We start from the raw sequence: 53,167 nt of genomic DNA, 5'->3' as shown, positions 1-53,167 counted from the left end.
CCGGTTGATAATCACCCCAGCGCTTAACCATGGCAGCATGGCTGATAGCAGGATGCACGTCAGACGCTTTGACGCTGACGCCTTCCGGATTGAGCAGATCATAAATCGCGAGCCCGCCGTTTTGTTCGCGAAGCCCAAGCCCACGCGTATAAAGCACGTTGTGGACCAGCGGCCAGTCCAGACAATCCTGCTTAGAAAAATCGTTTAGCATCTGACGGGTTTCACGCACCACATAACCGTGAAGACTTTCTTTATCAGAAAAAATCTCGCGTTTAGCAGCACCACGAGGAGCAGAAGGTATGTCGCGGCGGGTACGGTGGAGATCACCATACTGATCCATATGCCAGCTGCCGTTATCCACGTTAAAACCAAACTCACGCTCCAGCACCCGGCAGCACTTCTGGAGTGTGTCTGCGTCGTTCCACATGTTTTGTGCAGCATAGGTCTGCGGATGAACGCGGTTAGCCGATACGTGGCAGTGTACGTTGTCAGTGTCGCGGTGAATGGCGGCCACGTACTGATGCTCTTCCATTCCGAGCTGTTTAAGGCTGTAGCGAACGGAGCGGAAAATCGCGTCCGGTGACGGGTCTTCTTCGCCCTGCCAGGAAAGAATAAAGTGATACACCGCATCCTTACAGTGGCGGTTTTGTGAAGCGATCAGGTTCATTTCTGACGCAGCGGTATCGAGTGAGAAACAGTTGGTCTCACACAGCACTTCACCCGAGAGCACGCGCTGAATGCCCTCGGGTGAAATGCTGATGATTTCGCTTGCGGGTGCTGCACGCTTACGTCCGACGTAGTCAACCAGCTGACCAAATCCGGGAGTAGAAATGTACTCTGCACCCGGAGCCTGCTCTGCTGCATCAGGGGATACAACCTCAGCGCTTTTCTTTTCCTCGCGCGTGCTCACGTAGTTAACCAGCTTCTTAAAGCTGGTCTTCTTATCGCGGCGCTTTGGCGGGATGATCACGTTCATCAGTCTTTCATGTCCTCAACCGGTACCGGCGTCATGTCCAGTGCGTTAATGGCGTGCTTGATGCTCGTCAGAACTTCCGAGAACTGGTGGCTCAGCTCGGTTGTCATGTTCGTCTGCATCTGGGTATACAGGTGTTTCTGCAGACCACCCAGACGCAGCAGCTCGTTCATCATGCGAATGTCGGTGCGCACGGTAATGCGTCGGTTGAGTGCCGTACGGCGAAGGTACTCAGATGTTGTGAGTCCGGCTGCAATCGCCTTCTTTTTGATGGCGTCAGCCTCAGCTTCCGTACAGCGCAGCTGGATTAGTGTGTTCTTCTGACGCTTTTCACTTTTCGACATAACTCAACCTTTGCACATTACCCGGGTGTCGGGGCGGAGCCCTGACCAGGACGTTTTGGCATTATCGTCTGCGTGCAGGCGGTAATGACAAAACATTTCCTGTCCCGTCTTTTAATCAACTGTTCGTATTTTGCCACTTAGCTGGTCAGAAGTAAACCGGCGTCATGTGGGGTGATGGGGGTGGAAATGGTGGTAAAAATCCAGCAAAATCGGGTCTTTACCATTTAGAAGGAAAAATGACATGGCGGTACGTAATGTTTTCACTCAGAAGCAGCTGGATGAGGCGCGTGAGAAGCTGGAAAATCTTCCAGATTTGACGCCGCAGCGTATCACCCGCGAAGCAGCACTGGAAAATTTGAAAGACACCATTCTGATGCTGGCGAAAGAGAAAGGCTATACCGTGGCGGATATCAAATCGGCGCTGGATTCAATGGAATTCCGCTTCAGTGAGAAAGCAATTTCCACAGTGATAAACGAGGGGAATGGAAAGAAAAAGCGCCAGCCTCGTAAGACTGACGCGGCAAAGGAAAAAAACACTCAGCAGGAAATCCAGCCTGCATCATGAATCGATTCCGGCAGAAAACACGATCCTCTGCCGGAATATTTTTACCAGTTGTGTACAGAAAACCCTTCCAGTATTTCCGCATCTGCATCGAAGTGAATCATCGCAACCTGACATTGTTCAGTCAGATAAGTGACAACGTGACTGAAGTCATCGGAGATTCCTTTACTCATGAGTTGTGCTATCGCATCGGACCTTGCAGACATACGAATCAGAAATCCGTATGTTGTCGGATGTATCCAGTTATATCCTCCATCTTCACCGCTGATGTGACGCGAAAGTGAATCCAGAATGTCAGAATCTTCCCGCGTCATATGTGCATTGCTGATAACGGCACAGCGACATATTTCAGGGACCTGTTGCTTAAATAAGGTGTTTTCTGGTGAAGTCATTGTGTATTCCGCCTGAATAGCGGTCTCCGATGTAGTGGAAAATTTCGTATCGAACTCACGCACTAAGCGGGATTGGTATTGCCTGCTCAGGATGAAGTAAGTTTGAGGACTCAGGTACGCAGAACGGTGTAACCAGTGTCAAAGTCATACACCGCAATTGGATAGCCATCCCGGATAAAAATTTTACGGCCTTCCGGTTCTTCGGTGGGTTCGTCAATGACGATCAGAGACTGGAAATCCTGCCCCTGAATACCACCCGGCCCGCAGAACTGGCCGCAGCGGTAGAGGTAGTCAGCCAGATCGCTGAACTGCTCCAGTGTGAGCAATTGATCCGCCTCAGGTTCGCTGGTTTGCAGCGTCTTAACCGCTTCGGAAATTGCGCACTCAATGATGTTATATATCTGATCATGTTCCTCATTAGTCAGCGGGCGGCTAAGGCTGAAGGAAACAGAATCCGCAACCAGTTCGGCGTAGCCGTCATGTGAGCTGGTCATGGCTTCTGTAATGTCTTTGATGGTCATTTTCATTTTTTGCAGTCCCACTGGCCATGTTCAAGGGATTCGGCTGCGAAGTGCATCCGGGCGGTTTCCAGCGAGCTTTCGAAAGAGATTGCGCCATCATCCCGCCAGCAGTGCGCACACAAGTGCATGATATCGGTCAGAAGGTCGGTGACTGCGGTTTCTGCCGGTTCAGTGCTGTCGCCGATCCCAGTCTGCTCCGCAAAACGTAACAGTGCGGATGCCGCAAGGCTGACGCGACGTGCGTTGTCGTTAACTTCTTCAGTAGCCTGTGCACGCTGTGACAGAGCCTGCAAATCAAGGATGGTGAATGCTTCTTCAGAAAGTGAAGCGGTCAGGGTGGTGATGTTTTCGGAATTCATGTTAAACACCTCTGTGACGGTATAGCCGACGGGTTGGGAATGGGGAAAACAACGTCATGAGGCCGGTCATTCTCCGGCCTCTCTGCGAATCAGGCGCAGATTTTTCGGTTATAAATCACCTTAAAATCGGTGTATTCCGGGCAGTCCCGCAGCGGCTCCAGCCTCACCACGTTTTCAGCCACGCCGTTCATGGTCAGCACGCGCTCGACGCCAGCGTGCCAGTCCTCCGCAGAGTTCAGCGGAAACCAGAGGTTGTTATTGATCCCGCTCAGCAGCGGATCGCAGCAGACATGGATGCCGCGCCCGTGACGGGTATTGTTGCTTGCCGTCACGACCAGTTCGCCGCGAACCTGACGCGTAAATGATGCTCGCACCAGCTGCGTCACAACGTCGTCCCAGCTCCACTCCGCATCATCAGGCAACGGCAGCTCGATGCAGCGAAGTGACTTGCAGCCTGCGCGCGCCATACTCTGCGCCAGCCCCAGAACGGAAGGTTCACGACTCGCGGCGTCAGCACCTGCGATCCAGTTGCCGTGATGGAAAAAGGCTTCGTCGCCGTTGTCCAGGCGGATAAAGGTGTACTCACCCAGCACGCGGAGGATGTCGTTCTGCGTCATGGGTGCCAGCGCGTAAGGTAAATTCAGGGGCGTTGCGATGCTCATGGCTGCGCCTCCATCAGGTTGTTTACGGTCGTCATAAACTGCTGCCACAGGGCAAAGGGCATCGCGGGGACGTGCGCCAGTTGGCCACTGCGTAGGGCATTTACAAAACTCAGCGCGTGTGCGACGATTTGGGGGTCAAAAATCATAATACTCTCCTAAGGGTTTGGTCTTTGATGAGGCAGCCAGCTCGAACTGGCCGCCGTAATGAAGCAGGGGCTACCCTGCTTTTTTTACGCCTGTACGTTGCTGCCCTGCTCCAGCTCAGCGGTCAGCCACTGGCTGGCAGCGAAAAACGCTTTTTCACCCTGAAGCCCGAAATGCGCCAGCGCGATGCGCCCTGCTTCACCCCAGACTTCCGAAACATCTGCCGGAAGCACAACCGAATCCGCTGGCACGCGCTGCACCACGGCACTGGCCAGATTTTCCAGAATGTGAGCCATAGAGCTCCGGCGCTGCCCCAGCGTCATCGCGACGTCATTCAGATCGGTCAGTGCAGTCAGTTGCTCATTCAGGGACTGAGGCACGCCGCGGCTGTTGATGTACTTGCGCAGCCAGTAGCCCGCATCATGTTCAAAGCTGAAAGCCCTCCAGATAAGAGCGCCCGACGGCTCACGCACGACCAGACGGAAATGACTGCCCTGATCGTCTTCAATGAAAACGTTGCTGAAGGCGGCAGCGACGTTTGCAGCCTGTTCGCGCGTAAATGCGCCGTCGCCCAGCGCCGCTACGCAGCGCATTTCAGTGGTGGTGCTGTTCTGGGTTGAAGTCATGATGTGCTCCTGTCTGAAATTAATGATCCGGCTGACCGCCGCGCGGTGCCCGAAAAGCCCTTCTCTGACGCGGGTTTCTTCTTTCCGGTCTGGCCTTTCGCGGCAAAGGGCAAAGGAGCAACGACGAAGAGAAGGCATAAAGGGGCGACGACAAAAAGTTTTTGCGGCCCCTGGCGAAAAGTTTTTGGCGGCGTGCATTTCACCCCTTTCTGCCTGAACCGGCGGTGCTACGACCAGCCCTCCGCGCAAGGGCTGGCCGGAAAGCAGAGGAGCGTCAGAAGGGACGTTTCAGCCCGCTACGCGGGCTGGCCTTAAAGGCCCGGCGGGGGTTCGCCGGGACGGTGAAAGCGACGGCGTAGCCGGCAGCAGCCGTTGAACCTGGACATCAGACCGAAACCGCTTGCGGACGAAACCCGCAGGGGTTCGGCGGCGCTTGGCGGCTTGCCGCTTAGCGACGTAGGGCTCGACGACCCGGCTTGCCGGGGAGCCGAAGGGGGCCCACGCTGTTGCTGTTGCTGTTGCTGTTGCTGTTGCTGTTAAAAAGATTTTAACGATGGCGTGAACAGACCACTGTTCGGATAGTTACCCGGCCTGATACAGATATTCGCATAATGGACAAACGCAGCAGGACGGCAACGGCCGGTGCGACAGCACCGGCTTTTCCCGGCCCGCAGGGCGTACTGGAGATTTTTCTGCGGCTTGCACAGTAGCCAAAACGTTCGGGAGCATGCAGCGCGCCACTCATCAGCAGCGCGGCAACGATGCATCCGGACCCCGGGAAGCCCGACCGCGTGTACTTTGCGATTTTTTCAGGCTGCATAATCGCAGCCGGTGAAACCTCGAGGGGGTGTGTGCGTAAAATGTCTTTTCACGGTTAATGAAGTCTGGCCTTGTGTCGGGATCACAAAACCGGCCCAGGAATCGGGCCGGTGCTGTATCTGGCAGGGTTTCCCTGCCAGCCTGGCGGGAAAGTTACTCCGGCTTGTAGGCCATCAGGCGCACGACGCTAACCCCGGTTCCCGCAAACATGCCTTCCATCGGTGCGGACCAGCTGCAGTCCCAGCCCGGCAGCAGATCTTTGCGGTTGCTGCCCGCAGGCAGAATCGCTGCCAGTCGGCCGCCCTCCTTCACCAGCGCCGCCGCCGCGTTCAGGTGCGCCACCGCGCGCCCCTCGCTGTAGGGGGGATTCATCACCACCACGTCAAAGCGCTGCGGCGTCTCCTGCGACCACGCCAGAAAATCGGTTTCGATCACGTGGTGGCCTTTGGCCTCCAGTACGCGGCAGTGCAGCGGGGAAATCTCTACGCAGGTGGTCTGCGCCTGCGGCATCAGGTCAGCAAGGCCGCCCATGCCCGCGCTCGGCTCCAGGCAGGTTTCACCCTCGCGGATGTCGGCCTCATCAAGCAGCTGCGCGGCGAGCTCGGACGTGGTCGGGTAAAACTGGTGTGTTTTCTGATCCGGCAGCGCACCGCTTAACTGAATATCCTGAATCGCCGTTGTCGGGTCGTAGTCAAACTCGAACCAGGTGAGCGCATTGATATTCATTTTTACGCCTCCGAGACTCATCAGCACTTTTTCCGCTTCGGCGCGCGCGGCCTTGTCTCCTTCCCGGTAGCCCTTAAAGCGACGGTTAAACGGGTTTGTCGTAATGGGTTGGCGCGGTTCGTCCCAGCGGTTAGCCTGAAACGGCGTTGTGCGTTCGATCTCCAGCTCGCTCAGTTCGGCCAGCACGGAGAACGGCAGGAGGTTTGATTGCAGTGCAAAACTTTTCACCTTCGTGCGCGGCTTCTGGCGATGCTCCGCCGGAATGGCCGCCGGGTGCAGGAAGGCCAGAATGTCATTAAGTCGCCAGGCCATGTCCGGGTGAATTTCAAGATGCGCGGTTCCTTTCAGGAAGGCTTTGACGCGCAGCGCACCGCCATCGAGCGTGAGCCATTCACCGGCACGGCTGCGGGCAATCTGCAAAATTTTGTCGGTGGTGCGGTAGCTGGTTGGATCACGCCCCATGAATTTGGCGATCACCTGGCGTAGGTCATCGATGTAACCGGTGCGCTGATAGTTATTGCCGCCCCACTCGTCATAGACGCGTGCCATGATCATGCGTTTGCCGAACCCTTCCGGGCGGTTGGTGACGTGCTCACCAGACAGATTGCGAAAGATGCCGTCCACGCGCTCGGAGAAAAATTTCTCACGGGAAAATAACAGCTCGGAGAGCGTTGATCGCACGGTTGCTTCCTCAAAATCAGGCGCTTTCATTTCGCGGATCTGCTCGTTCCACTCATTGCGGCGATCGTTGGGCATGTACTCATACACGTCCGTCAGGTTTAACGCATCCTGCCAGTACGCCGCATTCAGTGATGCAACAGCCCCCGTGACGTTAAACACATCCCCTACGGAGAAACCATAACCACCCCGGCGGCCGCTCAGGTTGCCGCTGATAAAATGCGCCACCGCTGGCGTGTTTTCGTGGCTGGTCACTGCGCGGGCAATTTCCCCGATAATCGCGCGCGTATGCTGATAACGTCCCAGCAAACCATCAATCAGATCGGTCTCAACGGGCGCAAAAAAAGTATCTGAAACTACTTCCCCGGTGGCAGTAAGCGGCGCACGGTCGGCGGTTGAATCAGGGGTAACGCTGGCGAGTGTGTTTTGCATGGCATGGCTCCTTAAATCCGGCTGAGTAAGTGCAGCTCGCGCTGCGGACCCGAAAAAGACCTTCTCTGACGCGGGTTTCTTCTTCCCGGTCTGGCCTTTCGCGGCAAAGGGCAAAGGAGCAACGACGAAGAGAGGGCATAAAGGGGCGACGACAGAAAGTTTTTGCGGCCCCTGGCGGAAAGTTTCTGTCGGCGTGCATTTCACCCCTTTCTGCCTGAACCGGCGGTGCTACGACCAGCCCTCCGCGCAAGGGCTGGCCGGAAAGCAGAGGAGCGTCAGAGGGGACGTTTCAGACCGCTACGCGGGCTGGCCTTAAAGGCCCGGCGGGGGGTCGCCGGGACGGTGAAAGCGACGGCGAAGCCGGCAGCAGCCGTTGAACCTGGACATCAGACCGAAACCGCTTGCGGACGAAACCCGCAGGGGGTCGTCGGCGCTTGGCGGCTTGCCGCTTAGCGACGTAGGGCTCGACGACCCGGCTTGCCGGGGAGCCGAAGGGGGCCCACGCTGTTGCTGTTGCTGTTGCTGTTGCTGTTGCTGTTGCTGTTACTGTTGCTGAGAGCACAATTTTATCGGCGGCGGGAAGAAACAACGGAGCTGAGAACGACCTGAGCAGATTCAGTTTTAAGCATGCAGGGCAAATTTAGCCTGACGGGGATGCCCGGTGCGCCAGCACCGGCATGTCCCGGCCCGCAGGGCGGCGGTGTTGATTTTCCGGGGTGCACAGAGAGCGCAACGAAAAACCGCGCCAGAGGGCGCGGTGTGTGGGTAGCTATAGCGGCATTTACTTACCAGGCCTGTCCTGAGCGGAGGCCGCCAGCACGCCCGCGTGCAGGTGCACGCCAGAGACGTCCGTGGTTTCACGCGCCTTGTGCAGGTCGCAGGCGGCCTGCATGGATAACCAGAGACGCGCCGCAATGCCCAGCCCCGCCTCCAGCCGCACCGCCATTTCAGGGCTGACGGACGCCTTTCCGCTGGCAACCTTGCTCAGCGCCGAAGCGGACACGCCCAGCTCTTTAGCCAGCACGCGCAGGCCGATATTGTTATCTTCAATGTATTCGGTGATCAGACCGCCCGGATGCGGGGGATTGAACATAGCCATCAGTGGTAGTCCTCCAGGTTGAGAATATAGGCGTCGCCGTCCGTGAATTCGAAGGTGATGCGCCAGTTAGCCCTGACCGTAATCGAAAAAAGGTTTTTCCTGTCACCTTTCAGGGGGTGGAAACGAAAGCCAGGATAGTTTTTGAACTCATCCGTGGAAAGCGCTTCATCGATGACCAGCAGGCGAAGCCGGATGCGCTCGGCGTCCTGCGCCTGTACGCCGCTGATATCGCCTTTTTCAAACAGCTTCTGTAATCCTTTGTGCTTCCAGCTCTTAATCACTTTTCGGCTCCGCGTTTCCTGTCAAGAAACAGTATATCATACGTTTCGCATCACGAAACAGTGTGCGTATTAATTTTATCAGCCCTGCTCTGACGATTTCCGGGTCGTCAGTTTGTTGGGCACCAGCCAGCGGTTCATGTCTTTCTGCGCGCTGTCCATGTGCAGGGACCGCAGGTGAATTTCGCACGCCACCTCACAGGCAACGTCTCCGGCGTACGGCTGCAGGGTTTCCAGGCCGTTCAGCGACGGAAACCGGCGCGCCCATGCGGCGATCATGTTCTTCAGGTCGTTTTCCGGTACGTCGTCACACCAGGCGGAAAACCAGCCGCGCAGCGTTTCCGGTGTGCGGAATGCCAGTTCTGTTTCAGCCTGCCGGATGCGGTTCTCCAGCTGGCGCTCCCGGTAGTCCTCTGCCTGCCTCTCGCGCCGCCCTGCATGGCTTACGGTCTTCATGGCGGCGTGTTTTGCGCGCTCCGCGCGGCGAAAAACGGCCTCCGGAAACAGGACGGTTGCCAGCTCGCCCGGCAGCGGCAGCGGGCAAACCTCGCCCGCCGTGCTGAGGAAGATATCCAGCGCGCCTTCCCACTCGGGCAGCGGCGCGCGTTTTTCGCGCGGACGGAGGTAAATGCCCCGTATGCGGTTCAGCGTCTGGACGCTGACGCGGCTCCTGCCGCTCAGTTGCTTCATAAACGCGGCGGCCCAGGGATGGCGGGCCAGCCGCGTCCCCCGCTGCTGTGCGTGCTCAACCGCCGCGATTGCCTGCAGCGCGGCCTGACGTTCCGGCAGCAGGGTGACCAGTGAGTGTGATTTCGGGATCATGCGGCGAGCCCTCCCATCCGAAGCGCGGCGACCAGCTCACCGGCACCGGTGAAGCCCGCCCGCGTGTACTCTGTGATTTTTTTGAGCGTGGCGGACATCATCGCAGGTTCAAACCGGTAGCTGACGCACAGCCGTACACTGGAAGGGGCGCGGAGGTCGTTAAGCACCACACTCCACAGCGGCGAATTCGCAGACGGACTCACAAGCTCGACGGCGAGTCCAGCCGCATCGGCGAGGGTCAGCCGCAGGTGAACAGGGTACGCCCCGCCCCACTCGCCGCGCATCTCGCAGTCAGTGCGCCAGCAGTCCGGCAGCTGTAGCGCGTTAAGTACGGCCCCGGTCAGGCGCTGGCGGAATGTTTCGCCCCGATCGCGGTAGGCTTCAAAATCGCAGGCGGTGAAAGCCTGCAGGGTGTTAAGCGTAAATTTTTCTTCTTGAGTCATGGGATTCAGCTCTGTCTCAGGGGCATGGATCCGGCCCGGGTATCGGGCCGGAAGAGGGGCTGGCAGGGACAACCCTGCCAGCCTGGTTGCAACGGTTTACCCGTTGAGTTGTCCCCGCTCAGCCAGTGAAACAGTCTCGTTTCCTGCCACAATGATATGGTCAATGAATCGCACAGCGACCAGCTCAAGGACCTTTTGCAAGCGTCCGGTTATCGCAATGTCAGCCCTGGACGGCTCTTTGTTAAACGAGGGGTGATTGTGGCTCACCACAACCGCCGCCGCGTTCAGCTGCAGCGCCCTGTACACCACCTCCCGGGGATGAACCTCTACGCTTGAAACAGACCCCTTAAACATCTCTTCATAGGCAAGCAGCTGATGCTGGTTATTCAGAAAAGCGACTGCAAAAATTTCACGCTCGCGACCGGCAAGTTTTGCTCTGAAAAACGCCTCAGAGACCTCTGGTGAGGCAAAAAAGGTCCCGGTAGGGTAGCGATGATCGATAGCGCGCGCGGCTTCATCCAGGATCTGGCTCTCCGTGGCCATCACGTAATTTCCCTGGGCATCACGAATCTGAAGGCGGGTGAAAAACCGGACGTTATCACTGACGCTTTCCAGGCGAGGCCCGGGTGCTTCAGGTGCGGTGTTTTCAGGGTTTTGCGCGTTATGACAGGGCATCATTTCAACCGGCGCACGGTCGGCGGTTGAATCAGGGGTAACGCTGGCGAGTGTGTTTTGCATGGCATGGCTCCTTAAATCCGGCTGAGTAGGTGCAGCTCGCGCTGCGGATCCGAAAAAGACCTTCTCTGACGCGGGTTTCTTCTTCCCGGTCTGGCCTTTCGCGGCGAGGGCCGGGTAGCAACGACGAAGAGAGGACATAAAGGGGCGGAGGCAAAAAGTTTTTGTGTCCCTTCCGCAAAAAGTTTTTGACGGAGTGCATTTCACCCCTTTTTGAACGAACCGGCGGTGCTACGAAAAGCCCTCTGCGAAAGACCAGGACGGAATGCAGGGAAGCGTCAGAAGGGACGTTTCAGGCCGCTACGCGGGCTGGCCTTAAAGTCCCGGCGGGTTTTGCCGGGACGGTGAAAGCGACGGCGCAGCCGGCAGCAGCCGTTGAACCTGGACATCAGACCGAAACCGCCTGCGGCCGAAACCCGCAGGGGTTCGGTGGCGCTTAGCGGCTCGCCGCTTAGCGACATAGGGCTCGACGACCCGGCCCAGCCGGGGAGCCGAAGGGGGCCCGAAGTGAGATTTCTGGTTTGCTTACTGACCGAATCAACACCACAAAAAAGCAACCGTTTCGGCAATAATCCGACTCACAAACCCATCTCAGTGCATAAAAACCGGCTTAACTGCATCGTTATCACTGTTTGACTGACTTACCTGTGGGTGCGGAAAGCTGCGCCGGCAGGCGCAGGTCTCCCGCAGGCCGCCGGAGGCGGCAGGATGTTTTCGCGGCCGGAAAGGGGCGGCGGGCCTCCCTGCCCTGCCCCGGCTTATTTTTCCAGTGCGGCCATAACTGTTCTGATGGCCTCATTCTCCAGTGACCAGAGGCGTTTTGCTGTTCCCTCACCGCCCTGTACATCCTCAAGCCGCATATAATCGCCCGCCACGCGCAGCACCTGTGCCAGCGCGGTAGCGGATACGGTAACTTCCCGCGCCTGTGCTTCCTCTTCGCGCAGGTTTGTCAGCATGTCCCGCACTTCATCCCGACCGATGCCATAACGGCGGTGGTCGCCAGCCTCTGCAATAAACTCCAGCACCCTGCCCGCCTCTTTCTCTGTTATGTCCATGCATTCCGCGCTGTCCAGCACGTCTTCCAGCGTCCAGACCAGTACCGCAACCTGGTTGTCCTCACCAAATGATTCGATCAGGTGGGCACACACTTCTTTAACGTTCCCGTACATCATGTTTTTTCTCCTGTTAACGGGGCGCTCTTTGGCGCCCCGTGGGTTAATCAGTCCAGCGCGGCAAAAATGGTGCGGGCTTCGGGATGAGTGAAGGCATAGTCGGTCAGCTGGCGGTGACGGCGGCAGTAAAGCGCGCACAGCTCGCCCTCGTCGTGACGGTCATACATCCAGCTACGGTGATTGAGCACCAGTGAAGTGATCACGATGCCCGCCGCCTCGCTGCTCAGGCGCACATCGCTGTGATTTGCCGGGTTAACAAAACGCCAGGTTTCCTCCGCTGCGGGCTTCATGAAGCCACCGCCGGACGGCAGCAGTGCAAAATCCCATACGCCGCCGTCGTAGTCCGCCAGGAAACGATCGGCGTACAGGTACACGTTGTTTTCGGCGCGTATGAAATCGTCGCCAAAAATCGCCGGCAGAAAACGCAGGCGCGTATAGCCGTCAAGGACGCGCGCGGACTCAAAAGCAGGGGTGGCAGTATTCATCAGAAATCTCCGCTGTCAGGGTGGTAAACCGTTCCGGCCTGTGCCGTGACTGAATGACAGCCCGGCGAAAAGCGGAGTGTTCATGAGCACCGCCGGAAGCCGCAGCGCAAGCGAGCACGAGGCGGGATTACGCACGGCGGCGACGCGAAGCATGAGCGGAGGCGCGACGGGAGTAAGCCCGCGGAGGCGAGTGCGAACGGGTGAGGACGGTGAGCGAAGCGATCTCTTGAACACGCAGCGGCCGGGCTAAAGTGAAGTCACGGCACCGGCCGCAGACCGCACGGTTTTTATTCCCCCGCCGCAGGCGGCATAGTGCGGCGCGCAGCAACATCCTTTTCGTCTTGTCCACATCCGGGGTGCATATCCGCCCCGGAACCCTGTGGATAAAACTGGCCCTGCCGTGCGCCGGCAGGGGTGCAGAGCGGTGTTTGTTTATTAATCAGTCACGCCCTCAGGTGTTTCTGTATCACGGCCGCGCGCCGGTACAGCTCCACCAGGTCGTTATCAATCCCCTCAATCAGCAGACCCGTCATGCGCTGTTCCCGGCTGGCGCCGTGCCACAGCTGGCGCGCAATCATGTCGCGCAGGCGCAGGTGAAACTCATACAGCGATTCTTCCAGGTCGGCGACGTCGGCCGCCAGGGTATCGTTGTCAGTGTGCATAGTGTGATCGTTCATCGGGTTCTCTCCTTTCATCAGGCCGCGCGGGCGTCGCGGTGGGCATACAGGCGGCGCAGGCCGGCGGCGTGGTACTGCTCCATCAGCTCGATACCGATCCAGCGGCGCCCGCATTCCTGAGCGGCCACGCAGGTCGAACCGCTGCCGGCAAACGGATCCAGGACAATGGCGCCGGGCTGCGTAAAGGTCTCAATCAGCGGCCGCAGGGCGCTGACCGGCTTTTCGGTCGGGTGATGCCGATTGCCGGTGTACTCCCATGGCATCACATCAGGCAGCGGTTTCGCCGGCAGCGCCGGGCGCCCTTTGGCCAGCACGTAGGCACTTTCGTGCTGATAGCCCACAAACGCAGACTTTGAGGCGTAAGGTTTGGTGAACACGATGTGGCCCACCACACGGAACCCCGCCGCCTTCCACGCCTGCATAAAAATGTCTATCCGGTTCCAGCCGTAGAAGCTCACCGCCAGGCTGTTGTCCTTGAGCACCCGGAACATCTCGCGGCTGGCAGGCGTCACCCACTCGCTGTTAACGTCGTTGGCAATCGATCGGCCGGAACGGTCTTTGAAGCCGACGAGATACGGCGGATCGGTGAGGATGAAATCAATACTCTTGTCCGGAAAGCCGCCCATAACCTGTACGCTGTCGCCGTGCATGAATCGAGACATAGTGATGCTCCTGTGTATGAAGGGGGCACCGGTAGTGGTGCCGTGACCTCCACACAGACGGGCGAACAGCAGAGCAAACAGGGGCGACACCGGAAGCCGCACGCGCCGCCGGAGCGGACTGAATGTCCCGCGCACGGCGGGGAACGGGTGAGGATGTCGGCGCAGCTTCCCTTGTTTGCGAAGCAGCCCGGCTACCGTGAGGTCACGGCACTTCATGCCAGCCGTTTACCGGCCGCAGGACGGGAGACGGCATGAAGGCGGAGCGCAGCGACATACTCATGTCATTCAGGCAGTAATGCCGCCGTGACCGGCGGCATCAGAGAATCTGCAGCTGCATACCGGGCAGCGCTATGCTCCTTCCTCCTCCGGTATGACGGCATCGATGGCCATCTCCAGGTGCCACCAGTTAAATCCCTCGTTCGCATCATGATGGTCTTCGGCAAATTCCATCGCGGCAGCAATCTCCTGCGGCGTCAGGGAAGGTTTAATGGCCAGAAAATCCTCTGCCAGCCAGAAGGTGCCGCAGCAAAGCTCGTCATCGCCGACGGCCGCCAGCCGCTCCCTGAATTCCCGAACGGTCATCTCTCTCATCACATATCCGGGGGGCCTGCGCCCGCCGCCTCCTGTTCAGCCGCCGTAGCTGGCCACGTTGTCAATGATCCATGCCGGGCCCGTCACCTCACTGAACCCGAACTCGTCTTCCTCATCGCCCCACTCCAGCGAGTCGCAGCACTCCCCGGTCTGACAGCCCGCTTCATAAACAGCCCATCCGCAGTAGCTGCTGCCGGACTCGGCATACCAGTGCTCAACGGTGACGCCGTAACGCTCGCTCAGCGCTGACAGCACATCCGGCGAGGGAGGCGACCAGGGCGTATCAAAATCAGCGTCAAAAGTGACGAGCCCGGAGTGCGACACGTCAAGATTGTGCGCGTGTGGCCACTTTGTGCCGTAGCGTTCAACTACGTCGCTAAACCCGTCCGGCACACCATGGAGCAGACGTCCGTTATATCCGTTTATCTCCGCATCAAGACGCGGCGGGATCAGCTGCAGCATGTCGAACGGAAGTGCCTGCAGCGGCAGCGCGTCTTCGCGACACTGGCAGTCCCACGACTCGCTGAGGCCGTTATTACCCCGCATCCAGTACCAGTCACCGTGCTTTATCTGCCACAGCCCGGCGATCACCGTCTGCTGCTCAGCAGAGAGCGATGACCACGTCATGCGCTGCAGACCGCTGGCCAGCCACAGTTCGTGCAGCTTGTTGCAGATTTCTGGCGTCAGTTCTGCGCCGTCACGCAGATGCGCCACCCACTGTGTAAAAGCACGGTTCTGCGGAGTATCGTTTCCTGTCACCTTCACCAGAGCGGGATACGGGGCATAGTCCGTCGCTTCCACCGGGCGCAGCAGCCCGGCACAGCCCGCCAGAAAGAGCTGGATCCCTTCTGCAGCCGCCCGCGCGTAAAGCGGAACACCCTCCCCGCCTTCAATCAGCGTCAGCGCATTTTTTACGTGATATTCCGGGCCTGAAACCCGCAGCCTGTTGGCACACCAGTTTGGCATGTTGACTCCTCCGTTAAGGGTTGCACGGCACCATCTGCACCGTGCCGCCACGGAAGCCGGGCGCAAAGCGGAGCAGGCAACGGGCGAAGGAGGAAGCCGCACGCGCCGCCGGAGCGGACTGAATGTCCCGCGTACGGCGGGGAACGGGTGACGACAGACCCCTTGCCGGCGCAGCGGCCCGGCTAAGGTGAAGGCACGGTGCAGGCCCGATGGCACAGAGGGAGCTTGCATGGCATTTTTAGGAACGGGCGCCGGCCTTTGCAGCGCTGTGGCGTCACGCATGTGGGAGAAGAGAGAAACTCGAATGATCAATAACTTCTAAAAAAAGTGCAGTTTTTGCACTTTTTTATAGATAATAAAACGAGACATATGGGCAAGGAGAAGGAATATGACTGGCTGGCAACTGAGGCTCTGGCGCCGGAGCCTGCTCTGGAGCCGTGACAGGGCTGCCGAAGAGCTTGGGGTAAGCCTTCGCACGTACAAAGACTACGAGAACGCAGAACGTGTAAAGCGATCGGTGGCGATGGCCACTGTTACGCTGTCGCTTATCAACGTTATGCCGGCGCTGAAATCCGATCAGCTCAGCAAAGACCTCCTGCTGCAGATGCTTCAGAAAATGACGGCCGAGGTCTCAGGAAAAGAAACTGGAAGCGATTCTGGCAGGTGAGAGGCTAAACGATGCTGTCTGTATTAGACCGATAAGGCGGACTGACGCCTGGCTAATGTTCACTAAGAGTTGTGAATAGCTGAGCTCGCACTTGAGCCGCAACGGCTGTTGCTAGCTATGCGGTCTATTAATCAACGGATAAGCATGAATTTAATTTCTCCCACATACACTCTCGAGTCGAAAGAAATTATTTAGCCCTCTTCCGAACTTCAGATAGAACAATATTTAACCACTTAGTTCGTGAAATCTGATAAAACACTCAAACCAGCACCCATCTAATACAATGAATAATATGAGCTTTTCAGCAAGTTACGAATGAATGGCTTTAGTGCAGCAGGTAACTCTCACGAGTGATGAAAAGGGCAAGATGTTCCATACAATTTGTGGCATGCTTATTTGGTCAAAACGAAGTGGGTGAGACAGGCACAAAAAAACCGCCCGGAGGCGGTTTGATTGAATCCAGAGGAATGTTATCAGGCATTTCTCTGGAAAGGCAAAAATTGTTATCAGGCAATTTTTGCCGCTGCTGATTTGCAGTAGCAAACACAAGCAGAAGCTTTCGAATCCAGTATCACGTTTTGGCGTATGGTTTGCAACTTGTGCAGGTGAGTAAATTTCACTCAGCCGGCTTAAGCAAGGAAGCAAATGTGAACACTCTGGATCGAAACACCGTTTTTTACGCACAACTTAGTAGCAATCGGGAAAGGCAATGAAAGTTAGAGCGATGTTGTGGCATGCTCTCTCGTGTTGCTAAGAGCAAGGTGGATTATCAGCCATTTCGGCACCTTGCCAGTCCTATCCACCGACCAAGCACAAGCAGAAGCTTTCTTTCTCTTGCGCGGCGCGCCGAACGCCACTGGTCAAACCGTAAGGCTCCACGCATGAGACGCAACGCACTTGTTGTGTCACTGCTGATGGCATTGCTGAACGCCTATAGCGGCAGTGAGGGTATTAATATCAATACCACCATTAACGCTCCGGTGAACGTAATTCACAGTAAGTGACAGTAAGCCGCCCTTGGGCGGCTTTTTTTATTTGTCAAGGGTCTGTTTGCGGAGTTCAGCAAATACGTCAGGTGTTTTATGTGCCGTCAGAGCTTCCTGAACGTCGTTGAAGTAGTTTTTTAATATATCTGTCATCGCCTGGAGAGAGCCAGCTTTAAAGTTGACCTGCTCACCATCCTGAACTAATTCATTTGAAAAAGTGGCCATCAGCTCTAATAGCTCAGGAATAGGCTTATTATCATTCGAGACGAAACGCGCATCGTTGTGCGCACAAGCATTACGCAACTTAGTTACTTTTTTAACAGCAGAGTAATGATCTGAAGTTTTCATGCCTATTATCTTTCTGGCATACAGATCACAACGCTCAAAACCACTACCTTTGAGATCAGACAACCTTACGGGAGCGTTGTGAATTCTTGCAAAGCCATTGCATAGCTTCTCGAAATCGTGCTCAAGCATGCCATATAACGTCAAGAAGACAGAGCGACGTGTAACGCTGGGATAGTACGATGTGAACATATCATCTAAATCAACAGAGCCGCTATCAAGCCCCATATAGTACTCAACAATGTGATAAGCATTATCTTCAGCCGAAATTTCATGCTCTTCCACTTCAGGCCCTTCAGTACGATATTGGCTTATATTCGCTTCGATAGAGGCATCAGTTTGCGCATTTAGAGAGGCAATAATTTCAAAGGTCAGGCTTACGTCATAATGTGAAAATTGCATTGGAAGGTTCAGTAGAGCCTTAAATTTGAACATTTCTTATTTCCCATATACGTTGAGCTTTTTCTTGAGCCCGGTGATTTGCTCCATAATAATTATTGGAACTTGATGTTAACAACTTCTGCTTTTAGCACATATTGGACTTAGTACATCCTTACTTTGTAAACACCGTTTGCACGCGCCGAACAAAATTTCCCTTCGTTCAGGAAAGCCTCCCATATGCCGAACCGTGGAACCGGACGCGTTGCCGAACTATAATTTGTTCCGCAGTCCATGCATTAAAAGGTAAATGATGAGAACGGGAATACTTTCACTAGGTGTGCTGGTCGCCACGCTACTCGCCGGCTTTGATGCGAATGCACAGAGCCTTGAGTGGTATAAGGCGAACGATAAGGAACGAAACGCGAAAGTTGAAGAGTGTAAAAAAGCCTCCGATCCGCGCGGCACCGAAGACTGTCGCAACGCGATTGATGCCAGCTTCCGTAGCGGCTCATATACCAAAAGTCCAAACAAGAGTTGGTGAAAATCATACAAGCCGCCGCCAGGCGGTTTTTTATGTGCCCTTTTCGCCGTTCGGTTAAACGCCTTAAGCACTAAACAGCTTCCACTCGCCTGACTTTGAGCGCTATGAACGAGCAGCGGGCATGTGATTTTTGGAGGCGGCACAGCCTGCAATTTCGCGGTAACCGAAGCATCGGCCACAATTAATACCTGCAAATTTCCGGCTGGCCGCCCATCTGCAGAAATGCAAGCAATGCGAAGAACCGGAGAGCGGTTCTGCTGCAGATGCTTCAGAAATGACGTCCGACGTCACTGGAAAATAAAACTGGTCGCCATTCAGGCAGATGACCTGCTAAACGGCGATCGTTCAGCTTAGGGACTTGCCAGACAAATCCGCCTAATTAATACTGTACATAAACACAGTATTTATTTGAGGAGGATTTTTATGCGTGACGTACAGACAGCAATTGCCTTATCCCCGGCTCATCTGCAGAGGGCAGATCTATGAAACAGGCAGCCTGTTCTGCGGATCTCACTCTGCTCTGGCCACCCATTTTTACGCCCAGAGTACGCGTGCCGCTCTATGCGGAGCCCTGCGCGGCCGGCTTCCCCTCCCCTGCACAGGATTACGTCGAAAAAGAGCTCGATCTCAACGAGCTCTGCATTCGCCGGCGCGCGTCGACGTTCTTCGTGCGTGCCAGCGGCAACAGCATGCAGGATCTCGGCCTGTTTGATGGCGACGTCATGGTGGTTGACCGGGCAGAAGAGGCCGCGCACCACGACATCGTCATCGCGGAGGTAGACGGCGAGTTTACGGTCAAGCGCCTGCAGCTGCAGCCGTGCATTGCGCTGCTGCCCATGAATCCGGCCTACCCCGTTATCTACCCGGAAGAGCTGCAGCTGCTTGGCGTGGTCACATGGTTTTTTAACAGTACTCGCGCGCGCCGGAGGTAACCATGCCCATGTTAGGATTAGCCGACGCAAACAAGTTTTATGCCAGTTGCGAGGCGCTGTTTAGGCCGGACCTGCGCGGCAAACCCGTAGTGGTGTTGAGCAATAACGATGGCTGTGTAATCGCAAGATCGGTCGGAGCAATCGCCATGGGTATCAAAATGGGTATGCCGTGGTTTCAGCTTAAAGCCCAGGAATATCCTGAGAAAGTTCACGTATTTTCAAGCAACTTCGCCTTATATCACTCGCTTTCGCAGCGCATTATGACAGCGCTGGAAGAAATGACGCCCCGCGTTGAGCAGTATTCCATTGATGAAATGTTCCTCGATTTGAGCGGCATCGATGGCTGCGAGGACTTTGAGCACTTTGGCCGGCGCCTGCGCGCGCACGTACTGGCCACGACTGGCCTGATCGTCGGCGTGGGCATGGGACCTTCAAAAACACTGGCAAAATCAGCGCAATGGGCAAGCAAGGAATGGAAGCAGTTCCGGGGAGTACTGGCGCTGACGCCCGGCAATCCTAAAAGAACCGAAACTCTTCTCCTGAATCAACCTGTAGAGGAAATCTGGGGGGTGGGACGTCGCATCGGCAAGCGCCTTAACCTGATGGGTATTGAAAACGCCCTGCAGCTGGCGCGAGCGCACCCTGCCCTTATCCGCAAGAATTTCGGCGTTGTGCTTGAACGAACCGTGCGCGAACTTAACGGCGAATCATGTATACCACTCGAGGAGATGCCGCCAGCGAAGCAGCAGATCGTCTCCAGTCGCTCTTTCGGCGAACGCATCACCACAAAGGTGGCCATGCAGGAGGCGCTTTGCCAGTACGCCACGCGCGCAGCAGAGAAGCTCAGGAAAGAGCGTCAGTTCTGCCGGCACGTTGGCGTATTTATCCGGACCTCGCCGCACGCGAAAGATGAGGTGTTCTACGGCAACAGCGCCGGTGAGAAGCTCCCGCGCCCGACGCAGGATACGCGTGACGTCATCGAGGTGGCCATGCGCTCGCTGGACCGCATCTGGCTGGAAGGTCGCCGTTATATGACGGCAGGCATCATGCTTGATGACTTCACGCCGCATGGCGTCAGCCAGCTGAACCTGTTCGATGAAGATCAGCCGAGAAAAAACAGTGCGCAGCTGATGAAGGTGCTGGACGGCATAAATCAGTCCGGGCTGGGAAACCTGTGGTTTGCGCGTCAGGGGGTGAACAACGAGTGGAAAATGAAACGGGAGCTGCTTTCCCCAGCCTGGACCACAAACTGGAAAGATATCCCTGTGGCATTTGTCAGATAAGGTCTGTCGAACAAATCGGATGAGAAGCCGATCGTTTTCAGCGCTGCCCGTGATGAGCAGCGCATCAGCAATTTGGATTATTTTGGCCGGACCACCGTGCTTTTTTCACAGTAGACGACGCTGTTAGCTGGCACATCTTTATTCACAAATGCCATAGCGCCGATCGTCACGTTATCACCGATTGTGATGTCACCAATAATGCAGCTGTGGGCGCCGATATCGACGTTGTCACCGATGACAATTCGCCCTGATGCATCTTCAGAATTTTTCCGGCCAATCGTCGTATTCTGACGCAGTTTGACGTTACGCCCGATGACACTTTCGGCTCTGACGACAATCCCGACGTAGTGGTTTACTTTCATCCCCGGGCCGATTGATGCCTCAAGGCTGATGTCAGTACCGTAACGTCTGAGAAGCTTGTGATTAATACGGCGCGCTCTTTTCCGCATACGCGGTGAAGGCAGCGTATGCATATAACTGGCCAGCCGCCACCAGAAGTAATAATTGTTCTTGTAGCCAAAAAGCACCCGGTGGATGACTTTGAACCAGGAAAATTTTTTTTTGCCATCCCTGTTTAGCACTTCAATGCGCAGACATTCTTTAAGATGTGCGTATGTATTTACTCCATCACTAGTGCGAAGGCTTTCGTTAACATAGGTAGATGTAATATTGTCTGACATGGTAGCCCCTAAAAAAGCAAGATTAAAACCATTTTAAATAGAAAGTTAAGAAATCAAACGCATGAATTAGCGCCTTTTATGCCTTATAATTTGGCTTAATAATTCTAAATTAAATAATAGCTAATTTTAATATACACAATGAATGCTTGTCGATAGTTAATAACAACGGAGCTTTCGAAATGGATTATACCTACTTACTCGAAAAAAAATCAGATCACATTTTCTCGTTTGAGCAAATCAACAGTAATGACTACTCATCCAAAACCTGGCTAATTGATATTAGCCACTTTGTAGATTTAGATAACCCTTCTGATGAAGAAGTGTTTAATTACAATATGCTCAATAACGAACATGGATTTCCGCCAAACGAAGTTTGGCAGGTGTTCTTAAGCCGTGTAGCTGGGCAGTTACCTATCGACAACTAACAACCATAACATCTTGTTAAGATAACAACTTAACAATTGCATGTATATCAACTGAATAAAAACATAAAATTATCTTGTTAAGATAACAAGATGTAATTATGATAACATCATATCTTATTATCGATTGAGGTTGTCATGATTATCGTACTAGGAAGTCAGAAGGGTGGCGTAGGTAAAAGTACTCTTGCAGTATCGATTGCTTCATGCCTTAAGTCGCAGGGAAAGTCGGTCATAATCGTAGATGCAGATGACCAAAAATCTGTATTGACCTGGTATAACAACCGTTCTGAATCTCTTCCACACATTCCGGTTACCGGCGCCACTGGTAATATAAAGGCTATGCTTAAAGAGCATGCAAAATCTTACGACTATGTCATTGCTGATTGTGCAGGTCGTGATAGTGCTGAAATGCGAAGTGGGTTGATGTCAGCGGATGTTTTTATCTCGCCGCTTAGACCATCACAAATGGATTTAGATGTCGTCCCACACACTTGCGAAGTATTTACCGCAGCTAAAGACTTTAATGAGAAAGTTAGAGGCTTTTTAGTCCTCAACATGGCCCCTACGAATATGTTTGTTAATGAGGCGCATCAAGCAGCTGAAGTACTGGCTGATTATCCCCAGATGCAGTTAGCCACATCCCGCATATGCGATCGGAAAGCCCATAGAGATGCCTGGGCAGAGTCATTAACTATCTATGAAACGCAGAATGAAAAAGCTCAGGAAGAGATCTCAGCCTTGGTTAAGGAGTTGGTATTGTGAGGAACAGAGCAAACACTCCGCCTAAAGACGAGAGCGCATTCATTAACGGCGGCACTGCAGGACTCGGTGTGATCACTGAGAAAAAAAATTCAACGAAAAGTAAAGCTAAGCCCGTGAGCATCTCTTTTGCAGATTCCAATCTTCAATCAATTGATAACTGCATTCGTGATGAAATGAACAACTCCGGACTGCGTGTAAACCGTTCGGATGTAGTCAGAGCTGCAGTTATGGCTTTTGAAAAACTGAGTGAACAGGAGCGATCAAAGCTGATTAACTCAGCAAAATTACAGTAATGTCATCTTGTCATCTTGTTATCTTGTTATCTTGTTATCTTGTTATCTTGTTATCTTAATTAAATGCTAAGATAACAAGATAATAACCTATTAATCGTATGATAATTCTCATTTTTTAAGCATTGCCACAGCATCATTTCCTGACATCTGAAATTGCACCCTGTTTCTGGCCGTCACGTCCAGCGCAAACACCCGCGTATAAATCTCCGTCGACTTGGCGCTTTTATGCCCGAGCAGGCTCTGCAGCGCCTTGAGCGGCGTGCCGGCGTAGAGCATGTGCATGGCGTAGCTGTGGCGGAAGGTGTGCAGGGTGACCGGTATTGAGAAACTGACCCCTTCTGACTCCGCTGCTTGGACGGCCTCGTTCAGCCAGGTGCGCGCCGTACGGTCGGTGATCTCCCACAGCCGCACCCTCTCTGTCCGGCCGGTCTTATCACTCCTGCGCTCCAGCGGAATGCGCAGGGTGGCAATCATCATCTCCAGCTGCGTCACGTACTGCGCGTCGGACAGCGGCACCAGGCGGTGCGGCACCGCACCGGCGGCAATACGGCCGGCGCGCCTTTCAGCCTTTTCCTCTCGCTGCTTGAGCGTGGCCAGCTGCACGAACGGGTACTGCTGGCGTAGCAGAAAGTCTCCCCGGGTCAGGGCAAGCGCCTCGCTGATTCGCGCGCCGGTGTTCCACAACGTGGTGAACAGCATCTTGCGCCGCAGGTCGGGCATGAAGTGGAGCAGGGCGCTGACCTCCGGCGCCAGCAGGTACTTCGGCAGGTCGACGACCAGCGCGGCCATTTGGCGCAGCGCCAGCGCCGCCGGATAGTCAATGGCCACCGGCAACGTTGACGCAGCCGGCGCGTAGGAAATTATTCCGTTCATAGATGTGAGTCCGGTGAAAAAGGCAGGACGTTAGGCCTCAGAAATCGTGTCCACGCATCTCGCTCTCAAGATCAAGGAGGTAGCGCAGTCCGTTATCAATACCGTCAAGATCGTCAGACGCAGCGGCCATCTGCTCCCCGAAACGGCGCGTATTAATGTAGTGGATGCCTTCCAGGCTCCGGCCTCCCTCTGCCGTGCGGGCATAGCGGAAGCCGGTGGCCCTCAGATCTGCCTCGTTCAGTGCCTTCACGACGGCGCTGACTCGCGTGAAATGAGACGGGGCCAGCGTATCATCGGCCTGAAGGAGCAGCCTGCGCGCCACTTCCCACAGCGTGTTGAGGTTGTGCGTGACCTTGTCACCGCTGCGGGGGGCATAATCCCGGAGCAGCCGGCAGGCCAGTCCGGTGACCTGCTTGATCTGCAGCTCAATGTGGTGGCGGTAGAGGAACACCACGGGATAGACCAGAAAATCCTGGTCGCGTGCAGTTTCGTCAATGTGACGGATGAGGATGTCAGCGGCCCGCCTGTAGCCTTCGGTATAGGCAGTCCCGTGGTCGGACATGTAGTTGAGGCAGGCATTATTGTGCCAGTCGCGATCGCTGGCCAGCAGCCCTGACTCCGGTGACTTTTTCTTTTTCACTTCAGCTCCTGAATCTTTTTATGCCGGACCAGGTTCGATGCATCGGCCGGAAATCCCCTCGACCATAAATTTGTGCTCCTCTGAAACAGCAAAATCCCGCCTGCCTTTTTGTGCTTAGTAAACTCTCGCCTTTCCAGACCTAATACCCTGCGATAGCCCAGGCAGCACGTCTGATTTTGTCAGCTGGAAAGGCACGAACGAGATCCATGGCAGGAACTTCCTGTGGCATACATTTCAGCCACAATCTGTTTTGCGCATCATATGGTTTGGCCGCAATGTATCTGACAGGTGAATTGATAGTTGCTTCAGACCAAGTCGATGGATCTAGGTCGTCAAAAAAGTCGGTGTTAATCCAGACATGGCCTGCTCCGTTTTCGTCTACAAGCTCATCAATCAGGTCACATAACGCGTACTTAAAAATTTTCATAACAACCCATTTGTAAATACTCCCATCACGAAATAATCACCCACTGACGCACCTGACCGTCACACCGGAACACTTACCCAGACAGTATCATGCCATGAGTAATAATAAGCAGGCACATAACCACAGATGGCAATTACCTGAACCCTGTTTCCGCCGGATCCGATTTCTTCTGAATTAAGCACTTTCCCGGAATCGTAGCACGCCGGGCGGACGCATCATAGCGTCGTTTTCATCTTCATCCTTCCATGACGCATCCCGTATGTTGTGCTACATGCGGCTAGGTGATCCACTATATATTGTGGTGTGCACAGAAAACCGCCGACGGAGAGTTAAAGATCCGCTTCTAGCTTTTTTCGGATCTGCGGTGAAACTAACAATGAAAAAATACCATTTGAATTTTGGATTTATCTATTGTGTTTTGTATTTCAATTTGATTATTGTATTACCAGCGGCAAATAGAAGTTCGATGTCGAATTAAAACCCCACATTATAATGAGGTAATACCAATGACTTTGACTACACGCAATGATTCAAACGGTACACAAGAAACCGTTTCGGTTTCCGTCAAGGGGATCCTGGCTCCGGTCAGCCAGGCGCTGAAAGACGTTTCACAGGCCCGCAAGGTAAATCAGTCAGTGCTACTGCGCGAGATGGTCAACGGGCCAATGAGCAGCCTCATTCACGTTTTCTGCCTGAAGAGTCCTCTGGTTAATTCGCTCGACCTGGACGTCGTACAGTATTTAGGCGGCACTTTGACGCCGGTATGGTCAGCCGTACCGCTGGCCCCGCAGTTTGAAGCCGTTTACCTGGATCTGCTGAGTATCAGCAATGAGGACGATCTGACCCGTATCCTGCTGCGAAATGCACAGTTCATCCGCATGCGCGCCGGTCAGTGCCTGCCTAGAGGCACACAGATTACGGGCAGCGTATCAATGCACCTCGCACTGTTCAGCGAAATTGCGGGCCGCGACGAGCAGACGATAGAAGCATACTGGGCCGGATTTGCGCGCTTCTGGGGGCAGTGGTACCAGCGTCAGGATTACTACCAGCATATCAACCAGCTGCGAAGCGCGCAGGGTCTGGAGCCCGCCAATGCGCCCAGCGAGGCCGGGGCAGAAGGCGTATATGCCCGTGTGCAGATTCTGCAGGCAGAAGCAACGCAGCCGGGATTTAGTCACGTTCTGATGACGCTGCGCACTGAAAACACTCGTCCTCTGCCAACGAACGTTTTCGGGCAGTTTGCGCTGCCTTATTGTAACGGAAACCTGCTGTCTCCCGATCCTGGATACGGCGTTCCCTTCATTTACCCGAACAACTCGCTGGGCATGGGCTTCTGTTTTAAAGAAGAAATCTGCTCACTACACTGCTATACGGTGACAGACCCGCGTCTCGGTCCTACCGCAACGCTAAGCGAAGTCGCGACCGCGCTGGTGTCAGCCGTTGACGATACACTGCGCCCCTACGCCGTGACGTTTCCGGTAACTAAATAAACATCAGGCCGCATCAGCGGCCATTTTTCTGATCCAATGGCTGGTCAATCATTGTTCTGTCCAGCCATTCATATGGTCATTCGGCTTTTCAATGTATTCGGCCTCATCGATATCGAGGTCGAAAACATTGTGCTCAAAATCGAGCCTCTCTATCTCAGCGTTCTCCCTCAGTCCATCTAGGAAGCCAATAACTACTGTAGCGGCGTATTGCTCCTTATGACGAAACGTGTCGTTTGTCTCTCGCATCCCGTACATAACGCGGTCTTCCCTGTCCCAGTTCACTCCGGAATAATCTACCGAATCATAAGTCGCCAGCAACGAGACGCTGAACTCCAGGTCGTAAGTCGCCCCATCCAGATCCACGTCGATTAATTGTTTTTCTGAAATATGAATGTCAAAGATATATATATCGCTGACTTCAAAATCAGAATTTCCGGATGAGTATGGAATAAATTCTCCATTCTCCAGTTTTTCCCGGGCTATTGTCATAACGTGTTCCATCAGCTGCTGAAGAACATCATCGGCAAAACCGGGCAGTCCGGCCAGCTCTTCGTCATTTCTGTTAACCAGGTCCAGCAGATGCTCCAGTTTTTCCAGATGGATAAAGTTGGGATTTCTGTCTGCCACCGCCTTCATATCCCCGTCGGCGCTGATGATGTAGACCATGTGATGGCGGTCACGGGCTACCTTGTCCACGGCAGCCAGCGAAAACGCATCCGGGAACTCGGATTTCTTTGCTTCACGGTGAAATGGGGGAGCCGCCGAGAAGTAGTCACGGAAAATCTGAGCCGGATCCACAATGGAAACAGAAATTTGTTCGGTTAGGCCGTTTTCCATCAGGGCTCGAAACTTCGCCATCGCCTCCGCGAACACTTCCTCCGCGTTAACTCTGGCAAACAGTCCACCACCGGTGGACTCATCCGCGATACGCAGGAAGGCGCCGGCTTTCTGAAACCGCTTGAGCTGGCTGACTGCGTCATCGGCAAACTTTCTGATGTGGGCTTCAATTTCAGAGCGTATTACGTCAGTTATCAGCAGATGAATTTTTCCTTCGGTCACCATTGTCTCCAGGCGAGCAAGATCATAGTGGCCAAACTGAAAACGTTTGGCCTGATAGGCGGAGGTATCGATAAAAACAAGCCGGGTCTGCAGTTCCATGCTGGGATATCCGTAAACGAAAGATGTCATGGCACCAAGAATAGGGGGATTGAGGGTAGAGGAACAGCCTGTCTGTAGTCAGCACTTCTTATTCTGCCCTTTTACGGATCCCCCGAATTTAGCAAACACACAAACGGACAATTCACGCTTTCAGAGTGACATGATGTCATTTATAGTAATGGCATCATAAGCAAACACTGAATCATTTTTGCATGAATAATTCATTCATTAGCGGTATTACCACCAACCGTGAAAGCCTAATCTGGAGAAACAGACAATATGATCAGCCAGCTGACCCTGCGCTTCCCGAAAAAACTGATCGAGGCGCTCAAGACACGCGCCGCCTCGGAGGACACCTCCGTTAACGCTCTGGCCGAACGGCTCATCGGCGGCGCGCTGCAGTCGCCGGCGCCGGACGAGGAGTGGCTCGGTCTCATTACCGATCCCGACGCAGCGGCGGCGCTGCTGTACCGGAAGATCGTACTCGGCGAAGGCGCCGGCGCGGCCGGGCTATCGGTGACCGAGCTGAAGTACCTCACCATGGAGGTCCACGAGGGCTACATGATCGCGGGGCAGAACGAGATCGTCAGCGGGGCGCCGCTCAGGGCCCTGATGGACATCACCGTGGACCTGATCGCCTGGCAGGAAGAGAACGGCGCGCCGGTGGACGGCCCCTACCTGCGCGGTAACTTCGGCGTGCGCGGCGAAAGCTGGTCTGCGGAAGTGGCTGCGGTGCGGGACGCGCTGCCAGCAGCCGTCATCGCTGGCCGTGCGGAGCGCCTGCTGCGCCCGCTGTCGGCGGGCAGCTTCGATCTCCGCGCCATACCCGACGCCGCGCTCGGCACAATCTTCACCCCGGCGCGGCTGCGCGCCGTCTTCCCGCTGGTGATGCGCAGCCGTGACTGGAACGCGGAGCAGCGCCGCGGGTTTTCCGACGAAATCCGGCCGCGCGTGGCGGCGGCTCAGGCTGAAGTGCTGGCCGGCCCCGTGTCGCTCTCGGTCCGGGTGAGCGGGCACGATCCGGCCGTGCCGGCCGACGTGTGGTACGAGGCACCATCGCTGCACCTGCTCGTCAACGGACGCGACTTCGTGATGCCGTTCGGCTGGGAGGAGTTTGCGGAGCTGGTCCGCACGCTGAACGCGTACCGCGCCGATCCACAGGCGATGCCGCGCGGCCATCACGGGCGTGAGGTCATGCTCTCACCGCCGGGCCACGTCAGCCAGGACGGTTTCGTGGGGTTCGGCGCGCTGCGGGTCTTCATTCCAGCGGAGGACTTTGCGTTGTTTGCGGACGGGGTCTGTGCACTGACGGACCAAGGGCCGCTGGCGGAGGCGATGGAGGCGCTGCGCCTGCTGAACGGCGACCTCTGACAGCAGCACGTCAGGCTAACGCGCCCGCTTTTAAAGCGGGCGTTTTTGTTTCTGCTGTCTTTCCAGGTTTACTCGGGGCAAATAGACGATGGTGCATGGCCGGTAGCGCCTCACGTGAAAGCACAACCTTCTGACGCTGGTTTTGTGTCAGAGGTGTAATTTGCGCATAGAGTCTGTGACACTCTCCGCAGCATCAGAGCTGCCTTGCTATATGTGTTATGGGAGCCGCCCGGGTCCGGCCAGTACCTGTCAGGCTGATTGAATCCCGCAGCGCCATGCGGTAAGGCCCGGCGCCGAATGCCCATAACCCCGCAGAGAGCAGAAAGACAAACGCAATCACCGCCATCAAACGTTTCATATATAGCCCTTTTGGTTCACCAGGGCTTAACCCTAAAAGCAGAACAGCACGCGCACGTCATATTTCGCGCCGAGCGCGCTGAGCGCATCCAGATGGCCTGAAATACAGCTCGCCCAGAAACTCGCGGTAGGTGACGGCTGCCGGCGGCGCATGGCGCTGGTCGTTAAACGTCTGGTCGTAGTTAAAGCCCGTCAGCTCTGACGCATGCAGCCAGGAAAACCCGTAGCGGTCTGCATCCGCCTGGGCAATGCGGTCAGCAACCGTCTCCGGCTGCGCAAGCTCGATGCCGCCATAGCCGTAAGTCGTCACCTGCAGGATCTCGGGAACCAGCTGCAGCAGCGCGCCTTCCTATATGTCTTCCGGGAATCCGCGCGGCTCGGCCAGCACCTGACACTGGCTGTCATTTCTGACGCCGGCAAACAGCGCAAACATACCGTAGCTCTGATAGTGGAACGGCTCGGCATAAGCCGGCTTTTCATAACCGTCCATCGTGTGCCAGGGCGGCGGGGGAAACACGTCTTCGCTGACCGGCTCCCAGCCGCCTGCTGTTCTGAACTCCGCACAGGTTCGGATGTACGCTCCCATTATATTCTCCATGTTCGTGTAACGCAGGCCTGGCAGATGCGGCCGGGCCGGACGTCCGGGTTATTCAGGCGCGGGTGTTCCAGCGCTCAACGGCCGACAGCAGCGCACGGTTATGCGTGTTCAGCGCCTCCAGCTCGGTGGCGCAGCCGGCTTCGTCCTCAGTGTCGCCCGGACATTCCGCACCACAGTCCAGGCACTCGATCCAGTACGCCGGTGAATGGGTGTTGCAGATCTCAACGTCCGTTCCCCCGCAGAACGGGCAGCCGCACAGCGCGTGGCCGTCGTGTTTGCCGTCATCGGTGAAGCTCACGCTGTAATAGCCCGCTTCGCCCTGAATACGGAAACCATTGTGTGTTTTGATCATCGTCTTTTCCCTGTTCAGTTTATGTTGGCGCCGGCTTCCGGCGCGTTGAGATAGTCAGCCAGTGCCGCAACGTGCCGGCGTAACAATCGCGTGGGAGTGTGCAGGCTCGCCGGCAGATCGGTGGTACCAGCGACATTGGTCAGCGTCCCTTCCGCCTGATTCAGATACAGCACGACCAGCGGCCAGGACACGCCCGGACTGAAACTTCCGTCGCCGCGCGGCGGCAGGGTGTTCATGAAATCCGTGTTCGCACGAATGAAGGTCGCCGCATCGGCGGCCGCAAACATCGTTGAAAAGATGCTCTGATTGTACGCGCTCAGCTCCAGCGCCTCACGCTCGGTGAGGTAAGGCAGGTTCTGCATGGCGTCCAGGCTTTTGCTGACCTCCGTGGCGCGCCGCAGCGCCTCCCGGTAAACGTCCTCCGGGGTTTCCGCCGACACGTTCACGCGAAACGGCAGCCGGCCGTGTGCGGCAACGTAGTGATAGAGGTGGGTGATGGCCTGCGTCGGGTTGACGTCCAGCGTATCCAGCACGCTTTCGGCGCGCGATTTCAGTTGTTCATCGAGACGAACGGTGATGGATGATTTCAACGTGCCGTCCCCGCAGTGCAGCGGAACGGCCCGCCGTGATCGTGCTTCTGTGTAAGTGACATCGTGGCGCAATCCTCTCAGCAATCTTTGTACTGCAATATTGCAGTGCATTTAAATATCCTACGCCAGCTTTTTTTGCACTGCAAGTTTGCAGTGCAATTTTTTACACGCCGGTTAAATGGTTTTTTCCGGGCGCCCGGATTGCGGAAAAAACGCAGATTGCGTTAAAACCGAACCTGACAGGGAAGGGACGCGGCGGGCGCGGGGCGCAGCGTTCACGGCGCGGCACTATATGTGGTGGCTCAGGCAGCTGAGTGAGGCACAAGATGTAGCGTTATCCACAGAAACGGGGGATAACTTTCGGGGCTGCGCCTTCTGCCGGTAAACCGCAATTGGCTAAAAATGAACAAGAGCGCCCCGCCATACGATTACACGCTGAAACCATCACCAAAGAAACCGTCATCCGCCTTCTTTTTAAAATACCTGTAATAATTTACAGGGGGAGTGGAAAGCCGCTGCGGTTCGCGTGATGATGCGTTCTGACGCAGGGTAACTGCATACGGCATAAAGGAAACGGCATGAATGAACCGATGGTGATCCGGTTTCAGGCAATGGCAATGAACAGTGAAACGCCCATTGCTTCGCTGCTGAGAATGGCGAAAGCCATCGCGGTGAAACTGGATCTGAAAGAACTGGATGAATGGATGACCTGGGAGCTGAACGGCTATCCCCGCGATGTTTCCTTACCGGAGTACCGGATAATCATGTGCGAGCTGAAAGCCGTGCATCCTCATCACGGGCTGATTCCGGCGCCGGTGCGGAGCTGGAGTCAGGAGAAAAAGCTGACCACGGTGCAGGTATCAATGACGGCAGGGGAACTGGAAGCGGCAGCAGCAGACAAGGATTTGATAACGTTTCCCCTTCCTACTGAATATGCACACCGCCTGCAGTCGAGGCAACCGGCGTATCTACGCTTCGACCTGATCAGAGTCACAACCTACCACACCATGCTCAGCATCGTTGACCAGGTGCGCAACCGACTGCTTGAATGGTCGCTTGAACTTGAACGGCAGGGAATACTCGGCGAGAACCTGCAGTTCTCACAGCAGGATAAAAACAGGGCACCTATGACGACCAACAACTTCAACTTTAACGGCAACATCAACAACGCCGGGGTGATCGGCGCCGATAACCACGATTTTACCCAGCAGAACACGCTGCAGATCGCCGCCGGTGATTTCGACGCGCTGCGGGCCAGCCTGGAGTCGATGGGCTTTGCGCCGGAAGACGTGCAGGAGCTGAAAACCGTGCTGGACAGCGAGCCGGCGCCCGCCGTTTCCGGCCGCGTTCTGCCGAAGGTGTATGCCTGGCTAGGCAGGGCCGGTGAGCGCGTGCTCGATGCAGGCCTGGACAAAGCGGCACCGGCGGCGATTGAAGCGATCAGCAAGTATCTGGGTTTCTGAACGGTGGCGTTGATCAGGCCTGGCGGGATCGGAACCGGACAAAATCAGGGTGAATGCCCTGAATATGGCTGGCTGGCGGGTACGGCAGAAAGAGTATAAAATAATCAAATTGATCAATTTGATTAATCAGGAGTGACCATGAACAGTTTTACGGCCAGCGAGGCAAAGGTGCAGTTCGGCGAGCTGCTCAGCCAGGCGATGCGCGAACCCGTCAGCATCACGAAAAATGGCCGTCCGAAGGCGGTCTTGATGTCCTGGGAAGACTACAACCAGATTGAAGCACTCAAGCTGGAGCACCTGCGCGCCACGCTTGCCCACTCGATTGAGCAGGCAGAGCGCGGTGAGCTGTACGATTCGGAGGACGTTTTCAGCCCGCTGACGGCGGACGAGCTGATGAAAGCAGGGGATAAGGCGCAGGGATGACGGTTCGTTATACAAAGGATGCGAGAAACCAGATCCGCTCTGTCCGCGCCTACTCGCAGCGCCGCTGGGGTAAGGAAGTCGCCGATCTCTATGCGCAGTCGCTGCGTGTGACCATAACAGAAATCCTCGACCGGCATCCGTCGCCCGGACTGAACCGCAGCGCTGACCTGGGCGACGGCATCCTCAGCTTTCCCTGTGAAAGCCACCTCATTTATTACCGCGTGACGGAATATGGCATCGTGGTGCTGGGCGTTCTGCACCACTCGCAGGATGCGGTTCGCCATCTGCCACAAGGCAGCACCTCTCTGTAGCGCGGCATTCCCGCGCTCAGCTATTCCCTGGCACAGGCTTTTTACCGTAGCGCCTGGAAAGCCCGGACACTATCCGGGTGTAATCCACTTCTTTCCCGTACAGCTGCCGGATCAAATTATCCAGCACCTTACAGGCACCCTCGATGTCTGAACGGCGGATCGGCCTGTCCGAATGACTGCCGTGGTTGCCAAAATCCTTGAGCGCGTGAAACGCCTCGTAGTGGCTGCCCAGCTTTTCCCTGTTGAGTTCAATGCGCCGCGCAAGCGGGATGCGTTGCGGTTTTTCACCCGTGGTTTCTCGCGGCACATCCTGCGCATCGAGCAACATTTCCAGTACGGTGCGAATCCCGTTAACGGCAGCAGAGCTGCTGACCGGCAGCAGAGCAGATACCATCTGCAGCCGCTTCGTAATGTCCTCCGGGCAGGACTCCGGGATGCCGAACACCGGCAGCGGTGGCACGAATGATTTCGCCCGGTACCGGATGTAGTAGACGTACCCCCCATTGTCTTCGTCAGGATCTTTATCGCCGCGACCGCTACCCGAAACAGCCACGGACTCCTGGCAGCTGCGCCGGCTGCACTGCAGCATACAGGTGAACACGTATTCTTCATTATCAGCGTCAAACCAGTCTTCTTCGCGGTCTCGGAGCGTGGAGGCTGACGGCCGGGAAATAAAGCTGCCCGGCACCACTTCTAACGAGGCGTTGTGGCAGGCGGGGCAGCACCAGTGCGGAATGTCTTCATCAAAGAAATGGGTGGTTGGTTGCGGTCCTGGCATGGTTATGTCTTCTGTGCAGAAAGGGGCGTAACTATTTTACACATTTCTGTCAGCTGACCGGTAGCCTTCCCCCGGCGGCATCACGTCCTGCTGGCAGGAAATAAACGACAAGGTCTTATTAAAAGTTTTATTTACACAACTTTACATAAAATTTGGCTTATTTCCATCATTCTCCGCTTAAAAAAAGATAAATAAAAGAGGATGGAGTTCACTTATATTCATCCGTTAAAAGTCATGCTTTTCGTTAAAGCCTTACCTCATGCGGCCTGCGAAATGACAACATACAAAAAATTGTATAAATTTGTTGACTTTTAGAAAGTTCTTGACAAAAGGCAATTTTTTATGTTAAAATACCTTATAAATCGCAGAACGGGTCAGCGATTTGAAACTGGATTCAGGATTCCGGAAATGTAGATAAATGAGCACAACGATAAGCAGAGACGGTTTTTCAAAACCACAAATGCCCGGCGTGTATCAGAGCACTCCGGGTATTTTTTTGACCTGCTGTTAAGCCCGTAAATCAGGCTAAGGAGAGAGCAATGCGACGACGATAAATAGATTGAGAGAAAAGAAGTAAACACAAAAACCGTATTTAAACCCTATTTGGAGAAATGGCGATGAAAACGTTAATCACGTTATTCAGAATCCAGAACCAAAACTATAAAAAGCGTGGTATTTATTATGTTCAGAAAGACCGTGAAAGAGGTCGAGCGTCAGACCAAAAATGGACGCATTTACACCAAAGAAACAACCTGGGGTTTCTTCTCGAACCGCCGTAGAAAAAGAAAAACTGCTGGCGGCGGCGATAAAGTAAAAGGCTGGGTTCGCAATGAAGTCACGGAAGTCAGAAATACGCTTATTGAAGCAACATTCAATAGCTTCTGGCACACCCCGATTTGTTCTGCGATAACGGCGTTTCTTACGCTTTATACGCCTTATCTTGCAGTTATTCCAGTGATACCAAAGGCTATCATACTGTTTTTAATCGCGTATGCCGGCTATCTGACTGCGGCATTGATACTATCCTACGCTCGCAGATTCGTGGTCTGGGGAGCAGGAAAAATAAAGCGATTATTCGGTGGTAAAGGGAAGCAGTAATAAGAGTTCGTGGCTCAACTACTGTGAAAGAGAGTAACAGGACAATGCTGCCGGAGTCAATACCGGCAGCATTGATAAATAAAAACGAAGGAGGTTAGCATGTTTATTTTCAGGCCAGGCTAACGGGATGTTGGCTTATTTAGGATAATGCATTACAGAATAACGCTGTTATTAAACGGCGGGGATTAACGCAAATTTTAATAATGTCATCGGCTTTTCCGTTCTGTAAGGCTTTTCAGTGTTTGCCATACTGCCGCCGCCGCGTGTCACGCAGTCGCTTCCCCGTCAGCCTGTCCATGATCCACGCCGGCTGCACCATGACGAATGTAAAACATGTGACACATGAATAGCACAAAGGGCACGCTTAGGTTATTATTCATGTGTCACCTGAATAACCAGTAATGCTATACGAGATATAAAATGCGGATATCAGCCCTTCAGAAAGCCGTACTTATCGCTCTGTATGCGATTGCTGAACGCTGCCATGAAAACCGGCCAGTACCACTGATGGTGTTGCTTCGTGCGGTTAACAGCGGGCGTTTACTCGCAGGCGGGAATGCCGCTGCGGATCGCAATTTCCGCACCTCCTGCCACACGCTGGCTAAACATGGACTGCTGGAGAAATCGCGCGATATGCAGAGCCTGCAGCTGTATTTCAGCCTGACAGACGCTGGCGCAGAAAAAGCGCAGCCGCTGTACGAAAACGCGTTAAATGAGGCGTAAACGGAATCGGCAGCGCCTGCACGCCGTGGTTCAAAAAATAACAGAGGATTTTATGTACATCTGTCTCTATGTGTTCGGTTTGCTGATAGGCGGCTTGAATTTCTGGAACGGATGCTCGCGGCTTGATGAAGGCGATTTTATCATCGGTCTGTTTATGATGTCATTTGGTGCCTTAACGCCACTGCTCCCGTCACTGGTTTATCATAAAAGATTGAAGGATCAGACAGTTAAGTTGTGGGTCAAAATGAAATACATTGTCCGCTAGGGGATGATTTTCTCAAATTATGAGGACGAACTGATGACGATTGCACTGCAGCTTGAGCTGAAGGGCCTGGAGAAAGGGCGCATGGAAGGGCGTCAGGAAGGTAAAATGGAGGTTGCCCGCAACCTGCTGGCAAAAGGCATTCCGCTGGAGTCGGTAAGGGAACTGACCGGGCTGTCAGACGACGTTCTCGCAAAAATTCGCCACTGATTTGTCAGGGATAACGAAACCATGCCCAATGAACTGACGAAATTAATTGACGGCGGCGCACAGGCTCTGTCGTCCTGGCTGCCGGCAGGGTTACGCACGCTGCTGAATGACGGCGCTCATCTGATCAACTCATGGATGGACATGAATCAGGTGACAGAGCTGACCGGCGTGATCGTGATTGCAGGGCTGTTTATTACCGGGCTTTCGATGATCGGCATTATGCTGGGATCGCCAGCCTCATCGCATCAGAAGTAAACCGGGCCCCTGCCAGGGGGCTTATATCCATACCTGCCCCGGACGTCATCGCCTTTCATTCTCCCTTCGGTTCCTTCTGATAAACCGGATCGGTCCCGCGCGGGAACTGCAGTGCCAGATTCCGGTAATACTGCAGCCGTTCCCTGAAGTATTCACGTAATTCCTCTGGCTGCTGCCTTTCAGCTTCGGCCGGGATGACGGGAAAGTTAAGGCGCTCTTTGTACGCCACGCCTGAGGCGGCCAAATCTACGTTGACCTTTGCGCGTTCTTCCGGGCTTCGTTCGGCTAAGTTGTGTGTCATGGTAAATCCTCCTGACGTCAGTATACCCCGCTATCCTTATAGCAGGAGGTGTCTATGTGTGGACGATTTGCGCAGTACAGCAGCCGTGATGAATATTTTGACTCACTCGGACTGAAACCAGACGAAATCACGTTTGATCCGGAGCCCATTGGCCGCTTCAACGTGGCGCCTGGCACAAAGGTGCTGCTCCTCAGCGAGCGTGATGATGCGCTGCACCTCGATCCCGTGTTCTGGGGTTACGGCCCGGAGTGGTGGGATAAGCAGCCGCTCATTAACGCACGCGGCGAAAAGGCAGCGAGCGGGCGCATGTTTAAGCCGCTGTGGAACCACGGGCGCGCCATTGTGCCGGCTGACGGCTGGTTTGAATGGCAAAAAGAGGGCGGGAAAAAGCAGCCGTTCTTCATCTACCACAGAAAAAAGCAGCCCCTGTTTTTTGCCGCCATCGGTAAGCAGCCTTACGGACAGGACCACGGCAAGGAAGGGTTTGTCATTGTGACGTCATCGAGCAATCAGGGCATGGTCGACATTCACGACAGACGCCCTCTGGTGATTTCCTCTGACGCCGTTCGTGAGTGGCTGAGTCAGGATACGACGCCCGAAAGGGCGGAAGAAATCGCGCATGATGCAGCCTTACCGGAAAAGGCGTTTACGTGGCATCCGGTCAGCAAAAAGGTGGGCAATATTCACAATCAGGGCGGGGAGCTGATTGAACCCGTGTCAGAAGAAAAAAGGTGATCTGCACGAACAATCCCGGGCACGTATTCAGCCGGCACCTTCGTCCACGTCACTATCCGGCTCGCCGCGCAGCTGTTCAATGGCGAACAGCAGCGAGGCGGGACACTCTTCTCTTTTCTCGATCACGGCGCCCAGCAGCCGCATCAGTTCGATGGCCAGTCGCTCACGGTTGATTTCTCCGCCCTCGCTGGCGAGTTTCAGGCAACACATGCCGGCCGCAAAGCAGGCATCGTGATAAATGTCCTCGTCAGTTTCATCTTCATCAGTGCCCATCATGACTCCTGCTGACGCCGCATCCGATAATGAATGCATGCTTACAGTGAAACAGGCGTGCCTGGAAGGGGATCCCGCAGCCTGAGAAAACTGAATCTCAGGTTACCATCGCCGTGGGCGTAATAAGTATAAATTTCGTACAGGCGATGATTGTCACAGGTCCGGGATGAAGCCCGGACCTGTTAGTCAGGGCTGCAACACACCGCAGCGGATTTGAGCTCGTTATTCCGTCGTATAAAATTTGGGCTCTCTGAGCACTTCACTGACGTCATCAAGCAGCTGCCTCAGGGCAATTTTTCCGGGGAGTTTACCCATGGTTTTCCCGTCACAGGACGTCCGGGCTGCCCTGGCGGCGAAGTCCATAAAACGTTTGTCCTCCCACAACTGGCCAATCATCATCATGTTAACGCCAATCTGCAGGCTGGCACTGACGTCATACTCGCCACCGGGGCTGAAGATGCTCTCCAGCTCCGCCCGCGCATCCTCGTTCATATGGCTGAAGTCCTGATCGCGATACCACACCACGCACTTTTTTATTCCTGCACCCATCAGCTGCGCAAACTCTGCTTCTTCGTTGTCGGTCATACATCCTCTGAGGTACTAATAAAAATCTGCAGGCAGCAGTACATGCTGGCCACATTCTCAAAAAAACATTGTAGTGCAGCCAGTTCTGGCAGGATATCGGAACAGATAGACAGACAGGCGGGCGAGCAGTGCGCAGCCTGCCCCTGAATGCCGCGTCAGCGGCATGGAGGCGCCAGAAATAGCTAAGGACGGGTCATGTGCCATCGGGCGCCGTTAACCCGGCAGAGCCGGTTACAGGGCGTTATGTTCACGCAAGCCCAACCCCTCCCTTGTATCTAAGATTATGTGGTGATTAGCTACCATCACACGAAGCGGAGTGAGCCGGGCCCCTCCCTGAGGACAGTCTGAATTACTGATCCTGCCTGACAGCTTGCGGCCCTCCGTTTCACCTTTCACGCCAGCACATTTTGTTGAACGGTTACCGGGAGCATGACTCCGAATGTACAAGGCGAACGGGCGTGACGGTTAATGTGAGAGGAGAATGAAAATGTTTCCTGTAGGTATAGACGTAAGTAAAGACTCGCTAGACCTTTGCATCCTTTATGACGGCATAAAGGGTCGTATACGGACCAGGAAGATAAAAAATGACAGCACTGCATCAGCTAATATCATCCGCTGGCTTCGACTACAACACTGTGGCCTGGAGGACGTTCACCTCATCATGGAAGCAACCGGCGTTTATCACGAACGGTTGGCTCTTTCCCTGCATGAGGCTGGCGCCTACGTTTCTCTGGCAAACCCGCACCGCAGCCGCGATTTTGCCAGAGGTATGGGTATCCTGACCAAAACGGACAAAGTAGATGCTTACATGCTGGCCTGCTACGCGCTGCTGAAAAAGCCGCACCGTTGGCTCCCGCCCTCCGCTGAAATCAGGCATCTCAGTGCGCTTATCCGCAGGCGTGACGCATTACTGAGCGACGCCGTACGTGAGGAAAACCGGCTGGAAAAATACCAGAGCACGCAGACGCCTTCTGACGTGATCGGTTCCTGCGTGCGCATGGTAAAACTTCTCAGGGAGGAGGTAAAAATTACGGAGCATTTGATAAAGGCTCACATAAAAGCACATGCAGCGCTGCAGCTTGATTATGACCTTCTGACGTCTATCCCGGCCGTCGGCCCACAATTGGGCATGAACATGCTGGTTGTACTGCGTAGTCATGATTTTGAGTCTGCCAGTCAGGCAGCCGCTTTTTTGGGCGTGGTACCCGTGGAAAAACGATCGGGCACTTCCGTTCGCGGTAAATCTAAAATGTCTAAAATTGGACCGCCGCAGCTGCGTGCGAAGTTGTATATGTCCGCCCTCTGTGCCAGACGATGTAATACAAGAATGCGCAACTTTTATGAAGAATTGTGCCTGCGTGGCAAACCTAAAATGGTGGCAATCGGGGCAGTTATGCGAAAGCTGATCCACTGGTGCTACGGCGTGCTTCATTCCGGCAAAACTTTTGAAAATTTGCCGGCTACATAAGAATTTAAATTTGTTACTGAAATATTGTTCACAAAACAGCCTGTGTCTTATACCCAATGGCACTAAAGTGAACAGTAAATTTCTGATTGCGGCAGTTCCGAGCCGTAGTACCCAGCTCATGCCTCAAAAATGCAGATATGAACTATAGGCGAGCGAGTTACATGTCCGCTGTGACCGAAAAGCGGACGTTGAATCTTAACAATGAGTATCCTTTTCAGCTTCATGATGCCCGCACTCATCCAAAGCTGGAATTATGTGAACAAAAGCGCAGGTATGATAAATGCATTCAGATCTGCTAAAAGGTCACTGTGAGGATGCCCATCATTAAAACAGGGATATTAAAAAAGGTCGTGTTTTTACGAGCAATTATAAGACACAGGTATAAATTGAAGGCGCTCCACGACCAAAAATCACAGAAAACTTAAAGATGTGTTTTCATTCTTTATGCATATTAAAAAGTTATTCTAGAAGGGCTGGCTTATTTTCCTGTTTGATGGAAAGAGCAATTAAAAACATTCATTTTTAGCCTGACTGTCCAAATAAGTTCATGGTGTCGACTTCCACCATTTTTTGAAGATCTGATCCTGAACATTAATGTCTACCACCTGGCCAGCTTCAGGCGTCAGCAGTTTCCAGTCTCGATGCTGACTTGCTCGCTCGATGCGTTCAAAAGGCTCATCCCAGTTGTGAGCAGCAATGCTAAAGCGGCCCACATGCGCAGGCATAAGTGCGCGCGCGCGCAAATCATCCGCTGCCTGTGCTGCCTCTTCCGGAAACATATGGATGTTTGCCCACCGATGGTCATACTGGCCCATATCCAGAGCAACCAGGTCGAAACTTCCAAATTGCTGCCCGATCTCACGAAAATGCGGGCCATAGCCACTGTCGCCGCTGAAATAAAGGCGCCGCTTAGAGGTTTCCAGCGCAAATGATACCCACAGGGTCTGGTTCCTTTTAAGCCACCTGCCCGAAAAATGCCGTGCTGGCAGAACATGGATTCTTAGTCCGTTAACTATATCGACCTCCTCGTTCCAGTCAGCTTCATGTATGTGACTTTCCTGATATCCCCAGCGAACGAGGTGGGCACCTACACCCAGTCCGGTTACCACCTGAGCCACCTTATTTCTGAGGGAGCGGACAGTGGCATAGTCGAGGTGGTCCCAGTGGTCGTGAGTTATCAGTAACACATCTATCGCCGGCATATCCTGAGCGGTGTAAGACAAACTTCCCTTAAAAGCAGAATTGGTGTGCGGCACAGGGCTGGCATTTGTGCTGAAAACGGGATCAATCAGTATTCGCTTTCCGCCGAGCTGGACATAAAACGACGAGTGACCGAGCCAGATAACAATGTCCTTCTGTGGCGACAGCGATTTCAGATCAGTAAGAATTGATGGCAGAGGTGCATCGGGCTTTAGTCGGGGATTTCGGTCGAGAACAAATGACAGCAGATTAGAAAAGAAACTGCTGTTGCCTGTATCAACCTGTGTTTCAACAAGATTCTGGAATTCTCCGTGCTGATAATGGGGGGAGCGTTCAACCTCAAGCAAACGTAAGCCCACCGGAGCCGCTCCGAAGTCAACTCTGGCCAGCCAGGCATAAGCGCTGGCGGCCATAATTAAAATGCTCAGAATGGCGATCAGCATGGCTATTTTCTTTTTTTTCATGTGATCTTAATTCCGTTTACTTAGAACCGGAGTTCCCCTGTGCTGGCCGTAAGGAAACCGGCGTCAGTTCTGCGCTTGCGATGCTGTTAGAGTTCAGCATATAACCAACGAGCGCACCGCCTGAGTCGCTGTTCACAGGAAGTGACTCAACTTTTAGCGCCCATACTTTGAAGTGGTAGTGATGTACTCCATCTCCTGTTGGTGGGCAAGGGCCACCATAGCCCGGACCGCCAAAATCTGTGCGCCCCTGTATGGCACCATCAGGAAGGTTTTTACCGTCGGCATTTCCGGCTCCACGTGAGAGCGTTTGAATATTTTTCGGGATATTTACTAACGTCCAGTGCCACCATCCGCTTCCTGTTGGCGCATCTGAATCAAACATGGTGATGGCAAAACTTTTGGTGCCCGCCGGGGCACCAGACCATGACAACTGAGGCGATATGTTTTTCCCCGTGCACCCAGAGCCATTCAGAACGTTAATATCGCTTACTTGTTCTCCCTGTTTTACGTCCGTACTGTGGAGCTGAAATGTCTGCGCATGCAGTGAAGGTATGCATGACAGCAGTGACAAACCCAGAATGTATTTTTTCATATTCATTATCCTGTAGAAATAAGCATCATTCAGTTGTAACGTCCGAATCGGTAAACCCATCTAGGATCGCTGTCTTCGTCATAGGCCAGCGCCGTTGCCAGCATAGCGAAGGGCTCAATGTAACGAGCCACACGTAGAGCGCCGGCATCAACGGGCTCAAAACCAGCAAGAGAGAGCAGACCCCGCACTGTGTCTTTACTTTGCCGGTCATCTCCGCAATACAGCATGTTCGGGCGATGGTGGTTATTCCTGCCGTTAAACACGTCCATTAGCACTTCGCTTGGCGTCGCCTGGAAAGCGGCTACAATCTGTGCACCAGGCAGTTTACGCGCAATGGTTTCCGCACCTGAATCGGTATGGGCAATGACAAGCTCATTGTCTGAAGCATTTAGCGGATTGGTGCAGCTGATGACAGTTTTTCCGCTTAAGCTGCCTGCCTGAGTCAGCACATCGTCAAGACGCGACCAGTGGACAGCCAGAACGACTATATCTGCGTCCTTTGCCGCCTCATGAGGAGATCCGCAGGTCCCCCCGGCTGACTCTGCCAGGCTCTGCAATCTTTGAGGGCTGCGGGAATAGCTGAAGGTGACCTGGTGACCCAGTTTCGCAAAAATCGTTCCGATAGTTGCTCCCATGCGTCCCGCACCGAGGATGCCTATTTTCATAACATGCCCTTTTCTGCAACCGGCGCAACTGCTGGTCCAAAGCCCACTTAGCGCCGATGTTCTGCAATTTTTGCTGGAAGATATTGACGTTTTTTAAGCCTGAGTCTGCTCCAGCGTGGACATATCTATAACGAAGCGGTAGCGAACGTCAGAACGTTCAAGTCGTTCATAGGCTTCATTAATCTGGTCCATACGGATCATCTCAACGTCGGGCAGAACATTTTTACGTGCACAGAAATCCAGCATCTCCTGCGTCTGCGCAATCCCTGCAATCGCAGAGCCGGCAACGCGACGGCGTCCAAGCAGTAAAGGAATGCTGCTCATTTCAGCAAGCGGCCCAATTTGTCCCACTACACAGAGAGTACCGTCTACGTCCAGAAGTGGCAGGTAGGGGTCAAGTTCATGTTTAGCCGGAACGGTATCAATGATCAGGTCAAAAGATGACGCCGCCTTTTCCATTGCCGTAGCGTCGCTGGAAACAAGAAATGCATCTGCGCCAAGTGATTTAGCATCGGACTCTTTGGCTGGAGAACGGCTCAGCACGGTAACCCGGGCACCCATGGCTTCAGCAAGCTTAATGGCCATGTGACCTAACCCCCCCATACCAATAACGCCGACACGGCTGCCAGGGCCGACATTCCAGGTACGCAGCGGTGAATATGTGGTGGCACCGGCGCACAGCAGTGGTCCGGTTTTTGCCAGATCCAGACCTTCCGGTATACTCAGAACAAATTCTTCACGCACAACGATATGTTTTGCGTATCCCCCCATTGTGGGTTCACCTGTTATACGGTCTGCGCCTGCAAACGTCTGGGTATTTCCTTCACGGCAAAGTTGCTCTTCTCCTTTATGACATTGATCGCACTGCTGGCAGCTGTCGACCATCGTGCCCACAGCAACGTGATCGCCTGCTTTATACCGTGTAACGTCGGCACCGGTGCTAATGACGCGGCCCACGATTTCATGGCCTACAACAATTGGAAATTGGGTCCATCCCCAGTCATTGCGAGCGGTATGAAGGTCAGAATGGCAAACTCCGCAGTAGAGAATTTCAATAACAACATCATCGGGACGAGGCTCGCGGCGCTCAAGAGAAAAAGGGACCAGCGGCTTGTCAGCGGACAGTGCGGCAAAAGCAGACGTTTTCATAAAGAGATCTCCGTTGTGTATGCACTGACCCTGACCATGTGATGGTCAGGGTCGGGTCGACTATTTAAGGTTAGTTTTGAAGAATTCGGTCAGCTTAGCGAACGGGATGAGGTCGGTGCGGTCGTACAGATCCACGTGGCCGGCCCCCGGAATGACGAGCAATTCTTTGGGCTGACCAGCACGTTTGTAGGCATCTTCGCTGAACTCTCTGGAGTGGGCCTCTGAACCAGTGATGAATAGCATCGGACGCGGTGAGATAGTTTCAATATCTTCAAACGGATAGAAGTTGTTGAATTTTACTTCACTCGAAATCGGACGGTTTTGAGACTGCTCTACGGTCATACCCTCAGGCACGACCTGTCCACGAGGTGTACGGTAGAAGTCGTAGAATTCACGACGCGTCTTATCGGCGTCAGCAGGAAGTTTTACTGGCAGATAATCGACCCATTTGGTTTTTCCGCCAGTGAACTCTACGTAACGTTGTTCAGCAGCTGCGGCAATCATTGATTTGCGCTGCTCGAGAGACAGCCCGTTTTGCAAGCCGTGACGGGTAACTGCCCCCATGTCATACATGCTGACGGTGGCAATAGCCTTCATACGTGGATCGATTTTCGCGGCGCTGATTGCAAAGCTGCCGCTACCGCAGATACCGATGACACCAATACGGTTACGATCTACAAATGGTCGGGTACCCAGATAGTCAACCGCGGCATTGAATGACTCGGTAAACATTTCAGGAGCAACGGCATTGCGGGGCTGTCCGTCACTTTCGCCAAAGAAGGACAGGTCAATTGCGAGGGTAACAAAACCCTGCTCTGCCATTTTCTGAGCGTAAAGCGTGCCCGTCTGTTCCTTCACCGCTCCCATAGGGTGGCCCACGATGATGGCCGGACTTTTTGCTTTCGGATCGACTTCTTTGGGTCTGTAGAGAATACCCGTGATATTCATTTTATACTGGTTTTGAAAGGTGACCTTCTGTGCAGTGACCTTGTCGCTCTTGAAAAAATTATCCGCGCCTTTAGACATATCAGCAGCGAAGGATGCAAAAGAGGACATGAGTAGCCCGCAGGCCAGCAATATGTTTTTCATTGTCTTTACCTTTAATCATGTTAATTACTTCTGCTGGTAGCAACTCGTTGAAAGCTCAGCAGACCCGGAGGGAGGTACTTCATTTCTATGCAAACCCTAAGGTGTGCTTATGGGATCTCTATTAACTGAATAAAGATGCCATCAGGATCGGTTATGACGATACAACGTATGCCACCACCGAATGGTTCAGCCTCTTTCGTCAGGAAAACCATTCCTTTTTCCTGCAGAGAAAGTACGGTTGCATCCAGGTCAGAAACCCTCAGTGCAAAGCGGTTAATTCCGATGTGGTGCGCTACGGGATAGGCAGCGCCGGGAGAAGGCGGTTCAACCCATTCGACCAGATCGATAAAGATGCCTGATTTTCCTCCTGGTGGTGCCAGATAAACGACCTTCAGATGACTGGCTGGCAGGTTAAATGCCCGGGCAATACCATCTTCAGTCACGTCACCAAAACGGCGGGTGACTTCAAGACCAAGGGTCTCGTAGAATTGAATGCTGCGCTGAAGATCTCGGGTGGTAATACTCAGGTGAAAGAAATCCTGAATCATTGGATGCTCCTGTTATTACGACCGCCGGGTTCCGCCCGGACTATAAATTCGATAAATGGCTACGGTTCGGATCAGTTCGCCGTAAAACCGCCATCGACGGGGAGCCCTATTCCCACAACAAAGCTTGCTCCAGGGCTGCAAAGCCACAGGACAGCAGAGGCTATCTCTTCCGGTTCACCCAGGCGATTGATAACCTGGCGAATCATGATGTCGTCCATGGCCTCTTTCTGGGTTTCCATCATTGCTGAGACCATAGGGGTATTAATCGTGCCCGGACAAACCGCATTAATGCGAATTCCTCTTGCCGCATACTCCAGCGCTGCGCCTTTAGTCATCCCGAGTACAGCGTGTTTTGTGCCATTGTAGGGGGCCAGATTGGGTTGCCCCACAAGGCCGCCTACAGATGCACAATTCACGATGGCCCCACTGCCCTGAGCCCGCATTTGCCGGAGTTCATGCTTCATACATGCCCAGATTCCTCGCTGATTTATTGAAACGAGGCGATCAAATTCTTCTGAAGGCAAATCTGCAAAATCACTGGACGGTGCCTGGATGCCGGCATTGTTATAGGCAAAATCCAGAGCACCATAAATTTCCACCGTTTTATCCACGGCCGCAGCAACCTGGTCTTCATCTGCAACGTCACAGCTGAGTCCCGTCGCGATGTATCCCTCTTTCGTTAGCTGCTCAGCAATATCGGTAACGGCTCTGAAATCCACATCTGCGAGTACTACTTTTGCACCAGACAGCGCAAAAGCGCGCGCAGTTGCAGCACCGATTCCGGTGCTGGCGCCAACAACCAGCGCAACTCGGCCGCTAAAATCGTAAACAGGGTTCATCAGGTCTTCTCCGAAAAGTGCATAAAAAAAGTTCCTCAAAACCCTTTTCGTTAGCGAATGCCTTGGCTATCGAAAATGCGCATTGGTCACTTTTCCCTCAGGATTCATTCTCCTGAGTTTTTATCGGATGGGTTACAATGATTCGCTGCATTTCTTGCCTATTCCTATGGAATGAGTGTCCTTTTGTGGTTTTTTTGCAGGCAAGAGTAGTAAAGTGACTTCACGATAAATTTGGTCAATGATCGCAGTGACACACGCTATGAAAAATGAAGCTTTGCTTGCCGGTCTGGTGCAGACGATCGCTGCACGGACTGATGGAACTGGTGATTTTGATACGCAAATTGACGGGCTGACTTTCTTCAGGCGAGAAGATCCAACCAAACCGGCCATGTGTATGATAGAGCCGAGTATCGTGCTGGTAGCTCGTGGCGTTAAGCAGATGTGGATTGGAGGTAAAAACTATCGCTATGACACGTCTAACTTTCTTCTGACGTCTCTGGATTTGCCTGTTGATTCAGAAGTACTGACTGCCAGCCACGACGAGCCGTGTATAGGGCTGACGATGAAGCTGAATATGCGGACGATTGCTGAGCTTATTTCACAGGGTGAACTTCCCCCGCATCGTGCACGAGGCGTCAGTCCCGGCATCGGGATCGGAACAGCTTCAGAGAGAATACTGCGATCTTTTGGACGACTACTGGAGCTGCTTGATGAGCCAGAAGCCATCCCGGTTCTTGCTCCGCTCGCACAACGGGAAATTCATTTCCGGCTGCTGTTGAGCGATCAGGCAACCCGACTGCGGCAGATCGCATCCGTTGACAGTCAGGGGCACCGGGTTGCACGTGCAATTGACTGGCTCAAGAAGAATTATTCTGCTCCCCTGCGCGTTGAAGAGCTTGCTGCACAGGTACAGATGAGCACCCCCACCTTTCACCAGCATTTCCGGCAGCTGACTTCAATGAGCCCTCTGCAGTATCAGAAATGGCTCCGTCTGAATGAAGCCCGGCGCCTTATGCTGAATGAGCATCTGGACGTCTCAAGCGCGTCTTATCAGGTTGGTTATGAGAGTCCATCACAGTTCAGCAGAGAATACAGCCGTGTATTCGGCATGCCGCCTAAAAAAGACATAACTAAGCTTCGTGAGACGCATATGTCCGGAGCTTCCGGCCCTGTGGTTTAAAGTCTTGCGTAAGGATTTAGACAAACGCTGAATTGAAAGCGGGCGGCTTATCGCTCAGGTTTTTTATCTGAAGAAGCGATGCGGCCACGCCCGGCCGGCCTGGCAGGTACGGTGTCGCCATATTCCAGCCACCATGCCGTCAGAGCCTCCATCGTCGGACCCAGCCCCCGCGCTTTTGCAGTAATCTCATACTCTACTCTGGGCGGAACTTCAGCAAACACGGTTCTTGATATAAGCCCGTCACTTTCCAGTTCCCGTAGCTGTGCGGTCAGCATGTGCTGAGTAATGCCAGGGATCGCTTTTCGCAGCTCCCCAAACCGGTATATGCGCTGATTCAATAACCACATGATTTCCAGCTTCCATTTACCAGACAGCAGGGTGAATGCCCGGCGCATTTCGTCGTGCATGTTAATTTCAGTCTCTTCAATAGTATGCTTTTCCATACTAACCACCTTTATTTCATCCTACTTGTTTTAAATCATATTAGACGACATCCTTTCACTGGTCGATAACTTATACGCATCAGAAGGGTGATATGACTGAATTTTACGTTTACTGGATATGTACGGGCCTGCTTAGCCTGCTTTACGTATCTTCAGCCACGTTATACGTGATTAAAAAAGAGTGGGTGCGCCAGACACTTCTTGACCTGGGTTATCCCGCCTATCTGCAGCCCTTGCTCATCGCCGTGAAAATTCTCGCTGTACTGGCCATTCTGTCTCGTGAGAGCTTGTTTCTCAGCGATCTGGCCTATGCAGGCATGTTTTATCACCTGCTCCTGTCTGGCGTGGCTCACATTGGCAAACGTAAACCAGCAGGGGCATTGCCCGCATTTGCCGGAATGATTTTGATGATTATTTCTTTTAGCACGCAGAACGTTGCCAGAGAAATGCCCTCACCCTACGCATTTATAAATCTCATTCAGACACCTGCACAAATCAGTTAAAGGAGAGAATATGAACCGACTAAGTGAAAAAGTTGCGATCGTTACCGGAGCAAGCCGGGGCATTGGCCGAGCGACCGCGACACTTCTGGCCTCAGAGGGAGCAAAGGTAGCCGTCGTTGCGCGTTCATCGAAAGCTATTGATGAAGTGGTACGTCAAATACAGGAGCGGGGTGGTATTGCCACGGGAATTGTATGTGATTTAAGCAGCCCTGAACAAATCAGCTCAATGGCTAATGCTGTTGTAAAGGCATATGGGCAAATCGACATTCTCGTAAACAACGCATTTGATCCAGGCGCTCCAGTATCATCCATTCTGGATCTTTCGGTTGAACAACTTCAGCGCAATTTCGATATGGGCCCTGTGGCCTACCTGAGAACTATGCAGGCCTGCTATCCGTGGCTCAAAAAAAGCAGCGGAGGGCGCGTCATTAACTTCGGCTCCCTGGCGGGCGTAGTAGGACTGGCAGGATATGGCCCCTATAATATGGCAAAAGAAGCGGTTCGAGCCCTTACACGCACCGCTGCACGAGAGTGGGCAGCCGATAACATCACGGTTAATAACGTACTTCCGCTTGCAAAAACATGGGGCGATGACGTAAGTGTCCCTCCGCCCGGTAACGCACTTGACCGCTTTGGATCACCGGAGGAAGACATCGCTCCGGTCGTTTTATTTCTTGCGAGTAAAGATGCTCAGTTCCTGACTGGCTACAGCCTCACGCCCGACGGCGGCGCAATTATCGACAGTTCGCGCTAATGATCCTCGGATTACAATATCCAGCTTACTAATAGGAAATTCAGCTAATGATTGATCATATTCTGTTTTATTCATCCGATTATGAAAAAGCTATTTCATTCTATGACGCGGTTATGCCAGCACTGGGTCATACCCGGCTTTTTGAGACGTCTGATGCTGATAATCGAAAATCCGGTTACGGAAAATCCAGCCCACAAGTCTGGATTGCTGAAGGCGAGGCAGGGAGTGCAAAGCTGCATATCGCCTTCAAAGCCAACAGTGAGGATGCTGTAAAAAAATTCTATGAAAATGCTCTCACAGCTGGAGGATCGGACAATGGTAAACCTGGCTACAGGCCAGAATACTATGCAGGGTACTTTGCAGCATTTGTAACGGATACAGATGGAAATAATATTGAGGCTGTGTATCACGATCCAGTTATCTTGAGTTGATAAGTCAAGCAACATTCAGAATAAGTGTAAGAAGGTTAAAGCCGCGCTTAGAGTGCTTTAGTACTTGAATTAAAAATGAACTGGCCAGTTCGCTATTTTGAAAACAATCTATTTTATGAGCGCTTTTTATAAAAAACAGCCCAGTGCAGGGAGCGGATGTTCGCTTTGACCGAGGAGCAGACATTATTAACAGCATTCTGTATGAATAACGGGGAGCAGGTCACCGCCCCTACACAAACATTAAGGTGATGTGGTCTTTAGTTTATGATTTCCGTAATGCGTAATTGCGTCTGATAACGTTCTTGCGAATGCTTCCAGGACATCAATCGCTTCAGGAAGGAAGCTTTCATCCATAGTTATGGAGTTGAAGTCGTTGAGATAAATCCCTGAAAAATCTGCAGTAGCTTGTTCAAACGCTAAAAGGGTGCGCCTTTCCTTTTTATCTCTTTCAGTATCAGGTTTATTCTTAACATCCTTATATTCATAATATTTTCCATCATTATGAGCAAAGAAATTTCGAATCACTGAGAGATGCTTTAAATCAGGTGCATTGTGATAGCCAATGGCTTTTCTGAGTAGCTTTTCTGTTCCTTCAACAATTCCACTTGGAAGCTTTTTAATATCATAACCTGTGTCTCGAATCATAATCTTTCTACAGGCAGACATGTGATATTCAAAAATTCCAAAAATAGTCAGGAAGGCTGACCTTCGTGTAAGTTGTGTGATTAGGTGCTCATGTTGAGCTTTTGCTTCACTTTCCTCATAGCTGACACAAGAACCACATGAGTAGACTTTCTGAGTGTACTGATAGATGTTACCCTCATCATCTTCATGCTCATCCTCGTACTCACTCTCAACTACCTCAGTGTTAGCTATGGAGTTGTTTATAGCGCGCTCAGTTTGCTCAGCAAGCATTCTCATATCCGCTATAGATGAAGTGGCACCAAAGAGTGCAAGATTAAAATAAAAATTAGACATCATTCCTCTTCTTTAAAATCACAGGTTGGTGATCCTACCCACGTAATGTGTACACCGCTCTAAGCGCGATTCTGGTTTTCAAATTGTTCAGGGCTGAGACCGCCACAAGCGCTGTGACGACGCCAGCGATTGTAATCACACTCGATATAATTAAACACCGATGTCCGCATTATTTCCCGATTGATAAAGCGCTCACCGTGGATACATTCGGCTTTCAGTGAGTGGAAGAAGCTTTCCATACAAGCATTGTCATAACAGCAGCCTTTCGCACTCATATTTGCCACGCGGGTTGTGTGGCTTCAATTTGGGTTTGAATTAACGAAAGAGTGGGAAGGCGATCAGTGGGGCAGTACCATCACTGAGCAGCAATTCACCCGCCACATCATATAATTGGTGAGTTTTCAGCACTGTTCGCCTTTGGCACACAGCGGACGTAATGTTTCATCATAATTCCGATTTAAAGCAATTACGGCGGGCGAGCAGTGCGCAGCCGGCCTTCTGAATGACGCCCTGGCGTCATGGAGGCGCCAGAGGACGTGATATATAACTCCGATGGTAAACGGCGCCGTACGCCCGGCGTAGCCGGTTGATGACCCATAAAGACTGCCAGTCCATCCCCTTCCCTGATTAGCCTAACCCCGCTTTCAGCAATGAAGAAGTTTATGTAACCCCTTTTAACCCCGGTGAGCGGGCTTTGCGGCGCTTGCGACGTAAAGGGCGTGATTTCCGGGGCCTTGGCGTCGGCAGCTCGCTGCTGACGCTTAGGGGGGTGTTAATTATAACTTTCAGCGACAGGCACGGAACTTAACACGGTAGCTGTCAGACGCAGTTTAAGCAGCGGCCTTTCAGTCGCGAATTAGTCTGATGGTCGAAGACGAAAGATAGATACCGCTGGCCTCAGTTTTAAAGCAACACCCATGGTAGTTACATCATCCATCTTTAAAGCGACTCTGTTCCGGCCCTCTGGGCCGGGGCGGCGGCGCTTTTCAGGGTGGGTTTCGCTCGGTGCTTAGTTGAGTCTGTTTTTAATGGTTTCATTCATGTGATCACCGAGTTCGGTGTAGCTGCAACTGCGATCTTTTGCCCGCAATTTTGCGGGAGCTACCTTCAGACGCGAAGCGGCTGTACCGAACCGGCGCGAACGTCAGTTCGCTGCGAGGGCGGGCATTTAATTGTCCACAGGGCGCAGCCGTATAGGTTTTATTTTTAAAGGTAAGTAATAACGGATCTTTAAAAGAAGATAGATCGGGTTTTTAAAAGGATCATCGTGGTTTGTAAAAAGTTCGGATAGCAGTTAACCGGCTCTTCGGTCAGGAGATTATATAAATACCCTCTCGCGGTTTATGTGGATAACTCGGAAACGCGCCGGTGCGTGACTTCAACGTAGCTGCATCGGTGAATTTATGGGCTGGGTTCGACCCGGACTTAGGGTGGGTAGCTGCGAAAAGTGGATGATATTCATACGGAAAGGGAATGGCAGGCGAGCATGGGCCTCCGGCGTAAACCGGATAGCTGAAAGAGAGGGCGTGCAGGTAAAAAGCGGCCTTTCTGGCCGGATTGCGGGCACGGGTAAGCCGGCGCTAAAGCGCCATTCAGTGAAACAAAAGGATGTCAGAAACGCGTCAGGTGGTAACCAGCTGGTCGTCATCAAGCCGCGCATAGTGGCCACGCGACATCTTCATACGCTCCGTCACGCGGCGCTCAATTTCCGCTCTCACCGCGTCCAGACCGCCAAAGAAGCGACCGTTAACGATATCCTTATTCAACTGTGTGCGGACCAGCTGCTCAATGTCTTTACGGGTGCGAGGGGCGTCTTTACGCGCGCGATGACGTTTCATGCCGTGCTCGCGACGCGACTTCTGGTACTCGCGGAAGCGTTCGCGCACGAATGCCCAGGCAGCGTTGATGAGTTCACCGGCGTCTGCGCGAGGTAAACCTTTCTTCTCACGCTGGCGGTTTTCCCACTCGATGCGGCTGCGGCGCGCGGCTGCAACGGCTTCCTCCGACACGTCCAGCACCTGCCACATCAGCGGCGTGAAGGTGATATCAGTTGGAATGTTGCAGCCTATCTCTTTATCGTACTCGGTGTTGTAGGTGATGAGCTTCAGCTGCTCAAGCGTATGGCAGGCACCCGTGAATCGGGTGATCGATAGACGTTTTTTCTCCGTGGCAAGCCCGCAGCGGATGCTCATGGTCGTGAGCGAGGCGCCCACGCGGTTGGCCAGCGGATTGAGATACCAGCACATTGCCTGGAGTGTTGCTTCCAGCGCGCGCATGCGGAGCTTGGGTGGCCGGCGTTTGCGTTCGCCACGGGCGATCGACATCGCAACCAGCATCTGGAATTCGACGCGTTGCGTAAAGCCCACCGCCTTCTCACGAATTTTTTCGCAGAACGGCAGAGTTTTCTTTCCTTTCTCCGGGACAAATTCCGGATTCGGATTCTTTACCTGCCGGTAAAATGAAGTGTTTTCAGATACCTGTTCAGTCACACCTTCCTGCGCTTATGTTGCACAGAAGGAGTACGCACAGAAGGTATTGCAGTTTTCCGGGCATAAAACTATACTCCCCGCATAGAGCAACAGCTTCTATGCAGTTTCTAGGGCCCCGTTAGTCTTCTCCTGAGTCGCCAAACTGAGGAAGATTATCGGGGTTTTGTTTTTTCTGGCTCTAAGTCATTAGTCAGAACCAGTTTCCTGCCACCTTACGGCGTGGCTAACCAAAAATCCTTGATCGCTCAGCAATCTATCATCCGAAAGCCAAAGGATCAAGAATGTAAATATTTACGTTCCTGATTTCCTGCGCTTGTACTCATTTTCAATGATGATTTCTAACATCTGAGCCTGAGTTAAACCCTCTTCAGAAGCCAGTGTCTCCAGCTTTTCTTTCTGAGAATTTAAAATAACCGCATGCAAAGCTTTATGCGTATCGCTACGGCGCTCAAGAGAAGCCTTTTGCCTTTCTCGTGGCGGTGTAGGGTTACCTTTTCGGTAAGTACGCTTACTTCTGGATGAGGAAGCTTCTGAACTAGCTGATTGCGACATCTCTTCACCCTCACAAATTCGGACTGAATTTTGCTGAGAATACTACAGATCTCTTAAATCAGCGACTTAACTTTAAGCTTGAGAGTG

General features: G+C 53.4%; 69 protein-coding genes and 3 pseudogenes (1 of these 72 cut by a window edge). 25 read left to right on the top strand and 47 right to left on the bottom strand.

Features of this window, described 5'->3' with window-relative positions; translation table 11 throughout:
* Positions 1-976 carry the 5' portion of a TraI/MobA(P) family conjugative relaxase gene (traI, locus tag AC6I8D_RS24535; protein WP_497821216.1) on the bottom strand. It extends 992 nt beyond the left edge of the window, so 976 of the gene's 1,968 nt are visible here — the first part of the coding sequence; the start codon lies at positions 974-976; its stop codon lies off the left edge, out of view.
* Positions 976-1,317: a plasmid mobilization protein MobA gene (gene mobA, locus AC6I8D_RS24530; protein WP_497821215.1), complete on the bottom strand. Its 342-nt coding sequence runs from the start codon at positions 1,315-1,317 to the stop codon at positions 976-978. The genes traI and mobA overlap by 1 nt, the downstream gene beginning before the upstream one ends.
* Before the next feature lie 241 nt (positions 1,318-1,558).
* Between mobA and AC6I8D_RS24525 the strand changes: the two genes are divergently transcribed.
* Positions 1,559-1,882 (top strand): hypothetical protein, encoded by a 324-nt coding sequence (locus AC6I8D_RS24525; protein WP_497821214.1) that lies wholly within the window; start codon positions 1,559-1,561, stop codon positions 1,880-1,882.
* Positions 1,883-1,923: 41 nt separating this feature from the next.
* On the opposite strand, the gene AC6I8D_RS24520 is transcribed toward AC6I8D_RS24525, so the two are convergent.
* From AC6I8D_RS24520 to AC6I8D_RS24435, 18 genes and pseudogenes are all read right to left on the bottom strand, one after another.
* Positions 1,924-2,271: a DUF5983 family protein gene (locus AC6I8D_RS24520; RefSeq protein ID WP_497821213.1), complete on the bottom strand. Its 348-nt coding sequence runs from the start codon at positions 2,269-2,271 to the stop codon at positions 1,924-1,926.
* A 110-nt stretch (positions 2,272-2,381) separates the two neighbouring features.
* On the bottom strand, positions 2,382-2,798 hold the full coding sequence (locus AC6I8D_RS24515; protein WP_497821212.1) for a hypothetical protein: 417 nt from the start codon (positions 2,796-2,798) through the stop codon (positions 2,382-2,384).
* Positions 2,795-3,151, bottom strand: a complete 357-nt coding sequence (locus AC6I8D_RS24510) for a hypothetical protein (RefSeq protein ID WP_497821211.1) — start codon at positions 3,149-3,151, stop codon at positions 2,795-2,797. Before AC6I8D_RS24510 ends, AC6I8D_RS24515 begins: the two co-directional genes overlap by 4 nt.
* 89 nt (positions 3,152-3,240) lie before the next feature.
* Positions 3,241-3,813, bottom strand: coding sequence for a hypothetical protein (locus AC6I8D_RS24505; RefSeq protein ID WP_497821210.1), 573 nt, complete (start codon positions 3,811-3,813; stop codon positions 3,241-3,243).
* Positions 3,810-3,959: a succinate dehydrogenase flavoprotein subunit gene (locus AC6I8D_RS24500; RefSeq protein ID WP_222213955.1), complete on the bottom strand. Its 150-nt coding sequence runs from the start codon at positions 3,957-3,959 to the stop codon at positions 3,810-3,812. The genes AC6I8D_RS24505 and AC6I8D_RS24500 overlap by 4 nt, the downstream gene beginning before the upstream one ends.
* Positions 3,960-4,334: 375 nt before the next feature.
* Positions 4,335-4,583 (bottom strand): annotated as a pseudogene (locus AC6I8D_RS24495) (DUF905 family protein); the annotation flags it as partial.
* Between the two features lie 972 nt (positions 4,584-5,555).
* Positions 5,556-7,442 carry a DUF4942 domain-containing protein gene (locus tag AC6I8D_RS24490; RefSeq protein WP_497821209.1) on the bottom strand — a complete coding sequence of 629 codons (1,887 nt, stop codon included), beginning with the start codon at positions 7,440-7,442 and terminating at the stop codon, positions 5,556-5,558.
* A 577-nt stretch (positions 7,443-8,019) separates the two neighbouring features.
* Positions 8,020-8,337 (bottom strand): HigA family addiction module antitoxin, encoded by a 318-nt coding sequence (locus AC6I8D_RS24485; protein ID WP_497821208.1) that lies wholly within the window; start codon positions 8,335-8,337, stop codon positions 8,020-8,022.
* The gene (locus tag AC6I8D_RS24480; RefSeq protein WP_455853972.1) at positions 8,337-8,618 is read right to left on the bottom strand and encodes a type II toxin-antitoxin system RelE/ParE family toxin; all 282 of its coding nucleotides are present in this window, start codon (positions 8,616-8,618) and stop codon (positions 8,337-8,339) included. The genes AC6I8D_RS24485 and AC6I8D_RS24480 overlap by 1 nt, the downstream gene beginning before the upstream one ends.
* 78 nt (positions 8,619-8,696) lie before the next feature.
* On the bottom strand, positions 8,697-9,437 hold the full coding sequence (locus AC6I8D_RS24475; RefSeq protein WP_497821207.1) for a plasmid SOS inhibition protein A: 741 nt from the start codon (positions 9,435-9,437) through the stop codon (positions 8,697-8,699).
* The gene (locus AC6I8D_RS24470; protein WP_497821206.1) at positions 9,434-9,880 is read right to left on the bottom strand and encodes a conjugation system SOS inhibitor PsiB family protein; all 447 of its coding nucleotides are present in this window, start codon (positions 9,878-9,880) and stop codon (positions 9,434-9,436) included. Before AC6I8D_RS24470 ends, AC6I8D_RS24475 begins: the two co-directional genes overlap by 4 nt.
* Positions 9,881-9,976: 96 nt before the next feature.
* Positions 9,977-10,495, bottom strand: coding sequence for a JAB domain-containing protein (locus tag AC6I8D_RS24465; protein WP_497821254.1), 519 nt, complete (start codon positions 10,493-10,495; stop codon positions 9,977-9,979).
* A gap of 878 nt (positions 10,496-11,373) precedes the next feature.
* Positions 11,374-11,787, bottom strand: coding sequence for a hypothetical protein (locus AC6I8D_RS24460; protein WP_497821205.1), 414 nt, complete (start codon positions 11,785-11,787; stop codon positions 11,374-11,376).
* A 47-nt stretch (positions 11,788-11,834) separates the two neighbouring features.
* Complete coding sequence (locus AC6I8D_RS24455) at positions 11,835-12,272, bottom strand: antirestriction protein (protein WP_497821204.1); 438 nt, start codon at positions 12,270-12,272, stop codon at positions 11,835-11,837.
* Between the two features lie 443 nt (positions 12,273-12,715).
* Positions 12,716-12,949 carry a YubE family protein gene (locus AC6I8D_RS24450; RefSeq protein ID WP_497821203.1) on the bottom strand — a complete coding sequence of 78 codons (234 nt, stop codon included), beginning with the start codon at positions 12,947-12,949 and terminating at the stop codon, positions 12,716-12,718.
* Positions 12,950-12,966: 17 nt separating this feature from the next.
* On the bottom strand, positions 12,967-13,611 hold the full coding sequence (locus tag AC6I8D_RS24445; protein ID WP_479490564.1) for a DNA methyltransferase: 645 nt from the start codon (positions 13,609-13,611) through the stop codon (positions 12,967-12,969).
* A gap of 348 nt (positions 13,612-13,959) precedes the next feature.
* Complete coding sequence (locus tag AC6I8D_RS24440) at positions 13,960-14,202, bottom strand: hypothetical protein (protein ID WP_497821202.1); 243 nt, start codon at positions 14,200-14,202, stop codon at positions 13,960-13,962.
* A 36-nt stretch (positions 14,203-14,238) separates the two neighbouring features.
* Positions 14,239-15,168 carry a DUF1281 domain-containing protein gene (locus AC6I8D_RS24435; protein WP_497821201.1) on the bottom strand — a complete coding sequence of 310 codons (930 nt, stop codon included), beginning with the start codon at positions 15,166-15,168 and terminating at the stop codon, positions 14,239-14,241.
* A gap of 388 nt (positions 15,169-15,556) precedes the next feature.
* On the opposite strand from AC6I8D_RS24435, the gene AC6I8D_RS24430 reads away from it, so the two are divergent.
* A complete protein-coding gene (locus AC6I8D_RS24430; RefSeq protein ID WP_497821200.1) occupies positions 15,557-15,835 on the top strand; it encodes a helix-turn-helix domain-containing protein in 279 nt (92 codons plus the stop codon).
* 881 nt (positions 15,836-16,716) lie between these two features.
* Positions 16,717-16,839 (top strand): hypothetical protein, encoded by a 123-nt coding sequence (locus tag AC6I8D_RS24425; protein WP_497821199.1) that lies wholly within the window; start codon positions 16,717-16,719, stop codon positions 16,837-16,839.
* Positions 16,840-16,866: 27 nt separating this feature from the next.
* Here AC6I8D_RS24425 and AC6I8D_RS24420 read toward each other — a convergent pair whose 3' ends face one another.
* A complete protein-coding gene (locus tag AC6I8D_RS24420) occupies positions 16,867-17,568 on the bottom strand; it encodes a hypothetical protein (protein ID WP_497821198.1) in 702 nt (233 codons plus the stop codon).
* Positions 17,569-17,854: 286 nt separating this feature from the next.
* On the opposite strand from AC6I8D_RS24420, the gene AC6I8D_RS24415 reads away from it, so the two are divergent.
* The 3 genes from AC6I8D_RS24415 to umuC all read left to right on the top strand — a co-directional run bounded on the left by AC6I8D_RS24415 (position 17,855) and on the right by umuC (position 20,303).
* Positions 17,855-18,088, top strand: a complete 234-nt coding sequence (locus AC6I8D_RS24415) for an EexN family lipoprotein (RefSeq protein ID WP_497821197.1) — start codon at positions 17,855-17,857, stop codon at positions 18,086-18,088.
* A 482-nt stretch (positions 18,089-18,570) separates the two neighbouring features.
* Entirely contained in the window at positions 18,571-19,020 is a 450-nt protein-coding gene (gene umuD, locus AC6I8D_RS24410) for a translesion error-prone DNA polymerase V autoproteolytic subunit (protein WP_497821196.1), read from the top strand.
* An 8-nt stretch (positions 19,021-19,028) separates the two neighbouring features.
* Positions 19,029-20,303: a translesion error-prone DNA polymerase V subunit UmuC gene (gene umuC, locus AC6I8D_RS24405; RefSeq protein ID WP_497821253.1), complete on the top strand. Its 1,275-nt coding sequence runs from the start codon at positions 19,029-19,031 to the stop codon at positions 20,301-20,303.
* Positions 20,304-20,380: 77 nt separating this feature from the next.
* On the opposite strand, the gene AC6I8D_RS24400 is transcribed toward umuC, so the two are convergent.
* Positions 20,381-20,983 (bottom strand): serine acetyltransferase, encoded by a 603-nt coding sequence (locus tag AC6I8D_RS24400; RefSeq protein WP_497821195.1) that lies wholly within the window; start codon positions 20,981-20,983, stop codon positions 20,381-20,383.
* A gap of 179 nt (positions 20,984-21,162) precedes the next feature.
* On the opposite strand from AC6I8D_RS24400, the gene AC6I8D_RS24395 reads away from it, so the two are divergent.
* The 3 genes from AC6I8D_RS24395 to AC6I8D_RS24385 all read left to right on the top strand — a co-directional run bounded on the left by AC6I8D_RS24395 (position 21,163) and on the right by AC6I8D_RS24385 (position 22,463).
* Complete coding sequence (locus AC6I8D_RS24395; RefSeq protein WP_497821194.1) at positions 21,163-21,408, top strand: hypothetical protein; 246 nt, start codon at positions 21,163-21,165, stop codon at positions 21,406-21,408.
* Positions 21,409-21,543: 135 nt separating this feature from the next.
* Positions 21,544-22,170: a division plane positioning ATPase MipZ gene (locus AC6I8D_RS24390; protein WP_497821193.1), complete on the top strand. Its 627-nt coding sequence runs from the start codon at positions 21,544-21,546 to the stop codon at positions 22,168-22,170.
* Positions 22,167-22,463 carry a hypothetical protein gene (locus AC6I8D_RS24385; protein WP_497821192.1) on the top strand — a complete coding sequence of 99 codons (297 nt, stop codon included), beginning with the start codon at positions 22,167-22,169 and terminating at the stop codon, positions 22,461-22,463. The genes AC6I8D_RS24390 and AC6I8D_RS24385 overlap by 4 nt, the downstream gene beginning before the upstream one ends.
* 108 nt (positions 22,464-22,571) lie before the next feature.
* Here the strand turns inward: AC6I8D_RS24385 and AC6I8D_RS24380 are convergent, their stop codons facing one another.
* The 3 genes from AC6I8D_RS24380 to AC6I8D_RS24370 all read right to left on the bottom strand — a co-directional run bounded on the left by AC6I8D_RS24380 (position 22,572) and on the right by AC6I8D_RS24370 (position 24,403).
* Positions 22,572-23,336, bottom strand: a complete 765-nt coding sequence (locus AC6I8D_RS24380) for a site-specific integrase (protein WP_497821191.1) — start codon at positions 23,334-23,336, stop codon at positions 22,572-22,574.
* Positions 23,337-23,373: 37 nt separating this feature from the next.
* Positions 23,374-23,976 (bottom strand): hypothetical protein, encoded by a 603-nt coding sequence (locus AC6I8D_RS24375; protein WP_497821190.1) that lies wholly within the window; start codon positions 23,974-23,976, stop codon positions 23,374-23,376.
* Positions 23,977-24,115: 139 nt separating this feature from the next.
* Entirely contained in the window at positions 24,116-24,403 is a 288-nt protein-coding gene (locus tag AC6I8D_RS24370; protein ID WP_497821189.1) for a hypothetical protein, read from the bottom strand.
* Between the two features lie 506 nt (positions 24,404-24,909).
* Between AC6I8D_RS24370 and AC6I8D_RS24365 the strand changes: the two genes are divergently transcribed.
* On the top strand, positions 24,910-25,893 hold the full coding sequence (locus AC6I8D_RS24365) for a hypothetical protein (protein WP_497821188.1): 984 nt from the start codon (positions 24,910-24,912) through the stop codon (positions 25,891-25,893).
* A 48-nt stretch (positions 25,894-25,941) separates the two neighbouring features.
* On the opposite strand, the gene AC6I8D_RS24360 is transcribed toward AC6I8D_RS24365, so the two are convergent.
* Positions 25,942-27,051, bottom strand: a complete 1,110-nt coding sequence (locus AC6I8D_RS24360) for a PIN domain-containing protein (RefSeq protein ID WP_497821187.1) — start codon at positions 27,049-27,051, stop codon at positions 25,942-25,944.
* A 279-nt stretch (positions 27,052-27,330) separates the two neighbouring features.
* Here AC6I8D_RS24360 and AC6I8D_RS24355 point away from each other — a divergent pair, with 279 nt between their 5' ends.
* Complete coding sequence (locus AC6I8D_RS24355; RefSeq protein ID WP_497821186.1) at positions 27,331-28,422, top strand: transcriptional regulator; 1,092 nt, start codon at positions 27,331-27,333, stop codon at positions 28,420-28,422.
* A 415-nt stretch (positions 28,423-28,837) separates the two neighbouring features.
* Here the strand turns inward: AC6I8D_RS24355 and AC6I8D_RS24350 are convergent, their stop codons facing one another.
* From AC6I8D_RS24350 to AC6I8D_RS24335, 4 genes are all read right to left on the bottom strand, one after another.
* Positions 28,838-29,089, bottom strand: a complete 252-nt coding sequence (locus AC6I8D_RS24350) for a hypothetical protein (RefSeq protein ID WP_497821185.1) — start codon at positions 29,087-29,089, stop codon at positions 28,838-28,840.
* A gap of 39 nt (positions 29,090-29,128) precedes the next feature.
* Entirely contained in the window at positions 29,129-29,365 is a 237-nt protein-coding gene (locus AC6I8D_RS24345; RefSeq protein ID WP_497821184.1) for a hypothetical protein, read from the bottom strand.
* Between the two features lie 64 nt (positions 29,366-29,429).
* Positions 29,430-29,729: a Lar family restriction alleviation protein gene (locus AC6I8D_RS24340; protein WP_497821183.1), complete on the bottom strand. Its 300-nt coding sequence runs from the start codon at positions 29,727-29,729 to the stop codon at positions 29,430-29,432.
* Between the two features lie 14 nt (positions 29,730-29,743).
* Positions 29,744-30,319, bottom strand: coding sequence for a type II toxin-antitoxin system RelB/DinJ family antitoxin (locus AC6I8D_RS24335; RefSeq protein WP_497821182.1), 576 nt, complete (start codon positions 30,317-30,319; stop codon positions 29,744-29,746).
* Between the two features lie 578 nt (positions 30,320-30,897).
* Between AC6I8D_RS24335 and AC6I8D_RS24330 the strand changes: the two genes are divergently transcribed.
* From AC6I8D_RS24330 to AC6I8D_RS24320, 3 genes are all read left to right on the top strand, one after another.
* Positions 30,898-31,782 (top strand): AbiTii domain-containing protein, encoded by an 885-nt coding sequence (locus tag AC6I8D_RS24330; protein ID WP_497821181.1) that lies wholly within the window; start codon positions 30,898-30,900, stop codon positions 31,780-31,782.
* 138 nt (positions 31,783-31,920) lie between these two features.
* Entirely contained in the window at positions 31,921-32,205 is a 285-nt protein-coding gene (locus tag AC6I8D_RS24325; RefSeq protein WP_497821180.1) for a type II toxin-antitoxin system Phd/YefM family antitoxin, read from the top strand.
* The gene (locus AC6I8D_RS24320) at positions 32,202-32,516 is read left to right on the top strand and encodes a type II toxin-antitoxin system RelE/ParE family toxin (protein WP_497821179.1); all 315 of its coding nucleotides are present in this window, start codon (positions 32,202-32,204) and stop codon (positions 32,514-32,516) included. Before AC6I8D_RS24325 ends, AC6I8D_RS24320 begins: the two co-directional genes overlap by 4 nt.
* A gap of 16 nt (positions 32,517-32,532) precedes the next feature.
* On the opposite strand, the gene AC6I8D_RS24315 is transcribed toward AC6I8D_RS24320, so the two are convergent.
* Positions 32,533-33,294, bottom strand: coding sequence for a DUF8608 domain-containing protein (locus tag AC6I8D_RS24315; protein ID WP_497821178.1), 762 nt, complete (start codon positions 33,292-33,294; stop codon positions 32,533-32,535).
* Between the two features lie 696 nt (positions 33,295-33,990).
* Between AC6I8D_RS24315 and AC6I8D_RS24310 the strand changes: the two genes are divergently transcribed.
* From AC6I8D_RS24310 to AC6I8D_RS24295, 4 genes are all read left to right on the top strand, one after another.
* Positions 33,991-34,392: a hypothetical protein gene (locus AC6I8D_RS24310; protein ID WP_497821177.1), complete on the top strand. Its 402-nt coding sequence runs from the start codon at positions 33,991-33,993 to the stop codon at positions 34,390-34,392.
* A gap of 507 nt (positions 34,393-34,899) precedes the next feature.
* Positions 34,900-35,115, top strand: coding sequence for a hypothetical protein (locus AC6I8D_RS24305; RefSeq protein WP_497821176.1), 216 nt, complete (start codon positions 34,900-34,902; stop codon positions 35,113-35,115).
* 298 nt (positions 35,116-35,413) lie between these two features.
* Positions 35,414-35,587, top strand: coding sequence for an Rpn/YhgA-type helix-turn-helix domain-containing protein (locus tag AC6I8D_RS24300; RefSeq protein ID WP_497821175.1), 174 nt, complete (start codon positions 35,414-35,416; stop codon positions 35,585-35,587).
* 21 nt (positions 35,588-35,608) lie between these two features.
* Positions 35,609-35,842, top strand: a complete 234-nt coding sequence (locus AC6I8D_RS24295; RefSeq protein WP_497821174.1) for a hypothetical protein — start codon at positions 35,609-35,611, stop codon at positions 35,840-35,842.
* A 55-nt stretch (positions 35,843-35,897) separates the two neighbouring features.
* Here the strand turns inward: AC6I8D_RS24295 and AC6I8D_RS24290 are convergent, their stop codons facing one another.
* The gene (locus tag AC6I8D_RS24290) at positions 35,898-36,143 is read right to left on the bottom strand and encodes a DNA polymerase III subunit theta (protein WP_497821173.1); all 246 of its coding nucleotides are present in this window, start codon (positions 36,141-36,143) and stop codon (positions 35,898-35,900) included.
* A gap of 54 nt (positions 36,144-36,197) precedes the next feature.
* Between AC6I8D_RS24290 and AC6I8D_RS24285 the strand changes: the two genes are divergently transcribed.
* The gene (locus AC6I8D_RS24285; protein WP_497821172.1) at positions 36,198-36,878 is read left to right on the top strand and encodes an SOS response-associated peptidase family protein; all 681 of its coding nucleotides are present in this window, start codon (positions 36,198-36,200) and stop codon (positions 36,876-36,878) included.
* Positions 36,879-36,905: 27 nt separating this feature from the next.
* Here the strand turns inward: AC6I8D_RS24285 and AC6I8D_RS24280 are convergent, their stop codons facing one another.
* Positions 36,906-37,154: a hypothetical protein gene (locus AC6I8D_RS24280; RefSeq protein ID WP_497821171.1), complete on the bottom strand. Its 249-nt coding sequence runs from the start codon at positions 37,152-37,154 to the stop codon at positions 36,906-36,908.
* Positions 37,155-37,373: 219 nt separating this feature from the next.
* Positions 37,374-37,736, bottom strand: coding sequence for a hypothetical protein (locus AC6I8D_RS24275; RefSeq protein ID WP_497821170.1), 363 nt, complete (start codon positions 37,734-37,736; stop codon positions 37,374-37,376).
* Between the two features lie 487 nt (positions 37,737-38,223).
* Between AC6I8D_RS24275 and AC6I8D_RS24270 the strand changes: the two genes are divergently transcribed.
* On the top strand, positions 38,224-39,204 hold the full coding sequence (locus tag AC6I8D_RS24270) for an IS110 family RNA-guided transposase (RefSeq protein ID WP_497821169.1): 981 nt from the start codon (positions 38,224-38,226) through the stop codon (positions 39,202-39,204).
* Positions 39,205-39,749: 545 nt separating this feature from the next.
* Here AC6I8D_RS24270 and AC6I8D_RS24265 read toward each other — a convergent pair.
* From AC6I8D_RS24265 to AC6I8D_RS24235, 7 genes are all read right to left on the bottom strand, one after another.
* Positions 39,750-40,868 (bottom strand): MBL fold metallo-hydrolase, encoded by a 1,119-nt coding sequence (locus AC6I8D_RS24265; RefSeq protein WP_497821168.1) that lies wholly within the window; start codon positions 40,866-40,868, stop codon positions 39,750-39,752.
* Positions 40,869-40,884: 16 nt separating this feature from the next.
* Entirely contained in the window at positions 40,885-41,460 is a 576-nt protein-coding gene (locus AC6I8D_RS24260) for a YbhB/YbcL family Raf kinase inhibitor-like protein (protein ID WP_497821167.1), read from the bottom strand.
* 29 nt (positions 41,461-41,489) lie between these two features.
* Positions 41,490-42,209 (bottom strand): NADPH-dependent F420 reductase, encoded by a 720-nt coding sequence (locus tag AC6I8D_RS24255; protein WP_497821252.1) that lies wholly within the window; start codon positions 42,207-42,209, stop codon positions 41,490-41,492.
* Positions 42,210-42,218: 9 nt separating this feature from the next.
* Complete coding sequence (locus AC6I8D_RS24250) at positions 42,219-43,274, bottom strand: NAD(P)-dependent alcohol dehydrogenase (RefSeq protein ID WP_497821166.1); 1,056 nt, start codon at positions 43,272-43,274, stop codon at positions 42,219-42,221.
* A gap of 60 nt (positions 43,275-43,334) precedes the next feature.
* Entirely contained in the window at positions 43,335-44,363 is a 1,029-nt protein-coding gene (locus AC6I8D_RS24245; RefSeq protein WP_497821165.1) for an alpha/beta hydrolase, read from the bottom strand.
* 107 nt (positions 44,364-44,470) lie between these two features.
* Entirely contained in the window at positions 44,471-44,911 is a 441-nt protein-coding gene (locus tag AC6I8D_RS24240) for a VOC family protein (RefSeq protein ID WP_497821164.1), read from the bottom strand.
* A gap of 71 nt (positions 44,912-44,982) precedes the next feature.
* Complete coding sequence (locus AC6I8D_RS24235; protein WP_497821163.1) at positions 44,983-45,750, bottom strand: glucose 1-dehydrogenase; 768 nt, start codon at positions 45,748-45,750, stop codon at positions 44,983-44,985.
* Positions 45,751-46,009: 259 nt separating this feature from the next.
* On the opposite strand from AC6I8D_RS24235, the gene AC6I8D_RS24230 reads away from it, so the two are divergent.
* Entirely contained in the window at positions 46,010-46,930 is a 921-nt protein-coding gene (locus AC6I8D_RS24230; protein WP_497821162.1) for an AraC family transcriptional regulator, read from the top strand.
* A gap of 47 nt (positions 46,931-46,977) precedes the next feature.
* Here the strand turns inward: AC6I8D_RS24230 and AC6I8D_RS24225 are convergent, their stop codons facing one another.
* Positions 46,978-47,373 (bottom strand): winged helix-turn-helix transcriptional regulator, encoded by a 396-nt coding sequence (locus AC6I8D_RS24225; protein WP_497821161.1) that lies wholly within the window; start codon positions 47,371-47,373, stop codon positions 46,978-46,980.
* Positions 47,374-47,465: 92 nt separating this feature from the next.
* Here AC6I8D_RS24225 and AC6I8D_RS24220 point away from each other — a divergent pair, with 92 nt between their 5' ends.
* From AC6I8D_RS24220 to AC6I8D_RS24210, 3 genes are read left to right on the top strand one after another with little or no spacing between them, the layout of a single operon-like run.
* A complete protein-coding gene (locus tag AC6I8D_RS24220) occupies positions 47,466-47,876 on the top strand; it encodes a DoxX family protein (protein ID WP_497821160.1) in 411 nt (136 codons plus the stop codon).
* 10 nt (positions 47,877-47,886) lie between these two features.
* Positions 47,887-48,630 carry an SDR family NAD(P)-dependent oxidoreductase gene (locus tag AC6I8D_RS24215; RefSeq protein ID WP_497821159.1) on the top strand — a complete coding sequence of 248 codons (744 nt, stop codon included), beginning with the start codon at positions 47,887-47,889 and terminating at the stop codon, positions 48,628-48,630.
* Positions 48,631-48,677: 47 nt separating this feature from the next.
* Entirely contained in the window at positions 48,678-49,061 is a 384-nt protein-coding gene (locus tag AC6I8D_RS24210) for a VOC family protein (RefSeq protein WP_497821158.1), read from the top strand.
* Positions 49,062-49,301: 240 nt separating this feature from the next.
* On the opposite strand, the gene AC6I8D_RS24205 is transcribed toward AC6I8D_RS24210, so the two are convergent.
* Together AC6I8D_RS24205 and AC6I8D_RS24200 are read right to left on the bottom strand one after the other, a co-directional pair.
* Positions 49,302-50,042 (bottom strand): hypothetical protein, encoded by a 741-nt coding sequence (locus AC6I8D_RS24205; RefSeq protein ID WP_497821157.1) that lies wholly within the window; start codon positions 50,040-50,042, stop codon positions 49,302-49,304.
* A 56-nt stretch (positions 50,043-50,098) separates the two neighbouring features.
* A pseudogene (locus tag AC6I8D_RS24200) lies at positions 50,099-50,342 on the bottom strand (IS3 family transposase); the annotation flags it as partial.
* Between AC6I8D_RS24200 and AC6I8D_RS24195 the strand changes: the two are divergent.
* A pseudogene (locus AC6I8D_RS24195) lies at positions 50,340-50,429 on the top strand (GNAT family N-acetyltransferase); the annotation flags it as partial. The pseudogenes AC6I8D_RS24200 and AC6I8D_RS24195 overlap by 3 nt on opposite strands.
* Positions 50,430-51,661: 1,232 nt before the next feature.
* Here the strand turns inward: AC6I8D_RS24195 and repA (AC6I8D_RS24190) are convergent.
* The 3 genes from repA (AC6I8D_RS24190) to repA (AC6I8D_RS24180) all read right to left on the bottom strand — a co-directional run bounded on the left by repA (AC6I8D_RS24190) (position 51,662) and on the right by repA (AC6I8D_RS24180) (position 53,080).
* A complete protein-coding gene (gene repA / locus AC6I8D_RS24190) occupies positions 51,662-52,528 on the bottom strand; it encodes a plasmid replication initiator RepA (RefSeq protein WP_497821156.1) in 867 nt (288 codons plus the stop codon).
* Complete coding sequence (tap, locus tag AC6I8D_RS24185) at positions 52,521-52,592, bottom strand: RepA leader peptide Tap (RefSeq protein WP_497821251.1); 72 nt, start codon at positions 52,590-52,592, stop codon at positions 52,521-52,523. Before tap ends, repA (AC6I8D_RS24190) begins: the two co-directional genes overlap by 8 nt.
* A gap of 227 nt (positions 52,593-52,819) precedes the next feature.
* Positions 52,820-53,080, bottom strand: coding sequence for a replication regulatory protein RepA (repA, locus tag AC6I8D_RS24180; protein ID WP_455853634.1), 261 nt, complete (start codon positions 53,078-53,080; stop codon positions 52,820-52,822).
* Between the last annotated feature and the right edge of the window lie 87 nt (positions 53,081-53,167).

Source organism: Pantoea sp. X-Soil-MYKO-1785, from assembly GCF_059730675.1.
This window is presented reverse-complemented; position numbering and strand designations above follow the sequence as displayed.

Coding starts and splice junctions, on each gene's coding strand:
- AC6I8D_RS24435 (WP_497821201.1), bottom strand. CDS start 15,168: ATGCCAAACTGGTGTGCCAACAGGCTGCGGGTTTCAGGCCCGGAATAT.
- AC6I8D_RS24425 (WP_497821199.1), top strand. CDS start 16,717: ATGAGACGCAACGCACTTGTTGTGTCACTGCTGATGGCATTGCTGAAC.
- AC6I8D_RS24380 (WP_497821191.1), bottom strand. CDS start 23,336: ATGAACGGAATAATTTCCTACGCGCCGGCTGCGTCAACGTTGCCGGTG.
- AC6I8D_RS24360 (WP_497821187.1), bottom strand. CDS start 27,051: ATGGAACTGCAGACCCGGCTTGTTTTTATCGATACCTCCGCCTATCAG.
- AC6I8D_RS24295 (WP_497821174.1), top strand. CDS start 35,609: ATGCCCAATGAACTGACGAAATTAATTGACGGCGGCGCACAGGCTCTG.
- AC6I8D_RS24455 (WP_497821204.1), bottom strand. CDS start 12,272: ATGAATACTGCCACCCCTGCTTTTGAGTCCGCGCGCGTCCTTGACGGC.
- AC6I8D_RS24370 (WP_497821189.1), bottom strand. CDS start 24,403: ATGAAAATTTTTAAGTACGCGTTATGTGACCTGATTGATGAGCTTGTA.
- AC6I8D_RS24400 (WP_497821195.1), bottom strand. CDS start 20,983: ATGTCAGACAATATTACATCTACCTATGTTAACGAAAGCCTTCGCACT.
- AC6I8D_RS24240 (WP_497821164.1), bottom strand. CDS start 44,911: ATGATTCAGGATTTCTTTCACCTGAGTATTACCACCCGAGATCTTCAG.
- AC6I8D_RS24520 (WP_497821213.1), bottom strand. CDS start 2,271: ATGACTTCACCAGAAAACACCTTATTTAAGCAACAGGTCCCTGAAATA.
- AC6I8D_RS24470 (WP_497821206.1), bottom strand. CDS start 9,880: ATGACTCAAGAAGAAAAATTTACGCTTAACACCCTGCAGGCTTTCACC.
- AC6I8D_RS24430 (WP_497821200.1), top strand. CDS start 15,557: ATGACTGGCTGGCAACTGAGGCTCTGGCGCCGGAGCCTGCTCTGGAGC.
- AC6I8D_RS24260 (WP_497821167.1), bottom strand. CDS start 41,460: ATGAAAAAATACATTCTGGGTTTGTCACTGCTGTCATGCATACCTTCA.
- AC6I8D_RS24280 (WP_497821171.1), bottom strand. CDS start 37,154: ATGATGGGCACTGATGAAGATGAAACTGACGAGGACATTTATCACGAT.
- AC6I8D_RS24205 (WP_497821157.1), bottom strand. CDS start 50,042: ATGATGTCTAATTTTTATTTTAATCTTGCACTCTTTGGTGCCACTTCA.
- AC6I8D_RS24320 (WP_497821179.1), top strand. CDS start 32,202: ATGACGGTTCGTTATACAAAGGATGCGAGAAACCAGATCCGCTCTGTC.
- AC6I8D_RS24305 (WP_497821176.1), top strand. CDS start 34,900: ATGGTGTTGCTTCGTGCGGTTAACAGCGGGCGTTTACTCGCAGGCGGG.
- AC6I8D_RS24420 (WP_497821198.1), bottom strand. CDS start 17,568: ATGCAATTTTCACATTATGACGTAAGCCTGACCTTTGAAATTATTGCC.
- AC6I8D_RS24300 (WP_497821175.1), top strand. CDS start 35,414: ATGACGATTGCACTGCAGCTTGAGCTGAAGGGCCTGGAGAAAGGGCGC.
- AC6I8D_RS24505 (WP_497821210.1), bottom strand. CDS start 3,813: ATGAGCATCGCAACGCCCCTGAATTTACCTTACGCGCTGGCACCCATG.
- umuD (WP_497821196.1), top strand. CDS start 18,571: ATGAAACAGGCAGCCTGTTCTGCGGATCTCACTCTGCTCTGGCCACCC.
- AC6I8D_RS24440 (WP_497821202.1), bottom strand. CDS start 14,202: ATGAGAGAGATGACCGTTCGGGAATTCAGGGAGCGGCTGGCGGCCGTC.
- AC6I8D_RS24210 (WP_497821158.1), top strand. CDS start 48,678: ATGATTGATCATATTCTGTTTTATTCATCCGATTATGAAAAAGCTATT.
- umuC (WP_497821253.1), top strand. CDS start 19,029: ATGTTAGGATTAGCCGACGCAAACAAGTTTTATGCCAGTTGCGAGGCG.
- AC6I8D_RS24340 (WP_497821183.1), bottom strand. CDS start 29,729: ATGATCAAAACACACAATGGTTTCCGTATTCAGGGCGAAGCGGGCTAT.
- AC6I8D_RS24395 (WP_497821194.1), top strand. CDS start 21,163: ATGGATTATACCTACTTACTCGAAAAAAAATCAGATCACATTTTCTCG.
- AC6I8D_RS24250 (WP_497821166.1), bottom strand. CDS start 43,274: ATGAAAACGTCTGCTTTTGCCGCACTGTCCGCTGACAAGCCGCTGGTC.
- AC6I8D_RS24460 (WP_497821205.1), bottom strand. CDS start 11,787: ATGATGTACGGGAACGTTAAAGAAGTGTGTGCCCACCTGATCGAATCA.
- AC6I8D_RS24365 (WP_497821188.1), top strand. CDS start 24,910: ATGACTTTGACTACACGCAATGATTCAAACGGTACACAAGAAACCGTT.
- AC6I8D_RS24445 (WP_479490564.1), bottom strand. CDS start 13,611: ATGTCTCGATTCATGCACGGCGACAGCGTACAGGTTATGGGCGGCTTT.
- AC6I8D_RS24270 (WP_497821169.1), top strand. CDS start 38,224: ATGTTTCCTGTAGGTATAGACGTAAGTAAAGACTCGCTAGACCTTTGC.
- AC6I8D_RS24245 (WP_497821165.1), bottom strand. CDS start 44,363: ATGAAAAACATATTGCTGGCCTGCGGGCTACTCATGTCCTCTTTTGCA.
- AC6I8D_RS24390 (WP_497821193.1), top strand. CDS start 21,544: ATGATTATCGTACTAGGAAGTCAGAAGGGTGGCGTAGGTAAAAGTACT.
- AC6I8D_RS24515 (WP_497821212.1), bottom strand. CDS start 2,798: ATGAAAATGACCATCAAAGACATTACAGAAGCCATGACCAGCTCACAT.
- repA (WP_455853634.1), bottom strand. CDS start 53,080: ATGTCGCAATCAGCTAGTTCAGAAGCTTCCTCATCCAGAAGTAAGCGT.
- AC6I8D_RS24500 (WP_222213955.1), bottom strand. CDS start 3,959: ATGATTTTTGACCCCCAAATCGTCGCACACGCGCTGAGTTTTGTAAAT.
- AC6I8D_RS24225 (WP_497821161.1), bottom strand. CDS start 47,373: ATGGAAAAGCATACTATTGAAGAGACTGAAATTAACATGCACGACGAA.
- mobA (WP_497821215.1), bottom strand. CDS start 1,317: ATGTCGAAAAGTGAAAAGCGTCAGAAGAACACACTAATCCAGCTGCGC.
- AC6I8D_RS24325 (WP_497821180.1), top strand. CDS start 31,921: ATGAACAGTTTTACGGCCAGCGAGGCAAAGGTGCAGTTCGGCGAGCTG.
- AC6I8D_RS24285 (WP_497821172.1), top strand. CDS start 36,198: ATGTGTGGACGATTTGCGCAGTACAGCAGCCGTGATGAATATTTTGAC.
- AC6I8D_RS24475 (WP_497821207.1), bottom strand. CDS start 9,437: ATGATCCCGAAATCACACTCACTGGTCACCCTGCTGCCGGAACGTCAG.
- AC6I8D_RS24525 (WP_497821214.1), top strand. CDS start 1,559: ATGGCGGTACGTAATGTTTTCACTCAGAAGCAGCTGGATGAGGCGCGT.
- AC6I8D_RS24355 (WP_497821186.1), top strand. CDS start 27,331: ATGATCAGCCAGCTGACCCTGCGCTTCCCGAAAAAACTGATCGAGGCG.
- AC6I8D_RS24330 (WP_497821181.1), top strand. CDS start 30,898: ATGAATGAACCGATGGTGATCCGGTTTCAGGCAATGGCAATGAACAGT.
- AC6I8D_RS24215 (WP_497821159.1), top strand. CDS start 47,887: ATGAACCGACTAAGTGAAAAAGTTGCGATCGTTACCGGAGCAAGCCGG.
- AC6I8D_RS24265 (WP_497821168.1), bottom strand. CDS start 40,868: ATGAAAAAAAAGAAAATAGCCATGCTGATCGCCATTCTGAGCATTTTA.
- AC6I8D_RS24485 (WP_497821208.1), bottom strand. CDS start 8,337: ATGGCTATGTTCAATCCCCCGCATCCGGGCGGTCTGATCACCGAATAC.
- AC6I8D_RS24450 (WP_497821203.1), bottom strand. CDS start 12,949: ATGAACGATCACACTATGCACACTGACAACGATACCCTGGCGGCCGAC.
- AC6I8D_RS24235 (WP_497821163.1), bottom strand. CDS start 45,750: ATGAACCCTGTTTACGATTTTAGCGGCCGAGTTGCGCTGGTTGTTGGC.
- AC6I8D_RS24415 (WP_497821197.1), top strand. CDS start 17,855: ATGATGAGAACGGGAATACTTTCACTAGGTGTGCTGGTCGCCACGCTA.
- AC6I8D_RS24275 (WP_497821170.1), bottom strand. CDS start 37,736: ATGACCGACAACGAAGAAGCAGAGTTTGCGCAGCTGATGGGTGCAGGA.
- AC6I8D_RS24220 (WP_497821160.1), top strand. CDS start 47,466: ATGACTGAATTTTACGTTTACTGGATATGTACGGGCCTGCTTAGCCTG.
- AC6I8D_RS24510 (WP_497821211.1), bottom strand. CDS start 3,151: ATGAATTCCGAAAACATCACCACCCTGACCGCTTCACTTTCTGAAGAA.
- AC6I8D_RS24345 (WP_497821184.1), bottom strand. CDS start 29,365: ATGGGAGCGTACATCCGAACCTGTGCGGAGTTCAGAACAGCAGGCGGC.
- AC6I8D_RS24315 (WP_497821178.1), bottom strand. CDS start 33,294: ATGCCAGGACCGCAACCAACCACCCATTTCTTTGATGAAGACATTCCG.
- AC6I8D_RS24230 (WP_497821162.1), top strand. CDS start 46,010: ATGAAAAATGAAGCTTTGCTTGCCGGTCTGGTGCAGACGATCGCTGCA.
- AC6I8D_RS24290 (WP_497821173.1), bottom strand. CDS start 36,143: ATGACACACAACTTAGCCGAACGAAGCCCGGAAGAACGCGCAAAGGTC.